Raw genomic sequence first — 57671 nt, forward strand, 5'->3', positions numbered from 1 at the left:
CCCCAGGACGAGGAGCAGCGGCCACTGACGGGCCGGCGCCGGGGCGTCGCCGCCCGCCGCCCGGCCGCCGCCCTCGGGGCGGGCCGTGTCGGTGGTGACCGTCGGCGGCCGGCGCGAGCCCCGCACCCGGCGGACCTTCGACACCCGGCCGCGCGGCAGCTCCCGCGGACCGTCAGGGCCCCCGGGGGCGGCCGGGCTCCCCGAGGTCATCTCAGAGCGCCGCGGCCGCGCGCTCCGCGGCCTCGACGACGTTCACGAGCAGCTGCGCGCGGGTCATCGGGCCCACGCCGCCGGGGTTCGGGGAGATCCAGCCGGCCACCTCGGAGACGTCCGGGTGGACGTCGCCGAGGATCTTGCCCTCGGCGTTGCGCGAGACGCCGACGTCGAGGACGGCCGCGCCGGGCTTCACGTCCTCCGGCTTGATCAGGTGCGGCACGCCGGCGGCGGCCACGATGATGTCGGCGTTCCGCAGGTGCGCCGAGAGGTCGCGGGTGCCGGTGTGGCACTGGGTCACGGTGGCGTTCTCGGAGCGGCGGGTCAGGATGAGCGGCATCGGGCGGCCGATGGTCACGCCGCGGCCGACGACCACGACCTCGGCGCCGTTGATCTCCACGCCGTGGGCGCGGAGCAGGGTGACGATGCCGTTCGGCGTGCAGGGCAGCGGGGCGGGCTCGTTGAGCACCAGCCGGCCGAGGTTGGTCGGGTGCAGGCCGTCGGCGTCCTTCGCCGGGTCCATCAGCTCCAGGACGCGGTTCTCGTCGATGCCCTTCGGCAGCGGCAGCTGGACGATGTAACCGGTGCACGCCGGGTCCTCGTTGAGCTCCCGGACGACCGCCTCGATCTCCTCCTGCGTGGCGGACGCGGGGAGTTCGCGCTGGATGGAGGCGATGCCGACCTGCGCGCAGTCGCGGTGCTTGCCGGCCACGTACTTCTGGCTGGCCGGGTCGTCGCCGACCAGGACGGTACCGAGACCGGGCGTGACGCCCTTCTCCTTGAGGGCCGCCACGCGGACGGCGAGTTCGGACTTGATCGCGGCCGCGGTGGCCTTGCCATCGAGAATCTGGGCGCTCATGGGGACATCCTCCCGGATGACCCCCGCCGAGTTCCAATTCGGTCCCGCCCGGCTCCCGCCAGGGGTTCCCGGGGAAGCCCGGCGGGCCGGAACGAAGAGTTGCACTTGCACAACTCCGGTGCGTATCGACTGGACAACACGTCGGAGCTACGGAGACGATGACCAGCGCAGTGCCGCGGAAAGTGCCGGGGGGAGTCCGCTCACAGGCCGTGAAAGTTCCTCCGCGCGGGCCGCGTCGTCCCCGCACGAGAACATTCACGGAGGAATGCCCCGATGAGCTTCGGCGAACCGAACAACCCCTACGGCCAGCCGCCGCAGGGCCAGCAGCCGGGCTACGGCTACCCGCAGGCCCCCCAGGGCGTCCCGCAGCAGGGCAACTACGGCTACCCGGCCGCCCCGCCCGTCTCGCCGTACGGCGCCTACCCCGGCGGCCCGGGCATGGTGCCGCAGTCCATGCCCGGCCTGCTGACGACGGCGCGCGTCTTCCTGTACCTGATCTCGGCGGTGCAGATCCTCATCGGTCTGTTCTCCCTGTACGGCGGTGCCGTCGCCAGCGACGCCTCGGACCTGTCGTCCACGTACGGCGAGGACAACCCGTTCGACTCGCTCGCCTCCGCCGCCGCCGGCGTCCTGATCGTCGTCGGGCTGATCTTCCTCGGCCTCGCCGCGCTGTCGATCACCCTCGGCGTGAAGTTCGGCAACGGCGGTCAGGGCATCCGGATCACGACCATCGTGTACGGCGCGCTCGGCACCGTCGTCGGCGCCCTGTACCTCTTCGCCGCCCTCGACACCGGCCTCGCCTCGGCGATGATCTTCCCGCTGATCTGGGTGGTGTTCGCGGTGATCATCACGATCGCCCCCGCCGTCTCCAGCGGCTCCGCCTGGTTCTCCCGCCCGCGCTACTGATCCGCGCGGTACGCCGAAGGGCCCGGCTCCCGTCGAGGAGCCGGGCCCTTCGGCGTACCCGCTACTTCTTCTTCAGCACCGCGAAGCCGTCCGAGCGGTGGACGATCTCGTACGCCGCCTCCGGGTGCAACTGCGAAGCCGTCATCGCCGGGTCCGAGGCCTGGCCGGACCAGCCCCGCAGGTCGAGCGCGAGGTAGTCGGGCGTGGCGCCCTTCGCGGTGCCCACCCAGTAGACGGTGTGGTCGGCGGTGAGGTGCGCGAGGAGCGGGACGTCCGCCTCGACGGAGGCGCCCTCGGGGACCGCCGCGACGGCCGCGCGCGCCTGCTCGGCGCGGACGTCGGCGGCGTACGTCTCCGGCTTCAGCAGCTCCCGCAGCGGCAGGTCGGCGGCGAGGGTGAGCCCGACGGCCGTGGCGGCGGCGACGGCGACCTTGCCGTACGCGGCGAGCCAGGGGCGCGGCGAGGTGCGCACCGTGCGGACGGCGTCGACCAGGGCCAGGAAGACGACCGGCATCAGGACGGCGCTGTAGTGCCAGTGCATGCCCCAGTGGTTGGCGTCCTGGGAGACGAACCGCCAGCCGAGGGTGGGCAGGGCGATCAGCACCAGCGGGGAGCGCAGCGCGAGGAAACCGGTGATCGCGAGGAGGTAGAGGACCATCTCCCAGCGCTCGCCGGAGGTCAGCGCGTCCGTGACGATCTGGACGAGGGAGGTCTCCGCGCCGCCGCCGGTCTTCTCGATCTTGGCCCAGTAGTCGTACTGGCCGAGCTTGCTGGCGGTCGGGATGAGGACGAGCACGGTCAGCGCGAAGAAGGCGGTGCCGAAGGCGGCGAGGGCCGCGCCGAGCTTCCGCTGCCCCTTGAGGGCGAGGACGACGCCGACCATGGCGACGGTCAGCCCCATGTCCTCCTTGACGAGGACGAGCGGCGCCGACCAGGCGACGGCGGCGGTCCAGCGGCCGAGGAGCAGTGCCCGGCAGGTGAGGGCGAGCAGCGGGACGGCGAAGGCGATCTCGTGGAAGTCGGACTTCACCGCCTCCTGGAGGCCCCAGGAGAGGCCGTAGGCGACGGTGAGGGCGATGCCGGTGGCGCGGCTGCCGAGGACCTGCTGGGCGGTGCGGCCGACGATCACGGCGGAGCCGGCGAAGAGCGCGGCCTGCGCGAAGAGCAGCGAGACCGGCGAGGGCCAGAGCCAGTAGAGCGGGGCGAGGAGCGCCGTCACGGGGCTGAAGTGGTCGCCGAGTATGGGGAAGCCGGGCCCCTTGATGTCGGCGACGGGGACCCTGAACTCGGCGTAGGAGCGGACGGCCTGCCCGAAGATGCCGAGGTCCCAGGAAGGGGTGCGGAAGTGGTCGTACTGCACCCAGGAGTAGAGGAAGTACGCGGCGGTGAGGAGGACGGCGACGAGCGCGTACGGGAGGTACGGGACGGGTGCCGGGTCCTGGCCGTCGGCGGGCCGCTCGTCGGAGGGGTCCGCAGTGGGCTTGCTCAGTACGTCCAACACCACGTCTCCACTACTGCCGGTCGGCCCGGGGCCTGACCATTAGACCAGAGACGGGCTCCGGGACCCCCTGACGAGGAAGGTCCCGGAGCCCGCGCCCCGTCAGTGGAAGAAGTGGCGGGTGCCGGTGAAGTACATCGTCACGCCGGCCTTCTTCGCGGCCTCGACGACGAGCTCGTCGCGCATCGAGCCGCCGGGCTGGACGACCGCCTTGACGCCGGCCGCGGTGAGGATCTCCAGGCCGTCGGGGAAGGGGAAGAAGGCGTCGGAGGCCGCGTACGCGCCGCGGGCGCGCTCCTCGCCGGCCCGCTCGACGGCGAGCTTGGCGGAGTCGACGCGGTTGACCTGGCCCATGCCGACGCCGACGGAGGCGCCGTCCTTGGCGAGGAGGATCGCGTTGGACTTGACCGCGCGGCAGGCCTTCCAGGCGAAGGCGAGCTCGGCGAGCTCGGCCTCGGAGAGGGCGTCGCCGGTGGCCAGGGTCCAGTTCGCCGGGTCGTCGCCCTCGGCCTGGAGGCGGTCGGTGACCTGGAGGAGGGCGCCGCCGTCGACGGGCTTGACCTCGACCGGGTTGCTGGGGGCGCCCTCGGCGCGCAGCACGCGGATGTTCTTCTTCTTGGCGAGGACCTCGACGGCACCGTCCTCGTACGCCGGGGCGACGATGACCTCGGTGAAGATCTCGGCGACCTGCTCGGCCATCTCCACGGAGACCGGGCGGTTGACGGCGATGACGCCGCCGAAGGCGGACAGCGGGTCGCAGGCGTGGGCCTTGCGGTGGGCCTCGGCGACGTCGGCGCCGACCGCGATGCCGCACGGGTTGGCGTGCTTGATGATCGCGACGCAGGGCTCGGCGTGGTCGTACGCGGCCCGGCGCGCGGCGTCGGTGTCCGTGTAGTTGTTGTACGACATCTCCTTGCCGTGCAGCTGCTCGGCCTCGGCGAGGCCGCCCGTGCCGTCGACGTAGAGCGCGGCGCCCTGGTGCGGGTTCTCGCCGTAGCGCAGGACGTTCTTGCGCGCGTAGGTGGCGCCCAGGAAGTCGGGGAAGCCCGAGTCGTCGGCGGCGGCGTAGTCGTCGGCGAACCAGGAGGCGACGGCCACGTCGTACGCGGCGGTGTGCTGGAAGGCCTCGGCGGCGAGCCGCTTGCGGGCGGTCAGGTCGAAGCCGCCGGCCTGGACGGCGGCGAGCACGTCCGCGTACCGCTCGGGGCTGGTGACGATGGCGACCGACGGGTGGTTCTTGGCGGCGGCGCGGACCATCGACGGGCCGCCGATGTCGATCTGCTCGACGCACTCGTCCGGGGTGGCGCCGGAGGCGACGGTCTCGCGGAACGGGTAGAGGTTCACGACGACCAGGTCGAAGGGCTCCACGCCGAGCTCGGCGAGCTGCTCGCGGTGCGACTCCAGGCGCAGGTCGGCGAGGATGCCGGCGTGCACGCGCGGGTGCAGGGTCTTGACGCGGCCGTCCAGGCACTCGGGGAAGCCGGTGAGCTCCTCGACCTTGGTGACCGGGACGCCGGCTGCGGCGATCTTCCCGGCGGTGGAGCCGGTGGAGACGAGCTCGACACCGGCCTCGTGCAGACCGCGGGCCAGCTCCTCCAGACCGGTCTTGTCGTAGACGCTGACCAGCGCGCGGCGGATGGGCTTAACGGTGTCCGTGTTCACCGATCTGAACCTTTCGTCCCTCAATGCGGTAGCCGTGCCGGGCGAGACGCCCCACGACGTCGACGAGCAGCGAGCGCTCGACTTCCTTGATGCGCTCGTGCAGAGCGGCTTCATCGTCCGAGTCCCGGACCTCGACCGCGCCCTGGGCGATGATCGGGCCGGTGTCGACGCCGTCGTCGACGAAGTGGACGGTGCACCCGGTGACCTTCACGCCGTGGGCGAGCGCGTCACGCACCCCGTGGGCACCGGGAAAACTGGGGAGGAGCGCCGGGTGGGTGTTGACGACCCGGCCGCCGAAGCGGGCGAGGAACTCCTTGCCGAGGATCTTCATGAACCCGGCCGAGACGACGAGGTCCGGTGCGTACGCGGCGGTGGCCTCGGCCAGGGCGAGGTCCCACTCCTCGCGGCTCGCGTGGTCCTTCACCCGGCACACGAAGGTGGGGATCCCGGCCCGCTCGGCCCGCTCCAGACCGGCGATGGCCTCGCGGTCGGCGCCGACGGCGACGATCTCCGCGCCGTAGCCCTCGGGGTCGGCGGCGATGCCGTCGAGGAGGGCCTGGAGGTTGGTACCGGACCCGGAGACCAGGACGACAAGGCGGGCGGCAGCCACAGGGTCACTCTTTCCGTGGTGTTTGTGCGGTCCTACGAACGAATCGTGCCCGTCGATACGGGGAACCCTACGAATGGCTCGACCGTCAGCAACGATACCGGCACACCGGACGGCCCCCACGGGACGGGGGCGGAGCAGGGGGGTAGCGTCAGGGTCCGACGCCGGTCACGCCGCCCGGTGCGAAGCGGTCACGACGACAGAGGGAAGACGTCCAGCAGATGCCGGATCGCCAGTCCACGAACGACAACAACCCGTTCGCCCCGCCGCCCGAGGGCACTCCCGACCAGCCGTGGCAGCCGCGCCGGCCGGACGGTTCCGCAGGCTCCGGCGGCCCGGACGGATCGGGCGCTTCGGGCGGCTCCGACGGCTCGGACGGCGACGACGCCGGCTCCTCGTCGCCCGTGACGGGCGGCGCCGACGGGCGCTGGAGCCCGCGCCAGCCGGGCCGTTCCTCGGCCGGCTTCGGGCGCGGTCCGGAGCGCGGGGCCGACCGCCAGGGCGGTCAGGGCGGCTCCGGACCCGAGCGGCCCGGACTGCGCTGGGACCCCACGGACCCGGCGCAGCGGCGCGCGCGGTACGCGGTCCTCGGCGGCATGTGGGCCTTCTTCTTCGCGATCTTCGACATCCCCGAGCTGGCCCTGCTGCTCGGCGCGCTCTCGCTGTACTGGGCGGTCAGCTCGCTGCGGGCCAAGCCGAAGGCGGCGACGGAGACCGCGGCGCGGGTGTCGCCGGAATCACAGGGCGCGTCCCAGCCCTCGGGACAGCCGTCCGCGGCGCCGAGCGCCCCGAACGCGGCCCGCTCGATGCGGACGGCGGCGATCAGCGGCCTGGTGGCCTCGTCCGTGGCCCTGCTGATCGTGGGCTTCGGCTTCACGATGCAGCTGGTCTACAAGGACTTCTACGAGTGCCGGGACGACGCCCTCACCCACGCGGGCGCGGTCGCCTGCAACGACCTGCTGCCCAAGCCGCTGCGGGACGGGTTCGGGGTGCGCGACTAGGCCGTTTCTTCCGGCCCCTCTCCCGGTCACTCCGCCCCGGTCGTCCCCGACGGCCGGGGCGGTTCCGTGCGCGGGGACGGTTCCGGAAGGAGGGGCAGTCCCGTGTGCCGGGGCAGTCCCGTGTGCGGGGGCGGTTCCGCGGGGAGGGGCGTCTCCCAGGAGGCGGGGAAGTAGTCGTACGGGACGTAGCCCTCGTCCTCGTCGGCGGCGCCCTCGCGGGGGAAGCCGGCGGCGGGCGCGGTGGCGGCCGCCAGGGCCGGTTCCGGTGTCGCGGCCTTGGCCTGCCCGGCCCGCTTCGAGGCCTTCGGCGGCTTCGGCGGCTTCGGTTCCTTCGGCTGCTTCGGCCGGGGTACCCGGCGGCCCCAGGCCCGTACCGTCAGCGCCGTCGGCAGGCCGACGGCGACGCCCCACAGCACCGCCGCCGCCCCCGCCTGCCACCACACCGGGCCGAAGGCGAGCAGCCGGCCCGAGCCCAGCGGGCCGCCGGCCGCGCCCGCGAGGACGGCGACCGCCGCCCCGGACGCCCAGGCCGCGCCCAGCGCCGCGAGCGCCGTCTCCCGGGTGGGGCCGGTGCCGGTGGAGCGGCCCACCGAGCGGCCGAGGGCCACCGCCGCGAGCAGCGGCACGGCCGCCGCCGCCCACTGCGGCCAGCCGCCGGGCCCCTGCGGCGGCAGCGCCGCCAGGAGCGGGAAGGGCGGCACGGCGGGGTCGCCGACGAGGCCGAGCGGGGTCGCGAGCGCGCCCGTGCCGAGGGCGAAGCCGGGGCCGAGCCCGTACGCGGCGGCCCACACGGCGGCGTTCGGCAGCAGCGCGAGGAGGAGCAGCGCCAGCGTCACCCGTCCGGACCACTCCCCCGCGAGTCCCTCGTACGAGACCCGCGCCGCGCCCGCGCGCCAGACCAGCGCGGTCCCGGCGAGGACCGCGCCGCCCGCGAGCAGCGTCACCAGTCCGGTGGCCGCGCCGCGCAGCGCCGCGGCGGTCTCCTCCCGGCCCGGCAGGGGCCGCCCCAGTGCCGTCCAGACGCCCGCGCCGGTCGCGCCGAGGACGACGCCGGGCAGCCACAGGCCGGCGGTGACGAGGTCGCCGGGGAGCGGGCCGCTCGCGCTGTAGACCACGATCACGGCCGCGACCAGCAGATATCCCCCGGACACCGCGCCGAGCGTGCCGGCCGGCGAGGGCCTCGGACGGTTCTCGTCGGCGGGGTCGAGGGTGGACCGGGCCGTCCGGTAGAGCAGCCAGACCGGCAGCAGGGACGGCAGCAGCGGCACGATCCCCAGCGGCGCGGGGAGTCCGCCGAGGGTGTCGGTGCGGATCAGGTCCACGCCGTGGGCGAGCAGCCAGAGCCCGGCGGCGAGGTGGAGGGCGCCGCCGGCGCCGCTGTCGGGGAACGGCGAGCTGATCCAGGCCACGATCACCAGGACCGCGAGCGCGCCGACGCCGAGTCCGGCGGCGACCCCGCCGCGGACGCAGGCGGTGGCGAACGCGGCGGAACGCCCGCCCTGGACCAGGGAGTGCTCGGTCAGGTGGGTCACGGGGGCCATGCTGCCAACGACACGCGCTTTCGCGGCGTAACAGGCAAACATCCGTTGTGTCGCTCAAGATACGTTTATGTACTTTTCCGCCCAGAGGTGCTCTGCGGGAGGTCGACACCGATGAGCCAGACGAGCCGGGGCGGCGACACCGCGCCCCCCTCCACCGCCACCGCGCTGCCGACACCGAAGGAGCGGCGCCGGCTGCGCGAGGCGCTCGCCCTGAGCGAGGAGCAGGTCGCCGAGGCGATGGGCGTCACGAAGGCCACCGTCAAGGCCTGGGAGACCGGCCGCTCGGCCCCGCGCGGCCGCAAGCGCGAGGCGTACGCGAAGCTGCTCGGCGGCGCGCCGGACACCGTTCCGGACGCCACCCCGGACACCGTTCCGGACGCCGTCGCGGAGACCGCTTCAGGCACCGTTTCGGACATCGTTTCGGACACCGTTGCGAAGGAGACCCCGGGCCGCGCCGCCGGGAAACCGGCTCCCGCGCCCACTCCCCCGCCCGCCCACGTACGGCCCAAGGCCGCCGTCAAGCGGGCCGCCAAGCCGCCGAAGTCCCCCTCCCGGCCCGACCAGCGCAGGAAACCGGAGCAGGTGCGGCCGCCGGAGGAGCCCGTCGCGCCCGTGCCCGGACTCACGCCCGAGGAGGCCTTCGACGCGCTGTACGGGTACGCGGCCCCCGGCCTCGTCCACCAGGCGTATCTGCTGACCGGGCGCCGGCAGCTCTCCCGGGAGGCCGTCGAGCACGCCTTCCGGCACGCCTGGGAGCACTGGCCCGAGGTGGCCACGGACGCCGACCCGGTCGGCTGGGTGCGGGCGGCGGCGTACGAGTACGCCCTCTCCCCCTGGCACCGGCTGCGCCGCGCCCACCGGCATCCCGACGCCCCGCCGACCGAGGCCGGGCGGCGGGCGCTGCTCGGCGCGCTGCTCGATCTGCCGGCGCCGTACCGCCGTACCGTCCTGCTCTACGACGGGCTCGGGCTCGATCTGCCCGAGACGGCGGCCGAGACGGAGGCGAGCACCCCGGCCGCCGCGAACCGGCTGCTGTACGCGCACGCGGAGATCGGCCGGCGGGTGCCGGAGCTGGCCGAGCCCGAGGCGATCCAGCGGCGGCTCGCCACGCTGGTCGCGGAGGCCCCGACGGCGACCCTGCCGGGGGCCCGCTCGGTCCGCGGCGGCAGCGAGCGGCGGACCCGGCGGTTGACCCGGGCGGTGGTCGGGGCGACGGCGGTCCTGGTGTGCGTCACGGCCCTGACGGCGGCGACGGCGCCGACCCGCTACATCCCGGACGTCGCGCCCGGCCAGACCGTCAACGGCGTGCCGGTGCGCGGCGGGCCGCAGAAGCTCGGCCGGGAGGACGTGGAGCTGCGCGACCGGCTGCGCTCCGAGCCGAACCCGGGTCCCGAGCGGCTGATCCCGACCGCCGAGTAGCGGGCGGACTCCCCCGGCGGGTACGCACGTGGGCCCCGCCCCTCCGGTCTCCCGGAGGGGCGGGGCCCACGTGCTTACGGCCTGTGCGGTGCCGTTCCTCAGCCCGCGAGGATGGCGCGCGCCAGCTTGGCGGTCTCGGTGGGGGTCTTGCCGACCTTCACACCGGCGGCCTCCAGGGCCTCCTTCTTCGCCGCGGCGGTGCCGGAGGAGCCGGAGACGATGGCGCCGGCGTGGCCCATGGTCTTGCCCTCGGGGGCGGTGAAGCCCGCGACGTAGCCGACGACCGGCTTGGTGACGTTGGCCTTGATGAAGTCGGCCGCACGCTCCTCGGCGTCGCCGCCGATCTCGCCGATCATGACGATCAGGTCGGTGTCGGGGTCCGCCTCGAAGGCCGCGAGGGCGTCGATGTGCGTGGTGCCGATGACCGGGTCGCCACCGATGCCGACGGCGGACGAGAAGCCGAGGTCACGGAGCTCGTACATCATCTGGTACGTCAGCGTGCCGGACTTCGAGACCAGGCCGATGCGGCCCGGCTTCGTGATGTCGCCCGGGATGATGCCGGCGTTGGACTGGCCCGGGGTGATGAGACCGGGGCAGTTCGGGCCGATGAGGCGGGTCTTGTTGCCCTTCTCCACGGCGTACGCGTAGAACGCGGCGGAGTCGTGGACGGCGATGCCCTCGGTGATGACGACGGCGAGGGGGATCTCGGCGTCGATCGCCTCGACGACGGCGGCCTTGGCGAAGGCCGGCGGCACGAAGAGGACCGAGACGTTGGCGCCGGTCTCCTTCATGGCCTCGGCGACGGAGCCGAAGACGGGGACCTCGGTGCCGTCGAAGTCGACCTTGGTGCCAGCCTTGCGCGGGTTCACGCCGCCGACGATGTTGGTGCCGTCACCCAGCATGAGCTTGGTGTGCTTCATGCCCGTGGCACCGGTCATGCCCTGGACGATGACCTTGCTGTCCTTGTTGAGGAAGATAGCCATGGCTGTTCTGTCCCTCTTCCCTTACTTCGCGGCCGCGAGCTCGGCGGCCTTGTCGGCCGCGCCGTCCATGGTGTCCACGCGCTGCACGAGCGGGTGGTTGGCGTCCGACAGGATCTTGCGACCCAGCTCCGCGTTGTTGCCGTCGAGGCGGACGACGAGCGGCTTGGTGACCTCTTCGCCCTTCGAGGCGAGGAGCTCCAGGGCCTGCACGATGCCGTTGGCGACCTCGTCACAGGCGGTGATGCCGCCGAAGACGTTGACGAACACGGACTTGACGTCCGTGTCGCCGAGGATGATCTCCAGGCCGTTCGCCATGACCTCGGCGGAGGCGCCGCCGCCGATGTCGAGGAAGTTGGCGGGCTTCACGCCGCCGTGGTTCTCACCGGCGTACGCGACGACGTCCAGGGTCGACATGACCAGGCCGGCGCCGTTGCCGATGATGCCGACCTCGCCCTCCAGCTTGACGTAGTTGAGGCCCTTGGCCTTGGCGGCGGCCTCCAGCGGGTTGGCCGCGGCCTTGTCCTCCAGGGCCTCGTGCTCCGGCTGGCGGAAGTCGGCGTTCTCGTCGAGCGAGACCTTGCCGTCGAGGGCCAGGATGTCGCCGGAGGCGACCTTGGCCAGCGGGTTGACCTCGACGAGGAGGGCGTCCTCGGCGACGAAGGTCTTCCACAGGGTCACCAGGACGTCGGCGACCTTCTCGGCGACCTCGGCCGGGAACTGGGCCGCGGCGACGATCTCGCGGGCCTTCTCGATGTCGACGCCCTTGTTGGCGTCCACCGGGACCTTGGCGACCTTGTCGGGGGTCTCCTCGGCGACCTGCTCGATGTCCATGCCGCCGGCGACGGAGGCGATGGCGAGGAAGGTGCGGTTGGTGCGGTCGAGGAGGTACGAGACGTAGTACTCCTCGACGATCTCCGGAGCGGTCTCCGCGATCATCACCTTGTGGACCGTGTGGCCCTTGATGTCCATGCCCAGGATGTCCGTCGCGCGGGCGACGGCCTCGTCCGGGGTGGCGGCGAGCTTGACGCCGCCGGCCTTGCCGCGGCCGCCGACCTTCACCTGGGCCTTGACGACCGACTTGCCGCCAAGACGCTCGGTGGCCTCGCGCGCCGCCTCAGGCGTGTCGATGACTTCACCGGCCAGCACCGGTACACCGTGCTTGGCGAAGAGGTCCCTCGCCTGGTACTCGAACAGGTCCACGCGCGTCCCTTTTCTAGATGATCGCGGTTCGTTGTCTGCGTGGGCGTGCCGCGAAGGGCAACGTGACTGCGCTGTCACTAGGGAGGCGTACACGGTGTCCGTGGACGCGGCATGTCCGTCCCGCAGGTTATCCCCGTGGGCCGTTGGTCCCTAAATCGCAGATCACAACCCAGCGGTGATACGGGTCACAGAACGTAGGGGCGACCGGGCTGTCCGTGGGCATCGAGGGACCCCCGCCCGGACGTCATCGGGCAGGCCGGGGGCGGGGTTTGCCCCCCTCACGCCACGCCGGTCCGCCGGGTGAGGGCCACCCGGCCGCGGATGTGATATGGGCCTCAGTGGGCCCGGGCGCGCCCGTCCGGGTGGCCGGGCGGCGACGGAATCCGCACGGGACCGGGCTCAGACGGTGTCGGGTATCGGCAGCGGCCGCTTCTCCAGGGCGGCGGCCATCACCTCCGGGAACAGGTCGGGGGTGCAGGCGAAGGCGGGGGCGCCGAGGGCGGCGAGCGCGGCGGCGTGCTCCCGGTCGTAGGCGGGCGCGCCCTCGTCGGAGAGGGCGAGCAGGGCGACGAACTGCACCCCGGACGCCGTCATCGCCGCGACCCGCTTCAGCATCTCGTCGCGGATGCCGCCCTCGTACAGGTCGCTGACGAGGACGACGACGGTGTCGGCGGGGCGGGTGATCCGCGACTGGCAGTAGGCGAGCGCGCGGTTGATGTCCGTGCCGCCGCCGAGCCGGGTGCCGAAGAGGACGTCGACCGGGTCGTCGAGCGCGTCGGTGAGGTCCACGACGGAGGTGTCGAAGACGACGAGCCGGGTGGCGACGGCCCGGAGCGAGGCGAGGACGGCGCCGAAGACGGAGGCGTACACGACGGAGGCGGCCATCGAGCCGGACTGGTCGACGCAGAGCACGATCTCCTTGCGGACCGCCCGGGAGGTGCGGCCGTGGCCGATCAGCCGCTCGGGGACGACCGTGCGGTGCTCCGGGAGGTAGTGCCTGAGGTTGGCCCGCAGGGTGCGGTCCCAGTCGATGTCCCGGTGGCGGGGGCGGCTGATCCGGGCCGAGCGGTCGAGGGCGCCGGTGACGGTCGCCCGGGTGCGCGCCGAGAGCCGGGCCTCCAGGTCGTCGACGACCTTGCGGACGACGGCCCGGGCGGTCTCCCGGGTGGTCTCCGGCAGCGCCTTGTTCAGGGACAGCAGGGTGCCGACGAGGTGGACGTCGGGCTCGACGGCCTCCAGCATCTCCGGCTCCAGGAGGAGCGTGGCGAGCCCGAGCCGCTCGATGGCGTCGCGCTGCATGACCTGTACGACGGAGGCGGGGAAGTAGCCGCGGATGTCGCCGAGCCAGCGGGCGACGGAGGGCGCGGAGCCGCCGAGCCCGCCCCTGCGCTCCCCGTCGTCCCCGGTGTCGTAGAGGGCGGCGAGGGCGGCGTCCATGCCGGCGTCGGCGCCGGTCGGGGCGCGGCCCGGCATGTCGGCGCCGCCGCCCAGGACGAGCCGCCATCGGCGCAGCCGCTCGTCCGCGGTGGGGGTGCGGGTGCTCATGCGGGGACCTCCGTGCCGAGGACGAGGGCGAGCAGGGGGAGGACGCCGTCGGCCCGCTCCTCGTCGAGGGCGGCGGCGAAGCCGGGGACGAGGGCGGCGGAGCCCGGACCGGGGGCCTCGGGCCCCCGGGCGACGAGCTCGCCGAGGGCCCGCCGCACCCCCGGCTCGTACGCCCCGAAGGTGCGCCGCAGCAGCGGGAGCACGGCGGTGAACGCCTCGGCCGGTACGCCGGTGAGCCAGCCGTCCAGGAGGGCGAGGAGGCGCTCGTCGTGGACGAGGAGCAGCCCGCCGCCGGGGCCGCCGACGAAGCCGTCGATCCAGGCGGCGGCGTCGGCGGGCGGGGTGCCGGGCGAGAGGGCGAGGCCCATGAGCCGCGCCGTCCCGTCGGCGTCGAGCCGCCCCTCGTCGAGGAGGATCCGCACGGCGCGGCCCCGGACGGTGCCGGGCACCCGCTCCCCGCCGGCGAGCCGGCGCAGGGCGCCGGCCCAGCGGGAGGCGAGGGCGACGGGGTCGTCGGCCGGCGCCGGGTCGGGGAGGAGGGCGATCGCGGCGTGGACGGCGTCCAGGCGCTCGCGCATCCGGTCGGCGGCGTCCGCGTCGAGCCCGGCGCAGGCGGGCGGGAGGCCGACGCGGATCCGCTCGGCCAGGCCGGTGGCGACGTCGGCGAGGGCGGCGGTGTCGGTGCCGCGCACGTCGCCGTAGCGCAGGGCGCGGGCGAGGGCCGGGAGGGCGTCGGCGAGGTGGGCCACGTCGGTGTCGAGGGCGGCCCGCTCGGCGAGGGCGCCGAGGACGGCGGGGAGGGCGTCGGTGAGGCCGCCGAGGAGGCAGCGCTCGGCGAGGCCGGTGATCTCGCCGAGGCCGGCCGCGGTGAGGGCCAGGGACTCGGCACGGGCGGTGGCGGCGGCCTCGACGGTGGTGCCCCAGACGCCGGCCTCGGCGACCCTGACGTGCAGTTCGGGCTGCCAGCGCAGCCGCCAGGACTCGCGGAAGGTGCCGGTGCCGGTGCGGCCGGCGGCGGGCAGGCCCCAGTCGACGCCGAGCAGCCGGAGCCGGTGGAGGAGGCGGCTGCGGGCGGCGTCGGTGTCGCCGCGCAGGTCGAGGTCGAGCTCGCGCTCCTCGGCCTCGGGTTTGAGGCGGAGGCTCCGGCGGAGCCGGTCGAGGTCGCGCTGGAGCGGGACGGCGGGCGCGGCGGCCGGGACCTCGCCGAGGACGTCGCCGACGACGAGCCGGTCCCTGACGAGGGCGAGCGGCACGTCGGAGCCCTCGCAGAGGACGGCCCGGACGGCGTCGGTGGTCTCGGCGAGGCCGGGGCGCGGCCGGCCGCGCAGGGCGGCGAGGGTCTCGGCGAGGCGGACGGCCTCGATGACGTGGGCGGGGGAGACGGGGTGGTCGGCCTCCCGGAGGAGGCCCGCGACCTTGGTCATCCACCGCTCGACGGGCCGGTCGGGAGCGGCGAAGAGGTGGCCGTACCAGCCGGGGGACTCGATCCCGGCGCCGTATCCGGAGCGGCGGGCGAGCCGGCGGTGGGTCCAGGGGACCCAGGTCAGCTCGGCCTTCACCTTGGGCAGGCCCTTGAGGAGCGCGCGGTCGGCGGTGACGGTGGTGCGGCGGGCGAGGGCGGGGACGTGCCAGGCGCCGCAGACGACGGCGACGGCGTCCCCGAACTCCTTGCGGGCGGCGCGCAGCTTCAGCCGCATGTGGGCCTCGCGGACCGGGTCGCGCGGCCGGCCGCCGTGCCCGTACCGCTCGCGCAGGGCGGTCATGGCCTCGGCGAGGGCCTCGAAGGGGGCGAGGGGGTCGCTGTCGCCGCGGAGTTCGACGACGTCCTCCCACCACTGCTCGGGGTCCTCCCGCCCGGCGGCCCGGGCGAGTGCGGCGAGGGGGTCGACGCGGGCGGAGTCGTCCGCCTCGTCCTCGCCGTCGCCCCAGGTGGGGTCGGCGGCGAGGGTGTGGGCGGCGGGCAGGTCGACGAAGCGGACGGGGACTCCGCGGCCGAGGGCCCAGCGCAGCGCGGTCCACTCGGGCGAGAAGGCGGCGAAGGGCCAGAAGGCGGCCCGGCCGGGGTCGTCGACGGCGTGGGCGAGGAGGGCGACGGGCGGCCGCATCTCCGGGTCGGCGGCGAGCGCGGCCAGCGCGTCGGCCTCGGCGGGGCCCTCGATCAGGACCGCGTCGGGCCGGGCCGCGTCCAGGGCGGCGGCCACCCCGCGCGCGGAGCCGGGTCCGTGGTGCCGGACCCCGAGCAGCAGCGGCCGGGGCGTCTCGCGCGCCCGGGGCTGCGCGGGTGCCGTGGCGAGGGCGGTCATGCGCTCACCTCGCGGCAGGCGCGGTAGAAGTCCTTCCAGCCGTCGCGCTCTCTCACCACCGTCTCCAGGTACTCCTGCCAGACGACCCGGTCGGCCGCCGGGTCGCGGACGACGGCGCCGAGGATGCCGGCGGCGACGTCCGAGGGGCGCAGCACGCCGTCCCCGAAGTGGGCGGCGAGCGCGAGGCCGCCGGTGACGACGGAGATGGCCTCGGCGGTGGAGAGGGTCCCCGAGGGGGACTTGAGCCTGGTGCGGCCGTCGGCGGTGACGCCGTCGCGCAGCTCGCGGAAGACGGTGACGACCCGCCGGATCTCCTCGACGCCCTCGGGCGGGGCGGGCAGTTCGAGGGAGCGGCCCAGCTGCTCGACCCGGCGGGCGACGATGTCCACCTCGTCCTCGGGGGTGGCGGGCAGCGGCAGCACGACGGTGTTGAAGCGGCGCCGGAGCGCGCTGGACAGCTCGTTGACGCCCCGGTCGCGGTCGTTGGCGGTGGCGATGAGGTTGAAGCCGGGGACGGCCTGGACCTCCTCGCCGAGTTCGGGGACGGGCAGGGTCTTCTCGGACAGGATCGTGATGAGCGTGTCCTGCACGTCGGCGGGGACGCGGGTCAGCTCCTCGACGCGGGCGGTCGCCCCGCGCTCCATGGCGCGCATGACGGGGCTGGGGACGAGCGCGGCGCGGCTGGGGCCCTCGGCGAGCAGCCGGGCGTAGTTCCAGCCGTACCGGATGGCTTCCTCGGGGGTGCCGGCGGTGCCCTGCACGAGGAGGGTGGAGTCGCCGCTGACGGCGGCGGCGAGGTGCTCGGAGACCCAGGTCTTGGCGGTGCCGGGGACGCCGAGGAGGAGCAGCGCGCGGTCGGTGGCGAGCGTGGTGACGGCGACCTCGACGATGCGCCGGGGGCCGACGTACTTGGGTGTGATCACGGTGCCGTCGGGGAGCGTGCCGCCGAGGAGGTAGGTGGCGACGGCCCAGGGAGAGAGGCGCCAGCGGGCGGGCCGGGGGCGGTCGTCGGCGGCGGCGAGCGCGGCGAGCTCGTGGGCGAAGGCGTGTTCGGCGTGGGGCCGCAGGGCCTCGGCGGGCCCCGGGCGGCCCGGGCCGGTGTCCGTCACGGCACCGGCGCCGGGCTGCTCGTTGGTGGGTGCGGGCACGGTCATGGATCCCCCTCCAGATCGTTCGACCTGCTGTGCGATCCACGGTGCACCACGGCACTGACAATCGGCTTGCGCAGCAGGTCAGCGGCGTAATGGAGGGGTTTCGACGGCCGGTTGGGGGCCGTCGCCGCGCCGTCGTCCGGCGGGGACGGTCAGTTGAAGACCGGGGAGACGGCGACGCAGCCGCCGGACATGGCCTGCTCGCCCTTGGCCTCCTTGATGACCTTGCCCTGGTAGACGACCTTGCAGGTGAGGTCGGCGGGCTTGGTCGAGACGGGCATGACGGCGGGCGGCATGATGCCGTGCAGCTTCACGGTCCGGGTCCACGGCACGGCGGGCTTCTTGTCGCTCTCGACCTGCGGCTGCATCGCGGTGCCGTCGCCGGCGTGGTACTCGATCGACTCCACGGCCGTGCCGGTGACCTCGTAGGTCACCTCGTAGCTTTCGGTGACGGCCTTGTCGACCTGGTCCGCGGCCTTGTCGGCCGCTTCGGAACAGGCCCCGAGCCCGAACGCGAGGCCGGCGACGGCGAGGGCCGAGACGGCGGTGCGGACGGTGCGGTTCATGGTGGTACTCCCCCTGCACGGTGGTGCGGTCGAAGGGCTCACGCTGGTTCGCGCGAGCTCGCACAGCACCGTAAAGGACCGGTAAAACGAAGATGCCGCCGGGGTCCTCCTCCGGCAGTGAATCCCCAGGTCAACTGCGTTGTCAGTGGCGGAGAATACCGTCAGGTACATGAATGCGACGGGGACGCGCTGGACGGCTGAGCAGGTGCGGGCACTGGCTCCTGACGAGGCGTGGCGCAGAGCGGGCGGCGGGCTCGGCACGGCCGGCCCGTGGAGCGGCGCGGGCGGCCGCGACGGGGTCGTCTGGGGGCAGTGCGCGGGCAGCGGCCGCACGCCGTACCGCACGGTCGTGGACACCGGGGAGCCCGTGTACGCGTGCACCTGCCCGAGCCGCCGGTCCCCCTGCAAGCACGCGCTCGGCCTGCTGCTGCTCTGGGCGGCGGGCGACCCGGCCGTGCCGGACGGGGCCGAACCGCCCGCCTGGGCCTCCCGCCGGCTCGCGCCGCGCCCGGCGCCGGGGGCGGCACCGGCGGACCCCGAGGCGGCCCGCCGCCGGGCCGAGCGCCGGGCGGCCCGGGTGACGGCGGGCGCGGAGGAGCTGGAGCGGCGGCTCACGGACCTGGTGCGCGGAGGGCTCGCGGCGGCCGGCCGCCAGGGGTACGGCCTGTGGGAGGAGACCGCGGCCCGCATGGTCGACGCGCAGGCGCCCGGTCTCGCGGCCCGCGTCCGCGAGCTCGGCGCGATACCGGGCTCGGGCCCGGACTGGCCGGTGCGGCTCCTGGAGGAGTCCGCGCTCGCCCACCTCCTGGACCGCGCGTGGCTGGCCGCCGACCGGCTGCCCGCCGCTCTCGCGGCGACGGTACGGACCCGGGTCGGCCTCCCGTCCGTCCCGGCCGGCCCGGCGGTGAGGGACCGCTGGCTGGTCCTCTCCCGGCACGACACCGGGGACGGCCGGCTGACGACCCGTCGCATCTGGCTGTACGGCACCGCCGGTGGCCGTACGGCCCTGCTGCTCTCGTTCGGCGCGGCGGGCCGCGCGCCCTCCCTCGCCCTGCCGGTCGGCGCCCTGCTGGACGGCGAACTGACCCCGCACGCGGGCGCCGGACAGCTCCGCGCGGACCCCGGCGAGCTGGTCCCCGCCCCCGGCCCGGCCGCCCCGCCGCCGGGCGGAGGCGTCGGCGCGGCCCTCGACGCGTACGGCCGCGCCCTGCGCGAGGACCCCTGGCTGGAGTCCTGGCCGGTGACACTCGGCCGGGTCGTCCCCGCCCCGGCCGAGTACGGCTGGCAGCTCGCCGACGCCGACGGCCACGAGGCCCTCCCCCTGACGACCCCGGACCGCCCCGCCCTCTGGCGCCTCCTCGCCCTGTCGGGCGGCGCCCCCCTGACGGTCTTCGGCGAATGCGGCCCGAGGGGCTTCACCCCCCTGACGGCCTGGTCCCCGGAAACCCCGTGGGAGCCGGTTCCGCTGACCTGACCCCCGCCGTGGGCAGGCGTTCCGCCGGGGCTGGGGGTCCCCCCGGACGAAGTCCTCGGGGGAGGGTGGGCACAACGGAACGGCGCGCTCGGCCGCACCCAGGCTCCCGCGCCTGAACCCGCACCCCGAGCACGCCGCCGCACAGATGCCGGATCAGCTCCCGTCCCCTCGCCCCCCGCCACAAGAGAGGCGCACACCGTGACGACGACCGAACCCGACTGGGACGCCCTGGTCACGTCCGCCCTCCTGGGCACCGACCGCCGCCCACCGGCGGCGGCACGCGGGCCCGAGGCCGCCGCCGGCCTGCTCGACGCCGCCGCCCGCCACACCCTCCGCCGCCGCGCCGGCCTCCGCCCCGGCCCCGCCGCCGTACGCCCCGAACCCGCGCCGCACGACCCACGCCCCGCGCTGCCCGAAGCGGCCCGCCACCGCCTCGACGACCTGCTCGCGGGCCGTGGGGCCACCCCTGCCGCCGGCCGCCGGGGCACCGCTCCGGACCTCGCCGAACTGCTCCCGCAGTGGCTGGCGCTGGCCGGCGAGCGCGGCTACCGGGCGCCGCCGGCCGCCCTGCCGGCCCTGCTCGACGCGGCCAGGGCCCGTACCGACCTGCGCCCGCAGGCCCTGGCGTTCGCCGGGCCGCGCGGGCTGTGGCTGGCCCGGTTCAACCCGGAGTGGCGGTTCGCGCTGCGCGGCGCGGGGGCCGGCGGCACCCTGCCGGACCCCGCGGACGCGGACGCGGTGCGGACGCTGTGGGAGGAGGGCCTGTTCGCCGAGCGGGTCGCCCTCCTCGGAGCCGTACGAGCGAAGGATCCGGCCACGGGACGGGCCCTGCTCGCCACGACCTGGTCCGGCGAACGGGCCGAGGACCGGCTGATGTTCCTGGACTCGCTGCGCGCCGGCCTGTCGGCGGCCGACGAGGAGTTCCTGGAGGCCGCCCTCGCCGACCGCAGCCGCAACGTCCGCGCGACCGCCGCCGAACTGCTCTCCGCGCTCCCGGGCTCCGCGCTCGCGGGCCGCATGGCGGACCGGGCGCTCACCTGCGTGGGCCTGGACCGGACGGCGGCCGTGCCGACGGTCGTCGTGGAGGCCCCGCACGAGTGCGACGAGGGGATGCGGCGGGACGGCGTGGCCGCGGTGCCCCCGGCGGGCCGGGGCGAGCGGTCCTGGTGGCTCGGCCGACTGGTGGAGGCCGCCCCGCTGAGCTGCTGGCCGGCCCGGTTCGGCGGGCGGTCACCGGAGGAGATCGTGGCGCTGCCGGTCGCCGACGACTGGCAGCCGGAGCTGCACGCGGCCTGGTGCCGGGCGGCCGTGCGCCAGCGGGACGCGGCCTGGTCGCGGGCGCTGCTCGGCGCCCCTTCGACACCGCCCGCGACGGGCCCCGGCACCTCGTCGCTGGCCGAGCGGGCGCAGCTGCTGTCGACGCTCGGCCCGGCGGAGCGGGCCGGCTGGGTGGCGGCCTTCGTGGCGGCGCACGGCCTGTCCGAGGCCTTCCAGCTGCTCGGGGTGTGCACGGTGCCGTGGGCGGAGCCGCTGGGCGAGTCGGTGATCGACGCCCTGGACACCGCCCGGGACGCGGGCAGCTATCCGTGGAGTTTCAGCGGGGTGATGGGGCTCGCGGAGCGCTGCCTCTCCCCCTCCGCGGCCGGCCGTCTGGCCTCGTCGGCGGCGGCGGGGGAGGCGGAGGACGCCGCTCCGGGCGCGGGCGCCTACTGGTCCGAGGCGTTCCAGCGCCTGGTGGCCACGCTGGACCTGCGCGCCCGCATGCGTGCCGAGCTGGACGGCGAGCCGGCCCGGTCCGCCGGGTGAGGACACGCGGGAAGACGGACGGCCGGGAGCCCGTCGGAGGGGGCTCCCGGCCGTCCGGTGCGTACGGTGGGACCGGCGCGTACGGTGCGCGCGACCGTCAGGCGGCCACGCGGACGTTGGCGTTGACCCAGTCGACGATCGACGCGGTCGTGGCGCCCGGGGTGAAGATCTCCGCGACGCCCTTCTCCTTCAGCGGCGGGATGTCCGCGTCGGGGATGATGCCGCCGCCGAAGACCTTGATGTCCTCCGCGTCGCGCTCCTTGAGGAGCTCGATGACCTTGACGAAGAGCGTGTTGTGCGCACCCGAGAGGATCGAGAGACCGATCGCGTCGGCGTCCTCCTGGATCGCGGTGTCGACGATCTGCTCGGGCGTCTGGTGCAGCCCGGTGTAGATCACCTCCATGCCGGCGTCGCGCAGGGCCCGCGCGATGACCTTGGCCCCACGATCGTGGCCGTCGAGACCCGGCTTGGCGACGACCACGCGGATCGGACCGGTCACACCCATCACTGCCTCCACATGCGACCCCCGCGCGTCTGTGCCGGGGAGGTGAACGAACGTTATCGACAGCATCCCGCAACGGGCCGTTTCGCGGTGCCCGGCGAGGGGGAAATCACACGTGGGACACGTTCGTTCCGCGGCCTGCCCCGCTCCGGGCCCCCCTCCTGGGCCCTCCAGCCGCCTGCGGGGCCGGCCGCGCAAGGAGCCGCGACGCCGGTCGCCGGGGTCCCGCGCCGTCGTCCGTGCGGCGCGGGACCCCGGCGTCCCGGCGCACCGCGCCCCGGGCGCCGCACGGGAGGTCGGCGATGGAGCTCGCCAAGGTCACCGCCCTGTTGAAGGCCACCACGCTGGAGGCCGCGGTCCTCACCGGCCGTCTCGTCCTCTATCCGTCCGGGATCGTCCCCGAGCGCCTCGCTCCCGCGGGCCCGGACGACGCCCCCGTGCCCCTCGCGGGCGGCGGCGGCCGTCCGGTGGTGCTGCTGCACGGCTTCGCCGACAACCGCTCCGTCTTCCTGCTGCTGCGCCGCGCACTCGTCCGGCACGGCCGTCACCAGGTGGTGTCCCTGGACTACTCGCCGCTCATGGGGGATCTGCGGACCGCCGCCGAGGCCCTGGGGCGGCGGATCGAGGCCGTTCTGGCGCGCACCGGCCGGACCGAGGTGGACCTCGTGGGCCACAGTCTGGGCGGGCTCGTCGCCCGTTATCACGTACAGCGGCTCGGCGGTGACGCGCGGGTGCGGACCCTGGTCACCCTCGGCACCCCGCACGCGGGCACGTCCGTGGCGTCACCGCTCGCCGACGCGCACCCGCTGGTGCGGCAGATGCGCCCGGGATCGGAGGTACTGCGGGAGCTGGCCTCGCCGGCGCCGGGCTGCCGGACGCGGTTCGTCAGCTTCTGGAGCGACCTGGACCGGATCATGGTGCCGGTGGAGACGGCCCGCCTCGACCACCCCGACCTGCTGGTGCACAACGTGCGGGTGAGCGGCATCGGCCATCTGGCGCTGCCGGTGCACCCGACGGTGGCGTCCGGGATCCTCAGCGCCCTCGACGCGGGCGAGGGGGTGGAGGAAGGAACGGCCGAAGGGGCTTCCTCGGTGGCTTGAAGTCGCCAGTCGACGGCGACACCCCCGACCCGTTCTTCGAACGTTCCTCGAACACAAGGCCAAAGGTCTGTGCACGAGCTGGCGAAACGCTGCCGATTGCCCGTTTCCTTCGCCGTCCGACCCCTCCGAAGATTGTCGGCCCCGTGTACCGCCGGGTACAGTCGCGCCACTGCTTCCCCCCGGGACACCCCCTGTCGGGCCCGCCCCGGACTGGTCCTGCTGCCGAGGCGAGAGAGACGTTGGTGAACGACCAGCACCCCCACGCCGGGTACGCCGGAGACGGCGCCCACCTCACCGGCGGCTTCGCGGCCGACCCGCTCTTCGGGGCCTGGTCCGACGCCGGTCAGGCCGGCCACAGCGGCCAGTGGGACCTCGGGCAGTACGCCGCCTCCGGCGCGTACGACACGACGGGCCAGTGGAACACCACCGGCCAGTGGGGCACCGCCCCGGACGCCTACGCGGCACAGGACGCGTACGGGCAGCACCAGCCGTACGACACGACGGGCCAGTGGGACGCCTCCGCCTGGACCGAGGCCCAGCACACGGGCCAGTACGAGACCCTGCACTCCGGCGCCTACGCGGCGCAGGGCGCGTACGGCCAGGAGGCGTACGACGTCACCGGCCAGTGGGCCGCCCCCGCCTTCGCGACCGACACCGGCGCGTACGACGCCACCGCCTGGAACCAGACGGCGGAGCAGGTCGAGCCGGTCGTCCCCCAGCAGTACGTCCCCGCGGCCGAACAGATCGACCACACCGCCGAGTTCGAGTTCGCCTACGAGCCGACCCCGGAGCCCGAGACGGCGTACGAGCCGGAGACGGCGTACGAGCCCGAGACGGCGTACGAGCCCGAAGCCGCGTACGAGCCCGAGCCGGGCTACGCCGACGAGGCTCCCGAGGCCCACGAGCCCGCCACCGAGGTCCGTACCGACGCCGCCGCCGGCGCCCGCCCCGTCCGCCGCTCCTCCGGCGGCAGCCGCGCCCGGCGGCGTACCCCCGCCAAGCGTTCCGCGCTGCTGACCGTCGCCGTCCCCTCCGCCTGCGTCATGGGCGTCGCCGGCATCGCGGCCGCCTCCGTCGGCGGGCTCACCGGCGGCGCCGAGAGCCCGAAGCAGAAGGACACCACCGCGCTCGCCGCCGCCGACCCGGCCGCCGTGAAGCAGATGGCGGCCAACACCGCGCTCGACACCCAGCTCAGCGCCCTCGACGCCGACGTCCGCGACTTCGGCGACCGCGCCAGCCGCACCCAGGAGCGCATCGACCTCAAGGCCCGCCAGGCCGCCGAGAAGAAGAAGCGCGAGGAGGAGGCGGCCCGCAAGGAGGCCATGCGCCCCAAGTTCATGCTTCCGGTGAAGCTGCACCAGCTCAGCGCCCGCTACGGCCAGTCCGGCGTCAACTGGATGTCCCTGCACACCGGCATCGACTTCCCCGTGCAGTACGGCACCCCCGTCATGGCCGCGACCGACGGCACCGTCCGCACCCAGTGGAACCCCGCCTACGGCAACATGGCGATCGTGACCGCCGCCGACGGCACCGAGACCTGGTACTGCCACCTCAGCAGCACCAAGATCCGCTGGGGCCAGGTCAAGGCCGGCGACGTCATCGCCTACTCCGGCAACTCCGGCAACTCCACCGGCCCGCACCTCCACTTCGAGGTCCGGCCCGGCGGCGGCTCCGCGATCGACCCGCTGACCTGGCTCCGCAGCAAGGGCCTCGACCCCACGAGCTGAGACGCGCACACGTACGAGTCGGGGCCCGGTCCAGTGGACCGGGCCCCGACTCGTACCGCCGTACCGCTCGCTACAGCTTCTCGACCGGCGCGTACCGCAGGACCAGCCGCTTCGGCTTCTCGTCGCCGAAGTCGATCGTCGCCTGGGCCTTGTCGCCCTCGCCCGTCACCGCCAGGACCGTGCCCAGACCGAACTGGTCGTGCGTGACCCGGTCGCCGATCGTCAGCGAGACCACCGGCCTGTCCGAGCCCGCGCGGCGCGTCGCGAAGCCGGACGGGCCGGAGCGGGCGCGGGAGGAGGAGAGCGAGGCCGTCAGCGAGGAGGCGATCCCCGAGGTCGGCCCGGCGGGCTTCGCCACCTGCCCGGTCCGCTTCCACTCCAGGTACGCGGGCGGGATCTCCTCCAGGAAGCGGGAGGCCGGGTTGTACGAGGGCTGGCCCCAGGCGCTGCGCATCGACGAGCGGGTGAGGTACAGCCGCTCGCGGGCGCGGGTGATGCCCACGTACGCCAGGCGCCGCTCCTCCTCCAGCTCCTTCGTCTGGCCGAGGGCGCGCATGTGCGGGAAGACGCCGTCCTCCATGCCGGTGAGGAAGACCACCGGGAACTCCAGGCCCTTCGCGGTGTGCAGGGTCATCAGCGTGATGACGCCGGAACCGTCCTCGTCCTCGTCGGGGATCTGGTCGGAGTCGGCGACGAGCGCGACCCTCTCCAGGAACTCGGCGAGCGTGCCCGCGCCCGCCCCTTCCTGTCCGCCGGACTCCCCGCGCTCCTGCTCGAACTCCAGGGCCACCGCGGCGAGCTCCTGGAGGTTCTCGATCCGGGTCTCGTCCTGCGGGTCGGTGGAGGCCTGGAGCTCGGCGAGGTAGCCGGTCCGCTCCAGGACGGCCTCCAGGACGACGGCGGGGCCCGCGCCGGACTCGGCGATGGTGCGCAGCTCGTCCATGAGGACGTTGAACCGCTTCACGGCGTTGGCCGAGCGGGCGGCCATGCCGTAGGCCTCGTCGACCCGCTTGAGGGCCTGCGGGAAGGTGATCTTCTCGCGGAGCGAGAGGGCGTCGATCATCGCCTCGGCGCGCTCGCCGATGCCCCGCTTGGGGACGTTGAGGATCCGGCGCAGCGGGACGTTGTCCTCGGGGTTGGCGAGGACGCGCAGGTAGGCGAGGACGTCCCGGACCTCCTTGCGCTCGTAGAAGCGCACGCCGCCGACGACCTTGTAGGGCAGGCCGACGCGGATGAAGATCTCTTCGAAGACGCGGGACTGGGCGTTGGTCCGGTAGAAGACCGCCACGTCGCCGGCCTTCGCCTCGCCCTTGTCGGTGAGCCGGTCGATCTCGTCGGCGACGAACTGGGCCTCGTCGTGCTCGGTGTCCGCGACGTAGCCGGTGATCCGGGCGCCCGCGCCGGCGTTGGTCCACAGGTTCTTGGGGCGGCGGGACTCGTTGCGCTCGATGACCGCGTTGGCGGCCGAGAGGATCGTCTGGGTGGAGCGGTAGTTCTGCTCCAGGAGGATCGTCGTCGCGTCCGGGTAGTCCTCCTCGAACTGGAGGATGTTGCGGATCGTCGCGCCGCGGAAGGCGTAGATCGACTGGTCGGCGTCGCCGACGACGCACAGCTCGGCCGGGCCGAGGTCCTCGTAGCCGGTGCCGACCAGCTCGCGCACCAGGGTGTACTGGGCGTGGTTGGTGTCCTGGTACTCGTCGACGAGGACGTGGCGGAAGCGGCGGCGGTAGTGCTCGGCGACGTCCGGGAACGCCTGGAGCAGGTGGACCGTCGTCATGATGATGTCGTCGAAGTCCAGCGCGTTCGCCTCGCGCAGGCGCGCCTGGTACATCCGGTACGCCTCGGCCAGCGTCTTCTCGAAGCCGTCGGCGGCCTGGTCGGCGAAGGTCTCCTCGTCGATCAGCTCGTTCTTCAGGTTGGAGATCTTGGCGCTGAAGGACTTCGGCGGGAACTTCTTCGGGTCGAGGTCCAGGTCGCGGCAGACCAGCGCCATCAGGCGCTTGGAGTCGGCGGCGTCGTAGATCGAGAAGGAGGAGGTGAAGCCGAGCCGCTTGCTCTCGCGGCGCAGGATACGGACGCAGGCGCTGTGGAAGGTCATCACCCACATCGCGTTGGCCCGCGGGCCGACGAGCTGCTCGACGCGCTCCTTCATCTCGCCGGCGGCCTTGTTGGTGAAGGTGATCGCCAGTATCTGGCCGGGGTGCACGTGCCGCGTGCCCAGGAGGTGGGCGATGCGGTGGGTGAGGACCCGGGTCTTGCCGGAGCCCGCGCCGGCCACGATGAGCAGCGGGGAACCCGTGTGGACGACGGCGGCCCGCTGCTGCTCGTTGAGCCCCTCCAGGAGGGCGGCCGGGTCCACGGCCGGGCGGTGGGCACCGTCCCGGTAGTACGGGTCGCGGGGCGGGGGCGCGTCGAAGTGCTCCCCGAACAGGTCGTGCGGAACCTCCTCCGCCGGGGCGCCGTGCTCGTCGTCCTCGGGCGGGGGCGGGGCGTCCTCCGGGGAGTGGGACTGGAGGCCGGCCAGGAAGCTGTCGTCAAAGAGGCTGCTCATCGCCTCACGAGTCTAGGACGCCGCGCCGACATCCGGTCCCGCCTTCGTCAGGTCGCGGGCGTGACGGCCCGCACCCCGGCCCCGCCCGGGGTCGCTCCCGACGGGTCCGGGATCACACCCAGAGGGTCGCGATGAAGATGTTCGCCGTGGTCAGGCCGCCGACGGCGGCGAAGAGACCCTTGTCGGCGGTCTCGTCGTCGCGCTTGACGTAGACGATGCCGAGGATCACCACGAGGATCGCCAGCTTGATGCCGATCTTGAGGTTGTTGACCGTCTGGTCGTCGGCCTGGTTGAGGCCGACGAGCGCGACGCCGGTGACCAGCATGGTCAGCGCGCCGTGCAGCATGGCGGGCGTGAAGCGGGCCGTACCGGCCCCGATCGCCTTCATCTGGGTGAGGAAACCGCCCAGGAGGGAGGCGATGCCGATGATGTGCAGCGCGACGAAGACATTGATGAGGACGTCCATGGGGCGGAGCCTAACCGTGCCCCTAGCACCGCTCTCCGGCCGGGTCCACCCACTCCCGCGCTTCGGTCGCCCGCCCCACGGAAACCTTCGCCGACCGCCCGCACCGGCGAAAGAGAACGGTCCCCGAGGGTCATCCGACGCCAATAGCGATCAAACCCAGGCCGGGGCGTGACCGCCGGGTCTAGCGTCCTGCCCCAGGTGGTCGGCGCCCCACCCCGCCGGTCCACCCGGCGGTGCCGGCCACCCCGCCCGAGAACCCCGGCGGCGGCCCGTCTCCCCTGTGCGGTCCGCCGCCGGCCCCGGCCGGCACCGTCCCCCACAGGGAGAGGATGTGACCCGCCCTCGTGGCAGCGCACCGAAAACCCAGGCCGTCCCCGCTCGGCCGCCGCGCGGCCCGCACGGCCGCCACGCTCGCCCTCGCCTCCGCGGCCACCGCGACCCTCTTCGAGGGCTCCGGGCACGCGGACCCGGCCGGCCACGGCCGCACCCCCGCCCAGGTCAGGACCGAGGTCGACCGCCTCTACCAGGAGGCCGAGGTCGCCACCGAGCGGTACAACGGCGCGAAGGAACGGGCCGACGCGGCCCGCGTCTCCTACGACCGGCTCCGCGACGAGGCCGCCCGCCGCACCGAGCGGCTGAACACCGCCCGCCACAGCCTCGGCGCCGTCGCCGCGGCCCAGTACCGCTCCGGCGGCCTCGACCCGGCCGTCCAGCTGGCCCTCACCTCGGACCCGGACGACTACCTGGAGCGGGCCGCCCTCGTCCAGAAGGCCGGCGACCGCCAGGCCGCCGCCATCACCGCCGTACGCCGGGAGATCGCCGGCCTCGCCCAGCTGCGCGCCGAGTCCGCCGACCGGCTCACCACCCTGCGCGGCCACGAGACCGAACTGCGCCGGCAGAAGGCCACCGTCCTCGACAAGCTCGCCACCGCCCGCCGTCTGCTCGCCCGCCTCACCACCGAGGAGCGCGCCCGGTACGAGGCCGCCGTCGCCGCCCGCACGTCACCCACGGCCTTCGGGGGCGGCGCCACGGCCCGGGCGGACCGCTCCTCCGGCGACCGGACCACGGCCGCCGCGGCCGCCGCCTCCGCCGCAGCCGCCGCCTCCGCTCCGGCCACCGGCCGCGCCTCGGCCGCCCTCGCCTTCGCCCGCGCCCAGCTCGGCAAGCCGTACGTCTGGGGCGCCACCGGCCCCTCCGCCTACGACTGCTCGGGGCTCACCCAGGCCGCCTGGCGCGCCGCCGGAGTCTCCCTGCCCCGCACCACGTACACCCAGATCAACGCCGGGCGCCGGGTCTCCCGCTCCGAGCTGGCCCCCGGCGACCTGGTCTTCTTCTACTCGGGGATCAGCCACGTGGGCCTCTACATCGGCGGCGGCCAGATGATCCACGCGCCCCGACCGGGCGCCCCCGTCCGGATCGCGCCGATCGACGAGATGCCCTTCGCGGGCGCCACCCGCGTCGCCTGAGCCGCCTCAGACCAGCCGGCGGGCGGTGGCCCAGCGGGTCAGCTCGTGCCGGTTGGAGAGCTGGAGCTTGCGGAGCACCGCGGAGACGTGCGACTCGACGGTCTTCACGGAGATGTACAGCTGCTTGGCGACCTCCTTGTACGCGTAGCCGCGGGCGATCAGCCGGAGCACCTCCCGCTCCCGTTGCGTCAGCCGGTCCAGGTCCTCGTCCACCGGCGGCGCGTCGGTGGACGCGAAGGCGTCGAGGACGAAGCCGGCGAGGCGCGGGGAGAACACGGCGTCGCCCTCCTGCACCCGGAAGATCGAGTCCACCAGGTCGGTGCCCGTGATCGTCTTGGTCACATAGCCGCGGGCACCGCCCCGGATCACGCCGATCACGTCCTCCGCCGCGTCCGAGACGGAGAGCGCGAGGAAGCGGACCGGATCCTCGGCGGAGGCCATCAGCCCGGCGCAGCGGCGCAGCACCTCGACCCCGCCGCCGCCGGGCAGGTGGACGTCGAGGAGGACGACCTCCGGCCTGGTCGCGGTGATCACGGTGACGGCCTGGTCGACGTCGGCGGCCTCGCCCACGACCTCGACGCCGGTGACGTCGGTCCGCCCGATCTCGGCCTGCACGCCGGTGCGGAACATCCGGTGGTCGTCGACGAGGACGACCCGTACCCGGCGTCCGGCGTCACCCGTGCCGCCCGTGCCGCCCGCCGTGCCCGCGCCCGTCTCCCCGCCGGCTCCGGCCGTCGCCCCGGTCTCGTCGCTCATGCGTCCGCCCTCTCCATCTCCAGCTCGACCTCGGTGCCCCCGCCCGGTACGGCCCGCAGACGAGCCGTACCGCCGTTGCGCTGCATCCGGCCGATGATCGATTCCCGTACGCCCATTCTGTCCTCGGGGACCTGGTCCAGGTCGAAACCGGGGCCTCGGTCGCGCACCGACACGAACACCGTGCGCCCCTCCACCTCGGCGTACACCTGCACCGCCCCGCCCTCGCCACCGTACTTCGCGGCGTTGACCATCGCCTCGCGCGCGGCCTGCATCTGCGCGGCCAGCTTCTCGTCGAGCGGACAGTCGCCGACGACGACCACCTCCAGCGGCACGCCGTGGTTGTCCTCGACCTCGGCGGCGGCCCGCTTCACGGCCTCGGCGAGAGTCTCGGGCTCCTCGTCCTTGCCGGTGCCCTCGGGCTTGTAGAGCCAGTTCCGCAGCTCACGCTCCTGGGCGCGGGCGAGCCTGCGGACCTCGCCGGCGTCGTCGGCGTTGCGCTGGATCAGGGTGAGGGTGTGCAGGACGGAGTCGTGGACGTGAGCGGCGACCTCGGCCCGCTCCTGGGCGCGGATGCGCAGGGTCCGCTCGGCGGTGAGGTCCTGCGACATCCGTATCAGCCAGGGGCCGGCGAGCAGCGCTATGCCGGTGAGGACGGCGACGGAGGCGGTCAGCGCGGTGCCGATCTGGGCGATGGAGCCGCGCACGACGACGAAGACGGCGAGGCCGGTGCCGACCAGGGCCACGCCGACGAGTCCCCGCACGAGGTGGAAGCCGCGCCGTCGCCGCGTGTCCCCCCTGCCGGTCCAGACCTCGGCGCGGGCGTTGTCCGCCTGGCGCCAGACCAGGACGACACCGACGCCGATGAGCAGCGTCGGCCACACGTACCGCCCGGTCTCGCCGTCGACCCGCAGGTTCGCGATGAAGACGGACGCGCCGATCGCCAGGGCCACGAGGGCGAGGATCTGGCCGCGGTCGGGCTTGCGGAGCCGGCGTCTGCCGTCCTCGGAGAGCTCGAAGAGGGGACGGGACTCGGCCTTGCCGCCGACGCCGAGCGGGACGACGATCCAGAACACCGCGTACAGCAGCAGCCCGAGGCCCTCGGTGAGGACGAGCACCGCGAAGACGGCGCGCACCCACGCGACGGGCAGACCGAGGTGTCCGGCGAGACCGCGCGCGACACCGCCGAGCCACCGACCGTCGGCGCTCCGGTAGAGCCTGCGCACGGGCGGTTCGTCGGTGTCGGTGTCGGTGACACGAGCGGTTGCGGACATGCACCGATCGTCACACGCCCGGCGCGTCCGGGGCATCAGGGTCCGCCCTGAGATCGACCCCGGGTTCGCCTCGGGGTAGCGCGGCCGTCGAATATCAGGGTCGTGCCAGGGTCGTTCCCGGTGCCGTCCCGGGGTCACGGGCGGTCACCATGGACGCATGACGAGTTCGACGCCTTCGCAGCACACGCAGCACGAGGCCCCTCCGACGGCGGGTGCCGCGCCGGCCGCTCCCCTGCGCCGCTCGCACACGAGCCGCGTGGTCGGCGGGGTCTGCGGCGGTCTCGGCCGGCACTTCGACATGGATCCGGTGATCTTCCGGATCGTGCTGGCGGTGCTGGCGGTGACCGGTGGCATAGGGCTGGTCTTCTACGGCTTCGCGTGGCTGGTGATCCCGCTCGCGGGCGAGGAGGAGAGCGAGGGCCGGCGGCTGCTGACCGGCCGGGTGTCGGGTGCCTCGCTCGCGGCGATACTCATGGCGCTGGTGGGCTGCGGCATCTTCCTGTCGACGCTGCGGACGGGCTCGCTGATGGGCTTCGCGGTGACGCTGACGCTGGTGACGGCCGGTGCCGCGTACTGGTCGCAGCGGCGCGGGGTCGACGGGGAGGCCGAGGGCGCCGCGGCGGCGAAGCCCGCGGCCCCGCACGGCCGGGTCCCGGTGCCGCCGGAGACGAAGGCCCCGCCGCTGACGTTCATCGAGCGGGAGATGAGCTCGTGGTGGCGGGACCCGATCGTGAAGGACGGGTCGACGGGCAAGGTGGCCATCGGCTACCTGTGGGGCCCGCACGGCATCGTCGACGAGCAGGGCCGGGTGGGCGGCGAGGTGCCGAAACCGGGCAGCCAGTGGGGCCCGCCCGCCGATCCCGGGCGGCCGGCGCCGTCGGTGCGGCGCAGCCCGTATTCGATCGCCGGTCTCGTCGATCTGCTCTCGATCGCCGCCGCGATCACGGGCACGGCCCTGACGTGGGAGTCGCAGCCGCTGGGCACCAGTCTGGCGACGGGGCTCGCGGCCGCGCTCGCGGTGCTCGGTCTGGGTCTGGTCGTCAGCAGTTTTCTGGGGCGCACCGGCTTCGGGACGATCTTCCAGACGGTGGTGACGGCGGCGCTGCTCGCCGGGGCGGTCGCCCTGCCGGACAAGATCACCACGGACTGGACGCGCGAGACGTGGACGCCGGCCTCGGTGGCCGCCGTACAGCCGCAGTACGACCTGGGCGCGGGGGTGGGGACGCTGGATCTGTCCCGGCTCTCGGTGCCCGAGGGGAAGACGGTGACGACGGCGGTGGACGTGGGCGCGGGGAAGCTGGAGGTGATCGTGCCGCAGGACGTGGTGGTGAAGCTCCACGCCCAGGTGGGTCTCGGTGATCTGCAGCTGCCGGGGCAGGCGCCGGACGACATCGACGTCGCCCCGGACCGCGACGAGACGCGGACGCTGAACCCTCCGGCCGGGACGGACCCGGCGGGGACGCTGGACCTCTCGCTGGAGGTCGGACTTGGACAGGTGGAGGTCACCCGTGCTGCTTCATGAGTTCCGTCCGGGCCGACTGGTCGTCGGCGTGGCCGCGCTCGGCCTGGCCGGGGCGTACGGCGGGGAGCTGGCGGGCTTCTGGTCGGCCCCGTGGTGGCTGGCGATCCCGGTGATGTGGTCCGCGCTGTGGGTGGCCGGCCTGGTGACGTGGGTGGCCTACGGCATCCGGCGGCGTTCGGCGAGGAGCCGGTCGACGGAGAGCACGGGCGCGCCGGCGAGCAGCAGCGGCAGCCAGGCCATGAGATAGGCGAGGTCGTTGCCGAGGTAGTAGGGCTCGACCTGCCAGCTCACCGTGAGCCAGAGGCTCAGGGAGATCAGCGCGCCGCCGAGGGCGGCGACCCTGGCGAAGAGGCCGAGGAGCGTGCCGAGGCCGACGGCGAGCTCGCCGAAGGCGATGGCGTAGCCGAAGCCGGTGGGGCTGTTGAGGGCGAGGTCGACGAGGCCGGGGATGGCGGAGGAGTCACGGACGCCGCGCATGGTCTCGCCGATGGAGCCTGTGCCGGTGCCGGCGAGGAAGGCCGGGTCGGTGAGCTTGTCGAGGCCGGCGTAGACGAAGGTGACGCCGAGGAAGATCCGGAGCGGGAGGAGGGCGTAGCGGGAGGCGGTGGCCCGCCAGACGTCCATGCGGTCCTGCAGCCGGAATCGGGTCCCTCGGGGGCGGTCCGCGTACTGACTCATGATCGGTCACCTCTCCACACCCCGTACGACTGTTCGCGGACTGATTGTCCCCGCTCGTCCTGTGAGGGGATACAGGGAGGCGACCGGATGCTCAGTCGGCGACGTCGATCGTCACCCGGTTGGTCTCGAAGCCGGCGGCGGTGACGACGGAGATCTCGACCCGGCCGGGCTCGACGTCGGCGGGGAGGGGGACGGTGAGGACGGTGTCGGTGGGGTTGGCGAAGCCACCGGGGACCGGGACCAGGGGCACGTGGGCGTGGACGGGGCCGATGCGGACGACGAGCCGGGTGAGCGGGTCCGGGGCGGCGGCGCCGGGCGGGACGAAGCCGTGGCCGCGGATCTCGATGTCGTCGCCGGTGCGGATGGGGGCGTCGAGGTCGCCGGCCTCTCGGGCGCGGACCACGGCGTGGACGGCGGGCGGGCCGCCCTCGGTGCACTTGGCGGCCAGGTGCCAGACGGCGGAGACCGCGAGGAGGAGGGCGAGGGACCAGGGCAGCTCGGGCAGGCGGGCCGGGTCGGCGGCGAGCCGGACGGCGGCGAAGGCGAGGACGGCGCCGGAGACGAGGACGTACTGGACGTCGGCGAGGTCGGCCCGGCCGTTGTCGTCGCAGAGGAGGTCGGCGGCGCGGGGCCGGTCGGCGCGGACCTTCTGGAGCCGGCGGCCGGCGATGCGGGTGGAGACCACGAGGCGGGCGGTGACGGCGACGGCGGAGACCAGGGCGAGGACGGTGACGAGACCGGCGGCGCGGGCGAGGCCGAAGGCGGCGGGGGTGGCGGTGAGCGCGCGGGAGGTGAGGAAGAGGAGGGCGTAGCAGAGGAAGAGGAGCCAGGCGGCGGCGACGGCGCGGGTGGTGGAGAGCCGGTTGTCCTCGCCGGTGAGGGGGGCGAGGAGGCCGCCGCGGGCGCGGTGGGCGTGGGCGGCGGCGGTGAGCGGGACGGCGAGGAGGAGGGCGGTGCAGAGTCCGGTGGTGCGGGTGGTGGTCCAGCCGGTGCCGAGGGCGGTGAGGGCCTGGCCGAGGAGGAGGGCGAGGACGGCGGCCCCGATCGCGGCGAGGCTGCCGGTGCGGACGCGGGCGAGCCAGGCGAGGCCGGCCTCCCGGCCGTGGGCGGTGACGGCGCGGGCGGACTGGGCGAGTTCGTCGGAGACCCACTGGCGGGCGGCGACCGGGGAGTGGGCCACGGCGACGGGGACGCCGTGGCCGGCGGCGAGCTCCTCCCGGCGGGCGAGGAAGGCGGCGACGGCCCGCCGGTGACCGGTCTCGCCGCAGTGGGCGCAGCCGGCGCAGGCCGTCGGGTGGGCGTCGGCGCCGTGGCGCCCGCCGTAGTGTCTCGCCTCTTGGACCGCCACCGTGCTGTCACTTCCCGAGTTCGGGGTTTCGACCTCAACCTGCCGCTGTTTTCTCGGAATTGTGCCGCACCGAGGGTGCTCGCGAGGGCCACGCGCGCCCCTCCGAAGAGTGATTGCCGAGCCATCCCATTGACGTACAGAAGGGTGAAGCGATGGTGTTACGACAGGAGTTCGGGCTCCGCTCGGCTGATCCTGCGCCAGAGGGGCTGGTAGTTGATCCAGGCGACGAGGTCGCTGCCGAGCTGTTCGCGGGTGGCGACGGCGTCCTTGTGGTCGATGAGGACGGGTTTGCCGGCGGCGCGGGCGGCGAGCTGGATGCGGGCGCAGCGGTCCATGGCGATGAACCACCAGGCGGCCGCGTCGACGGAGGCGCCGACGGTGAGGAGACCGTGGTTGCGCAGGACGATGCCCTTGAAGGGGCCGAGGGCGAGGGCGATCCGGCGGGCTTCCTCGGCGTCGACGGTGACGCCGGTGTAGGCGTCGTAGAGGGCGTGGTCCTGGTAGAAGGCGCAGGCCTCCTGGGTGAGGGGGTCGAGGAGTTCGCCGAGGGCGGCGAGCGCGCGGCCGTGGGTGGAGTGGGTGTGCGCGACGGCGACGGCGTCCGGGCGGGCGCGGTGGACCTGGGCGTGGACGGTGAAGGCGGCCTGGTTGACGTGCTGGCCGCCGAGGACGACCTGCCCGTCGCCGTTGGCGAGGACGAGGTCGCTCGCGGTGAGGTCGCCGAAGGGGGCGCCGAAGGGGTTCACCCAGTAGCAGTCGTCGTACTCGGGGTCGCGGACGGTGATGTGACCGGAGACGCCCTCCTCGTACCCGAGCCGTCCGAAGAGGCGGAGTGCGCCGGCGAGCCGCTGCTTGCGGTGGACGCGTTCCTCCTCGGCCGTCGCGTGGACGGGCGGCATGGCGAAGTGGAGCCGGTCGACGGGGACGGGGGCCGGTGTCTCGGTCATGCGCCGGAAGGTAACGCCCGGCCGGTCAAGTCACCAGAGGCCGGACGGGACGGGTCTGGGCGGGCGGGCCGGGAAGCGGCGAGGCCGCCGCCCGCGGGGTGCGGGGACGGCGGCCTCGTGCGCGTGCGGGAGGGGTCACTCCCACTCGATGGTGCCCGGGGGCTTGCTGGTGACGTCGAGGACGACGCGGTTGACGTCGGCGACCTCGTTGGTGATCCGGGTGGAGATCTTGGCGAGGACCTCGTACGGCAGGCGCGACCAGTCGGCCGTCATGGCGTCCTCGGAGGAGACCGGGCGCAGGACGATCGGGTGGCCGTAGGTGCGGCCGTCGCCCTGGACGCCGACGGAGCGGACGTCGGCGAGCAGCACGACCGGGCACTGCCAGATCTCGCGGTCGAGACCGGCGGTGGTCAGCTCCTCGCGGGCGATGGCGTCGGCCTCGCGGAGCAGGTCCAGGCGCTCCTTGGTGACCTCGCCGACGATGCGGATGCCGAGGCCGGGGCCCGGGAAGGGCTGGCGCTGGACGATCTCCTCGGGCAGGCCGAGCTCCTGGCCGACCATCCGGACCTCGTCCTTGAAGAGCTGCCGCAGCGGCTCGACGAGCTCGAACTCGATGTCGTCGGGGAGGCCGCCCACGTTGTGGTGCGACTTGATGTTGGCGGTGCCGGTGCCGCCGCCGGACTCGACGATGTCCGGGTAGAGGGTGCCCTGCACCAGGAAGGCGACCTCGGGGCCCTCCTCCTGGAGGATCTCCAGCTGGGCCTGCTCGAAGACGCGGATGAACTCGCGGCCGATGATCTTCCGCTTGGTCTCCGGGTCGGAGACGCCGGCGAGGGCGTCGAGGAAGCGCTTCTCCGCGTCGACGACGACCAGACGGGCGCCGGTCGCGGCGACGAAGTCCTTCTCGACCTGCTGGGTCTCGCCCTTGCGCATCAGGCCGTGGTCGACGTAGACGCAGGTGAGCTGGTCGCCGATGGCCTTCTGGACGAGGGCCGCGGCCACGGCGGAGTCGACGCCGCCGGAGAGACCGCAGATGGCGCGCTTGTCGCCGACCTGGGCGCGGATGGCCGCGACCTGCTCCTCGATCACGTTGCCGGTCGTCCACGAGGGCTCGATGCCGGCGCCGCGGTAGAGGAAGTGCTCCAGGATCTGCTGGCCGTGCGTGGAGTGCAGCACCTCGGGGTGGTACTGGACGCCGTAGAGCTTCTTCTCGTCGTTCTCGAAGGCGGCGACCGGGACCACGTCGGTGGAGGCGGTGACGGCGAAGCCCTCGGGGGCGGCGGAGCAGGCGTCGCCGTGCGACATCCACACGGACTGCTCGACCGGGGTGCCCTCGAAGAGGGTGGAGCCGGCCTTGGAGACGTGCAGCGGGGTGCGGCCGTACTCGCGGGCTCCGGTGTTGTCGACGGTGCCGCCGAGCGTGGTGGCCATCAGCTGGAAGCCGTAGCACATGCCGAAGACGGGGACGCCGGCGTCGAAGATCGCACGGTCGAGGCGCGGGGCGCCCTCGGCGTACACGGAGGACGGGCCGCCGGAGAGGATGATCGCCTTCGGGTTCTTGGCCAGCATCTCGGCCACCGGCATGGTGGACGGGACGATCTCGCTGTAGACCCGCGCCTCACGGACGCGACGGGCGATGAGCTGGGCGTACTGGGCGCCGAAGTCGACAACGAGGACTACGTCCGGGTTGGTGACGTCGGGCGCGGCAGCGGGGGACGCTGATGACACTACGGCGGCCTTCCGGCGGTAGGAGGGTTCCCGAGGGAGGGGGCTATTTGTCGATTCTACCGGCGCGCGCGTGTCTCTTTTCGTCTCACCATCCGAACGTGGGTGGCCTTCGTCTCACCATCCGGGCCCGGCTTGCCCCGGTACGGAGGGCGGGGTCCATACTGGGCGCCATGCGCAAGCACTCGACCTTCGTGTTTACCTATGGCAACCGGCCCACCGGCTGCCATGGTCGTGCTGCTTGAGCAACTGACAAGCGACTTCCCAGGCGCCCCGGGCCGACAAGGCCCGGGGCGTCTGGCGTTTCCCGGGCCGTGCCGATCCGGGGCCTCCACACCACCCAGGAGCCCCGCATGACCGCGCAGACCGTCACCACGAAGACCCTCCCCCCGAAGACCCCCACCGAGCAGACCGGCGCCCGCACCGACGAGGCGGCCTCGCTGATCGGTGACGCCCGCGAGCGGATCGACGCGCTGGACGACCGGATCATCGGTCTCATCCAGGAGCGGATGGCGATCTCGGCGGTGATCCAGGAGGCCCGGATCTCCTCCGGCGGCCGGCGGGTGAACCTGGCCCGCGAGATGGACGTGCTCGCCCACTACCGGGACGCGCTGGGCAAGCCGGGCACGGCGCTGGCGATGACGATGCTGGAGCTGTGCCGGGGCCGCGTCTGACACCACCCACGGCCGAAGCCACCCACGGCCGAAGCCCACGCACACACACCCGCGACCACCCAGGGCCGAAGCCCCCACACCCGCACCCGCGACCGCCCGCGGCCCCGCCCGCACCCGACGGGTGGGGCCCCGCACCCCCGTTCGGTGCCGGACTCACCCGTACGGCGCGTGACCGGCCCCCGCCGGGCCTCGTTGAGCGGGGTGTCCGTGCCAGCCAGGGGCGGGCCCGCAGGAAACCACGCGTGGCTTCGCTGGGGCGTGTGACGTGCTTCTGGCACGTCGTGGGACCTCGCCCCAGCGCGCGTGACCGGACGGCAGGGGACAGCAGCCCGGTCACCCATAAAGGGCGGTCGGTCCCGGGGACGCCCGGGGCCGACCGCAACGGGCTCCCCCTCCCCCCGTCACCGCAGCCCCGTCCCCACGGCCGTCCCTCCCCCCTCCCCCCCGACGTTCCTCCCCGACGCGGCGCGACCCCCCGGCGCCGCTCCGCTCGGCACCGCCGCTGCCTGACACCGGTGCCGACCCAGGGCCCGTGCCGCGACCGGAATCGCGGCACGGGCCCTCTTCACGCTCCGCCGTCACCACGTGACGCGCGTCACACAAAGATCCCGTACAACGCCTACAACCAAAGGCGGGGCCCGGTGGTCATCTATGCAGCAACACCGAAAAGCCGGAAGGGCGCTGCACTCGGAGGGGGGTGCAGCGCCCTTTCTGTCCGTCCGGGACCGGAGCGTCAGGGCGTCTTCTTCGGCGGGACCGCCGGCATGCCGAGGAAGGGCAGCCGCAGGGCGCCGAACGCCTCGGCCGGGACCGCCGGGGACTTCGGCTCGACCGCCGCCACGCGCGCGTACGCCTCGCCCTGCCGCGGCCGCGGGTCCTCCTCGCCCTTGTTCGGCCAGAAGGACATGGCCCGCTCCGCCTGCGCGGTGATCGTCAGCGACGGGTTCACGCCGAGGTTGGCGGAGACCGCCGCGCCGTCCACGACCGAGATGCCCGGGTGGCCGTAGAGCCGGTGGTACGGGTCGATGACGCCGGACTCCGCGTCGGCGCCGATCGGGCAGCCGCCGAGGAAGTGCGCGGTCAGCGGGGTGCCCATCAGCTCGCCGATGTTGGAACCGGCGAAGCCGTTGATCTCCTCGGAGATCAGGGTCGCGGCCCGGGTCGCCGCCTCGATCTGCGTCGGGTTCGGCGCCCCGTGCCCCTGGCGGGCGGTGAGCAGGCCCTTCCCGAGGCCGCCGGGCTTGCGGTAGGTCGTCAGCGAGTTGTCGAGGGACTGCATGACGAGGCCGATGATGGTCCGCTCGGACCAGCGCCGGTTGGAGAGGGAGCGGAGCGCAAGCAGCGGGTGCCGGGCCATGTTGAGGGCCCAGTTGCGCACCCGGTGGGCGCCGTAGGGGACCTGGAGGACGGTGAGGCCGCCCATCGAGTTGGAGCCCTTGCCGTAGCGGACCGGCTCGATGTGGGTGTTCTCGTCCGGGTGGACGGACGAGGTGATGGCGACGCCCCGGGTGAAGTCGGCCTTCTGCCCGCCGTGCCTGCGCCGGTAGCGGCGGTCGGTGGTCTGCGCGCCGACCAGGCCCTCCGAGTTGGTGCGGGTCAGCTCGCCGAGCCGGGCGGAGATCCGGGGCAGCAGCCCGCTGTCCTTCATCCGGTGGAGCAGGGTCTGGGTGCCGTACGTGCCGGCGGCGACGACCACCTGGCGGGCGGTGAAGGTGCGGCCCTTGCCCTTCTTCCGGTCGTCGGTCGGGAGGGTCTTGACCGCGAAGCCGCCGCGCGAGTCCTCGGTGACGGCGACGACCGAGGTCATCGGGTGGACGACCGCGCCCGCCTTCTCGGCGAGGTAGAGGTAGTTCTCGTTGAGAGTGTTCTTGGCGCCGTGGCGGCAGCCGGTCATGCACTCGCCGCACTCGGTGCAGGCCTTGCGGGAGGGGCCCGCGCCGCCGAAGAACGGGTCGGCCACCTCGCCGCCCGGCTTCACCTTCGCCGTCCCGACCCCGTCCCCGCCGACGGCGTCTCGTCCGTCACCGAAGAAGACGCCGACCGGCGCCATGTGGAAGGTGTCGCCGATCCCCATGGCCTGGGCGGCGGCCTTCAGGTGCACGTCGGAGGGGGTCATCGTCGGGTTGAGCCGGACGCCCAGCATCCGCTTCGCCTGGTCGTAGTACGGGGCGAGCTCGGCGCGCCAGTCGGTGATGTCCTTCCACTGCGGGTCGTCGAAGAACGGCGCCAGCGGCTCGTACAGCGTGTTCGCGTAGTTGAGGGAGCCGCCGCCGACGCCCGCGCCCGCGAGGACCATCACGTTGCCGAGCAGGTGGATGCGCTGGATGCCGTACAGGCCGAGGGTCGGCGCCCACAGGAAGTTCTTCAGGTCCCAGGAGTTCTTCGGCAGGGTCTCCCGGGTGAAGCGGCGGCCGGCCTCCAGGACGCCGACCCGGTAGCCCTTCTCGGTGAGCCGGAGGGCGGTGACCGAACCGCCGAAGCCGGAGCCGACCACGAGGACGTCGTAGTCGTACGCGTCTTCCTCGTCCTGGTTTCGGGCAGGGGATACCGCGGTCATGGCTCTCCTCTTGAGGTGAAAACGGGCAGGGAGGGAACGACGTCGGGCGGGGTCAGCTCAGGCGCAGGGCCTTCAGCGCCTTCAGGGAGAGGCTCATCACCGCCGCGTACTTCTCGTCGTCCATCCCGAAGGAGGGCGCCAGCGGCATCAGCCGCTGCTGGGCGACGGTCTGGGCCTCGGTGTACTTGAGGATGCCCTCGGAGCCGTGGCGGCGGCCGAGGCCGGAGTCCTTCATGCCGCCCATCGGCGCGCGGACGCTGCCGTACGCGGGCGCGTACCCCTCGTTGATGTTGACCGTGCCGGTGCGCAGCCGGGCGGCGACGGCGTGGCCGCGGCGCGCGTCGGTGGTCCAGACGGAGGAGTTGAGGCCGTACGCGGTGGCGTTGGCGCGCTCGATCACCTCGTCCTCGTCGGTGAAGCGGTAGATCGAGACGACCGGGCCGAAGGTCTCCTCGGCGCAGACGGCCATCGGGGCCTCGACGCCGTCGAGGATGGTCGGCTCGTAGAAGAGCGGGCCGAGGTCGGGGCGGGCGACGCCGCCGGCGACGAGCGTGGCGCCCTTGGCGACGGCCTCGTCGACGTGCCGGGTGACGGCCTCCAGCTGGCGCTCGCCGACGAGGGAGCCCATGTCGGCGCCGTACGCGAGGGAGTTGCCGAGGCGCATGGCCTTGGTGCGGGCGGCGAAGCGCTCGACGAAGGCGGTGGCGATCGACTCGTGGACGTACAGGCGCTCGATGGAGATGCAGAGCTGGCCGGCGGAGGAGAAGCAGGCGCGGACGGCGCCCTCGGCGGCCTTCTCGATGTCGGCGTCCTTCAGCACCAGCATGGCGTTCTTGCCGCCGAGTTCGAGGGAGACGCCGACGAGCCGGGCGGCGGCGCCCTTGGCGACCTCGATGCCGGTGCGGGTGGAGCCGGTGAAGGAGACGTAGTCGGCGTGGCGGACGACCTCGGGGCCGACGACCGGGCCCTCGCCGAGCACGACCTGGAAGACCTCGGCGGGCAGGCCGGCCTCTATCAGCAGCTCACGGGCCCACAGGGCGGTGAGCGCGGTCTCGGTGTCGGGCTTCATGACGAGCGCGTTGCCCGCCACGAAGGCGGGCAGGGCGTCGCCGACGGAGAGCTCGAAGGGGTAGTTCCAGGGCGCGATCTGGCCGACGACCCCGCGCGGCTGGCGCAGCTCGGTGACCTTGGTGAGGGTCGGGACGACGCCGGTGTGCCGCTTGGGACGGAGGTACGAGGACGCCTTGCGGCCGTAGTGACGGGCGGCGACGGCGACCGCGAGGACCTCCTCGTGGGCGTGCAGCCGGGCCTTGCCGGTCTCCAGCTGGATGAGGTCGAGGACCTCGGACTGGCGGGCGAGGACCAGGTCGTGGAAGCGCAGCAGGACGGCGGCGCGGGCCCGGACGGGGGTGGCGGCCCAGGCGGCCTGCGCGGCGCGGGCGCGGTCGAAGGCCTCGGCGACGTCCTCGGGCGTGGCCTCCGGCAGGTCCGCCAGCTTCGCCCCGGTGAAGGGCGTGTGGTTGGCGGTGCGGCCGGAGCCGACGACACCCCGGGTGAGCCGGGCGACCAGCTCCGGCGTCACGACGTCGGCGGCGGTCCGGGCTCCGGCCGGCGCGGGGGCGACCGGGTTGGTCGCACCGGCCGGGGCGGCGGGGCGGGCCGCCGGGGCGGGGTCGGCGGCGATCGTGAGGGCGGCGGGGGCCTGCGAGTCCGTCATGACGCCGAGGGTAGGCCTCGTACCGACCTTTGGGTACCCGCCGGTAACGCGTTTTCACCCCACGCACACATCACGCCAGTGATCACTGGCATATAAGCCCTGATCAGCGGCTTACGACCTCGCGCAGGCCCTTCACGAAGATTTTTCCGGGGTCAGGTGCCGGGTGCCCGCCAGTGCTGGAGGACGAGGTCGAACTGCTCGCGTGTCGTGTCCCAGCTCGACTCCGGCGAGGTCATGTAGATCGCGTACTCGGTGCCGTCGTCGGCGTAGTACAGCCGGTCGATCGCGTGCCGGGGGCCCGGGAAGTTCTGCTTCTCGGTCCAGGTGAACTCCCAGAGCGCGGACTTCACGTGATCGCGGTAGGTGCTCTGGTTCAGCCACACCCGCTGGTAGTCCATCCGCTTCTTGAGCGTCTTCTCCAGGTCCAGGAGGTGGGCGTACGGCGTCTCGAAGTCGGGGCTCGGGTCGATGCTGATCCGGAGGCGGTGCCGGCCGCGGTCCGGGGTGTAGTCGATGTTGTCGTCCTCCACCTGGCGCTTCCAGCCCTCGGGGACGATCAGGGAGAAGCCCGCGGGGTCGTCGACCCGCTTCCAGCCCGCCGGGACCTCGTCCGCCGCGACGCCCTTGCGGTCGCCGGCGGTGGGACCGGGGGTGGCACCGCTGCTCGCCACGGGGCCCGGCTCGGCCCCGCCGCCCCCACCCCCGCCGTACTGCATCACGGCGAAGACGGCGCCGCCCGCGACGGCGGCGGCGAGCACGGCGGTGAGGACCGCGGAGCGCCAGCGGCCCTTCCCCGCGGAGGCGGAGGGACGCGGCCCCGGCGCGGGAGGCACGGACGGCGGCACGAAGGTCCCACCCGAGGTCCCGCCCGAGGTCCCCTGCGAGGACCCCGCCGGGTCGGGCCACTCGACGGTACGCGGGGTCAGGGGCGACGCCGAGGTCGGTACGCCCTCCGGGACGGCGGCCGTGCCGGAGGCCGTACCGGGCGCACCGGAGGCCGTAGCGGGGGGCATGGCGACCTGCTCCAGGTCCATCCGCTGCGTCGGCACGTACGCCTGCGCGGTCTGCGGGCTGCGGCCCTCCATCGCGTCGAGCAGCATCCGCTCGGCCTCGTCCGCGCGCGGCCGCTGCTCCGGGTCCTTGCGGAGCAGCGCCACGATGACGGCGGCCAGCGGCCCCGCGTTCGCCGGGTGCGGCGGCTCCTCGCCGACGACGGCCTGCATGGTGCTGATCGGAGAGGTGCGGCGGAACGGCGAGGTGCCCTCGACGGCCGTGTACAGGGTGGCGCCGAGCGACCAGAGGTCGGAGGCCGGGCCGGGGTCTCCGCCCCGGACCCGCTCGGGCGCCAGGTAGTCGATGGAGCCGACGAGTTCGCCGGTCCGGGTGATGGTGGAGTCGCCCTCGATCGCCGCGATGCCGAAGTCGGTGATGAGGACCCGCCCGTCCCGCGCGAGCAGGACGTTGCCGGGCTTCACGTCCCGGTGCAGCACGCCGGCGGCGTGCGCGGCCCGCAGCGCGCCGACGACGTGCAGGCCGACCCGGGCCGCCTCGCGGGGCGCGACCGTCCCGGCCTCCTTGACGGCGTCGGCGAGCGACGGACCGTCGACGAACTGCATGACGATCCAGGGCCGGGCGTCGTGTTCGAGGACGTCGTGGACGGTCACCACGCCGGGGTGGGTGATCCGGGCGGCGGCCCGCGCCTCCTTCTGGGTGCGGGCGTGCAGCACCAGCCGGTCGGCCTCCGCGACGAACCGGCCCGCCGTCAGCTCCTTGACCGCCACCACGCGGTGCAGCACCTCGTCGTGCGCGCGCCAGACCCTGCCCATGCCGCCGCGTCCGATGGACTCGACGAGCCGGTACCGCCCGGCGAGCAGCAGCCCCGCGCCTGTGCCCTGAGAATGTTCCACTTGCCCCCGCCCCGTAGCTTCCGGTGCCAGGTTACGGAGGAGGGGACGGCGGACGGAACCGCGGGGCCCGCAAAGGAACCGCACTGTGACCGCCGCCGCGGCCGCCCGGTGCCGCCGCGGGCGGCTCGGGTCGCCCGGAGTCGGCCCCGAGTCGGCCCCGAAGCGACCCCGAAGCGACCCCGAGTCGGCCCCAAGCCGGCCCCGATCCGGCTCAACGGCCCGGCCGGAAGCCCTTCACGGCCTCGCCGTAGATCTCCGTGACCCTGTCCCGGTCGCCGTCCGGACCGATGACCTGGACCACGTGGTACCGGCCGCCTTCGATGAGCGCGAGGTTGTGGACGAAGACCTTGCGGCCCGCGCCGTCGTACCAGGTGTACTGGCCCTCGGCGGTGGGCGTGCGGCCGATGTCGACCCGCCTCGACCTCACCAACTCGGACCAGCTGGACTGCCGGTAGGGCTCCAGCTCCCGCTCCTTGGTGTTCTGGTACTCCAGCGGATCGGAGCCGTTGTCCCGGACGCTGTCCCGGCCGGGGACGACGATCAGCGTGAAGTCGCCGCCGGTGTAGCGGACTTGGCCGGACGCGTTGACGGGGCTGCGCCGCCAGTCGCGCGGCACCCCGATCCGGAACCCCTCCGGGTCCTCGCGCAGCACGTAACCGGAGGCCAGGGCGGGACCGGAGGCGGACGCGGAGGGGGGCACGGAGGAGGGCTCGGTCGCCGGGGTCGACGTCGGGGTGGCAGGGGGTGGGGTGGTCGCGGTCGCGGTGGGCTTCGCGGGCGGCGGTGCCGTGGTCGCCGTCGGACGGGCGCCGGCGGGCTGCTCGCCGCCCCGGGGCAGGGCGACGGCGACGTACGCGAGGGCGGCGCCGAGCAGCAGGAGCCCGACGAGCAGCACGCGCCGGCCACGGGAGCGCGGCGCGGTCCGCGGGCGCGGCGGCTCGGGCTCCGCGTCCTCGTAGCCGTACGCGTACTCCTGGCGGGGCTCGTACTCCTGGCGGGGCTCGTACTCCTGGCGGGGCTCGTGCTCCCGGCGGGGCTCGTGCTCCCGGCGTTCGAACAGCTCCTGGGGCTCGAAGGGTTCCTCGGGTACGGAGGCGGGGGCGGGGGCGGCGGTGGGCGCGGGCGCGGGGGTCCTGCCGCCCCGGGTGTCCTTGCCGCGACGGTGGCGGTGGCGATTGCGGCCCGCGCCGGCGGCGCGGCGGCGGCGCACCAGCTCGCCCCTGCGGCGCAGGATGGGCAGCCGCTTCGCGTCGAACGGCGGCGGGGGCGCGGCGGCGAACTCCGCCTCCGGCTCCGGCGCGGAGCGGACCAGCGACCGCAGCCAGCCGCGCAGCTCCTCGAAGTCCGGGCGCTCGGTGGGGTCCTGGCGCAGCAGCGACTCCACCACCGGACGCAGCGGGCCACACTCCTCGGCGAAGGCGGGCGGTTCGGCGCAGACCAGTTGGACGAGCTCGGCGGCGTTGTCCTCGGGATAGGGGGCGTGGCCCTGGACGGCGCGGTAGAGCAGCGCGCCGAGCGCCCACAGGTCGGTGGCGGGGCCGATCGGCGGGGCGAGCCGCCAGTTCTCGTGGACGGGGCCGGCCTGTTCGGGCGCCCAGCGCTCGGTGACGGCGCCGACGACCGCGATCCGGGTCTGCCGGGCCCGTTCGGCGGCGAGCCGGGTGGCCGGGCCCCGGTACCGCTCCCCCTCCGGAACCTGCTGCGCGGGTACGGCGGCTGCGCCGGCGTCCGGCCGGACCACGCGGGCGGGCTCCGGGGCGGCGGCCGTGTACCCGGCGGGCAGCGCGGGCCGCCCGGAGCCGGGCAGCACCGGGCTCCCGCCGGCGGGGACGGGCGGCGAGCCGTCCCGGGAGGCGTGCGGGCCGTCGGTCCAGCTGCCCTTGAGCATCAGGCGGGGCGGGTACGGGCCGCCGCCGTACGGCCGCCGGTCGTCCGCGGAGTCGCCTTCCTCGTCCTCGTCCTCGTCCTCGTCCGCGTCGTCCTCGTCGTCCGCCGCACGCGCCCACCATTGGGGCGCGGGCCCGGGCCGGGTGGCCTCCGGAAGGACCGCTTCGGCCTGGGACTCCGACCCCGGCACGGGCTCGGGAGCGGGCTCGGGAGCGGGCTCGGGAGCGGGCACGGGAGCGGGCACGGGGCCCGGCTCGGGGGTGCGCTGGACCGGAAGCGACCCGGTGTCGCCGATGCGCGCGGCGGCGGCGCGGGTGGCCGCGCGGTAGGCGGCGATGGCCCCCGCCCGGGCCGCCCGCAGATCGGCGCTGGGCGGCACCGCCGGGGCCTCCGGCGGGCTCGCGGGGCGCGGCGCGGGCGTCGCGATCCCGTAGGGATCGGCCCCGTACGGAACGGGCTCGGCGGCGGGCGGCGGTTCGGGGACGTCGCCCCCGCCCTCCGGCGCCACGAACTCCCCGGTCTCGTACTCGTCGGCCTCGTACGCCCGCACGGTGTACGGCGCGGGCGCGTACGCCTCGGACCCGTACGCCTCGGCCTCATAGGTGTCCCCGGACCCGTACGTCTCGGCCTCGTAGATCTCCCCGGGCTCGTAGGTCTCCTCGGCGGGCGCGTCGTAGGCCTCCGCCTCGTACTCCCCCTGTTCCTCGTACTCCTCGTACGCCTCGTACTCCCCCTGTCCCTCGTACTCCCCTCGCTCCCCGTACTCCTCCTCCGGAGCCCGGAAGGCCGGGTCGTCGGGGTCCGGGACGGGGGCGTAGCCGCAGAGGGCCTCCTCTGCGGCGCCGGCGGCGAGGCCGGTGAGGAGGACGCGGCCGTCGTCGCAGACGAGGACCGTGCGGGCGGTGATGTTGCGGTGGACCCAGCCGTGGGCGTGGAGGGCGCGCAGGGCGGTGAGGAGATCCGCGGCGATCTCGGCGGCGCGGAAGGGGTTGAGCGGGCCCTCGTCGAGGAGGGCGGAGAGCGGGCGCGCGGCGATGTACTCGCTGACTATCCACAGCGAGCCGGCCTCCGCGAAGACGTCGAAGACCTGGTCGAGTAAGGGGTGGTCGGGGATCTGCGCGGCGGCCTGGGCGGCCTCGATCGCCCGTCGGACGACCGGCTCGGCCGGTCTGCGGGTGGCGCCGCCCGCGGCGCCGTACGCTCCGGTGGGCGCGGGCCCCTCGCCGAGGACCTCGGCGTCGACGATCTCGGGCAGCGGGACCTGACGGACCCGCACCTCCTGCCCGCTGTACGTGTCGAAGGCGCGGGTCTCGACGAGCTCGACGAGACCCGCGGAGCCGGCGGGCGGCAGCGGAAGGCGGTAGCGCTCCGCGAGCACTCTTCCCGCGTACTCGTCCACGGCGCCTCCCCCTGCGCATTGGTCGTGCCCCGTCGCTCACGATACGGGGCCGCGGTCAGTCCTTGGGGCTGAACGTGGCGAACGCCGTCTCGCGCAGCGTCCTGCACTCCGCGCCGTTCCACTCCTCGGCCTTGCAGCTGACCATGATCGAGTAGCCGTGCTTGGCGTCCACCTTGAAGCCGCGGTTGAGGACGTGGACGCGCATTCCCTTCTGGGTCCGCTCGAACTCCCAGTCCGCGACGGTCGGGTAGCCCTTGTACGAGACGGAGTCGACGCGGATGTGCTTGTAGCCGGTGCTGGTGGCACGGGTGGCGCCCACGGCGGCGAGCCAGGCCGCCCTCGCGTCGTCCTTGGGGCTGGCGTTGAAGTCGACCTGGACGCGCGGGAAGCCGCCGCTCTCGCTCCATATGGCGCCCCCGCTGTAACCGTCTATGGGGCGCATGGAGAAGGAGGCCGGCATGGCCATGGAGAACTTGAAGCGGTCGTTGGTGACCAGGGTGTAGCCGGCCGGGAGCGCGGCGCCGGTGCCGGTGCCGCCGCTGGGCTTGGCGGTGGGCGTGGTGGTGCCGGTCTGGCCGGTGGACGCGCCCGTGGCGCCGTTCGCGCCGTTCGCACCGTTCGCGCCGCCGTTGTCCGTGGCGCCGGTGTCACCGGGCTGGGCGCCGCCCTGCTCGGTGGGGTCGCCCGAGGTGCCGCCCTTGCCGCCGTCGGTGCCGGAGCCGCCGTCGCCGCCCGCGGTGGTCCCGGCCGAGGCGGTGGTCTCGCCGCCCTTGCCCTCGGAACCCTTGTCGTCGCCGTTCAGGGAGACGGCGAGGATGGTGCCGAGGATGGCGAGGACGGCGACCGCGGCGATGATCACCAGGGTGCGCCGGGGGACGACGTCCGTGAGCGGGGCGCGGGCCGGCGCCGGCCGGGCGCCGCCCTGCGCGGGCACGGGCCGGGGCCGCTGCCCGCCCTGCTCGCGGGGCTTCTCCTTGGCGCGGTCCTTCGCCTTCGCCTCGGCCTTGGCCGCCGCGGCCGCGTTCCGTACGGAGGCGAGGGCGCCCCGCATCCGCTCGGCGGCGGGCTCGGGGGCCTTCTCCTGGGCGACGGCCGCGGCCTCCGGGCCCCGCTCGGGGCGGGCCGGCAGCGGAACGATCCTGGTCACCTCGGGCGAGGGCTCCGGCGCCGCCTCGGGGGCGTCGAGCACGGCGCGCAGCAGCACCCGGGCGCGGGCGTCGTCGAGCCGCTGCGCCGGGTCCTTGGCGAGCAGCCCGTAGATGACCTGCTCCAGCTCCGGGCCCGCGTTCTTCGGCGGGTCGACGGGCTCGGTCATGACGGCGGTGAGGGTCGCGATCGCGGAGCCCTTGTCGTACGGCGGGGAGCCCTCGACCGCCGCGTAGAGCAGACCGCCGAGCGACCACAGGTCGGCGGCGGGGCCGGGCTTGTGGCCGCGGGCGCGCTCGGGCGAGATGTACGAGGGGGCGCCGACGAGCATGCCGGTGGAGGTGATGGACGGGTCGCCCTCCACCTGGGCGATGCCGAAGTCGGTGAGGACGACGCGGCCGTCGTCGGAGATGAGGACGTTGGACGGCTTCACGTCGCGGTGCAGGATGCCCTCGCGGTGCGCGGAGCGCAGCACGTCGAGGATGGCGAGGCCGACCTCGGCGGCGCGGCGCGGGGTGAGGACGCCGTCCTCGCGCACGGCGTCGGCGAGCGACTTGCCCTCGATGAGCTCCATGACGATCCAGGGGCGGTCGTCCTCGTCGACGACGTCGTAGACGGTCACGGCGCCGTTGTTGCGGATCTTGGCGATGGCCTTGGCCTCGCGCAGGGTCCGGGTGATGAGGCGGCGCTTCTCGTCCTCGTCGATGCTGTTGGGGAAGCGGAGTTCCTTGACGGCGACGGTGCGGCCGAGGGTCTCGTCGACGGCGCGCCAGACGGTGCCCATGCCGCCGCGGCCGAGGAGGGCGCCGAGCCGGTAGCGGCCGGCGAGCAGCCGGCCCTCGGTCTCGGTGGCCGAGGAGGGACCGGCACCCTTGCGGAGCCGGTCGGCCGCGGGCCGCTGCCCGTCGCCGTCCCCGGCGCCGAATCCGGCCCGTCCGGTCGAGGGCTCGGTCCCCGGCACGCGGTCCCGGGGCGCGGCCGCGGCCCGCTCCGCCCGCGGGTCGGCGGACGCGCCGCCCTGCGGCTTCGCGTCCTGCGGCTTCGCGTCCTGCGGCTTCGCGTCCTGGGGCTTCGTGTCCTGGGGCCCCGCCTCCGGGGACTCCGCGCCCCGGTCCCGCGCGTCCTGGGACTTCGCGTCCCGAGGCGCGGCGTCTCCCGGCGCGGTGTCCCCCGGCGTGGTGTCCTGGAGCTTCGCCCCCTGGGGCTTCGCGTCCTGGGGCCTGGTGTCCTGAGGCTTCCCGTCCTCGGGCTGCGCCGTGTCCCGCGACTGCTCCGACTCCGACATGCGTCCCCTCTGCGTTCCCTGATCTCCGCCGCGCCCGCCGCACTCCACACGCTGCGGCAACCCGCCCTGGAAGAGAGGCCATTGTCCCTCACCTCAGGACGGGTGGCGCCCCCGGGTCCGTACTCCGGTATGACGACGCGCCACACGCGCCCCCGGGTTCCCCCTCGTCACGGACGTACCGTCAGGCGGATCCCCCGTCAGATCGGGACGATGTCGGGCGCACCGAGCCGTGCGGCGTCCGCCGTGAGGTCGTCGGGCTGGCGCTGGGACTCGCGCTCGGCCTCGACCCGCTTCTCGTAGTGTTCGACCTCTCTCTCGATCTGCCCCTCGTCCCAGCCGAGGACCGGGGCCATCAGTCCGGCGGCCTCGCGCGCGCTGCGGGTGCCGCGGTCGAAGGTCTCGATGGAGACGCGGGTGCGGCGGGTGAGGACGTCGTCGAGGTGGCGGGCGCCCTCGTGGGAGGCGGCGTAGACGACCTCGGCGCGCAGGTAGTCCTCGGCCCCGGCGAGCGGTTCGCCGAGCGAGGGGTCCTCGGCGATCAGCGCGAGGAGTTCCTCCGCGAGGGAGCCGTAGCGGTCGAGGAGGTGCTCGACGCGGACGACGTGGAGGCCGGAGCGGGCGGCGATCCTCGCCCGCGCGTTCCACAGCGCGCGGTAGCCCTCGGCACCGATCAGCGGGGTGTCCTCGGTGACGCAGGGGGCGACCCCTCCCCAGCCGCCCCGTCCGGGGGACGCGCCGAGGCCGAGGCCGTGCACGGCCTCGTCGACGGCGTCCTTCGCCATCACCCGGTAGGTCGTGTACTTGCCGCCCGCGACGACGACGAGGCCGGGGACCGGGTGGGCGACGGTGTGCTCGCGGGAGAGCTTGCTGGTGGCGTCGGACTCGCCGGCGAGCAGCGGGCGCAGGCCCGCGTAGACCCCCTGGACGTCGTCGCGGGAGAGCGGGGTGGCGAGCACGGTGTTGACGTGCTCCAGGAGGTAGTCGATGTCGGCGCTGGAGGCGGCGGGGTGGGCCTTGTCGAGGTCCCAGTCGGTGTCGGTGGTGCCGATGATCCAGTGCCGTCCCCAGGGGATGACGAAGAGGACGGACTTCTCGGTGCGCAGGATGAGGCCGGTGGTGGAGTGGATCCGGTCCTTGGGGACGACGAGGTGGATGCCCTTGGAGGCGCGGACGTGGAACTGGCCGCGCTCGCCGATGAGGGCCTGGGTGTCGTCGGTCCACACCCCGGTGGCGTTGACGATCTGCTTGGCCCGGATGACGTACTCGCCACCGGTCTCGACGTCCTGGACGCGGGCGCCGACGACCCTCTCGCCCTCGCGGAGGAAGCCGGTGACCCGGGCCCGGGCGGCGGCCAGGGCGCCGTAGGAGGCGGCGGTGCGGACGAGGGTGAGGACGAAGCGGGCGTCGTCCATCTGGGCGTCGTAGTACTGGAGGGCGCCCGTGAGGGCGTCCTTGCGCAGGCAGGGGGCGACGCGGAGGGCGCCCTTGCGGCTGAGGTGGCGGTGGGCGGGGAGGCCGCGGCCGTGCCCGGAGGAGACGGACATGGCGTCGTACAGGGCGACGCCGGAGCCCGCGTAGAGCCGCTCCCAGCCGCGGTGCTGGAGGGGGTAGAGGAACGGAACCGGCTTCACCAGGTGGGGCGCGAGCCGCTCCAGGAGCAGGCCGCGCTCCTTGAGGGCCTCGCGGACCAGGGCGAAGTCGAGCATCTCCAGATAGCGCAGTCCGCCGTGGATGAGCTTGCTGGAGCGGCTGGAGGTGCCGGAGGCCCAGTCGCGTGCCTCGACGATGCCGGTGGAGAGGCCGCGCGTGACCGCGTCGAGGGCGGTGCCCGCGCCGACGACGCCGCCGCCGACGACCAGCAGGTCCAGCTCGTGCTCGGCCATGGCCGCCAGCGCCGCGGCGCGCTCGGCGGGTCCCAGTGTCGCTGTCCTCACGGCTGCCGCCTCCCGTCGTCGTGTTCCGTCCCGGTGTCCCTCGTCGTCGCAGCGGCGAACCGGACCGCGTGTGGCCCGGTTCACCTTCCCGATTCTGGACCGGGTGGGCGGCTTCGGCCACCGCCCCCGTGCGGACCTGTGGATAACACTCGGCGACCTTCGATCATGCAATGCCGCATATCGGTCATATTTACTCCTAGTCTGACATTGGTTACCTGTTGCGCACGCAACGGACAACGGCTACCGGGAAGGACGGCCCACCCCCCATGCCCGCAGACCTCGCCGTCATCGGCCTCGGCCACCACGGACTCCCCCTCGCCCAGGCCGCGACCGCCGCGGGCATCGCCACCGTCGGCTTCGACACCGACCCCCGCCCGGTCGCCGACCTCGCCGCCGGCCGCCCCCCGGTCGACGGCTCCCTCACCGCCTCCGAGATCCGCCGCATGCTCTCCGGCGGCTTCCGGGCCACCACCAGCCCGGTCGAACTCGGCCGGGTCCGCACCGCCGTCCTCTGCGCCCCGACCCCCCTCGGCCCCGACGGCGCCCTCGACCTCACCGCCGTCGCCGACGCCGCCCGCGCGCTCGCCACCCGGCTCCGCCCGCACACCACCGTCGTCCTGGAGTCCCCCGTCCCGCCCGGCACCACCGAGGGCCTGCTCCGCGAGCTCCTGGAGGACGGCTCCGGCCTGCGGGCCGGCCGCGACTTCCACCTCGCGTACTCCCCCGGCCGCCTCGACCCCGGGCGCGTCGACCCCGGCACCCGGCCCGGCCCCGCCGGCACCCCGAAGGTCATCGGCGGCCTCACGCCCGCGTGCACCGAGTCCGCCGCCGCCTTCTACGGCCGCTTCACCGACAAGGTCGTACGCGCGCGTGGCCCCCGCGAAGCGGAGACGGTCAAACTCCTGGAGACCAACTTCCGGCACGTCAACATCGCCCTCGTCAACGAGATGGCGGTGCTCTGCCACGAACTCGGCGTCGACCTCTGGGACGTCATCCGCTGCGCCGAGACCAAGCCCTTCGGCTTCCAGGCCTTCCGCCCCGGCCCCGGCGTCGGCGGCCACGGCGTCCCCGTCGAACACCTCGGCGCGCACGGGCCGCTCCGCCTCGTCGAACTCGCCGGCCAGGTCAACCAGCGGATGCCCCGGTACGTCGTCCAGCGCGCCGCCGCCCTCCTCAACGACCACGGCAAGTCCGCCCGCGGCGCCCGGATCCTGCTCCTCGGCATCACGTACAAGCCCGACCTCGCCGACCGCGAGGGCTCCCCCGCCGACGAGATCGCCGGCCGGCTCATGGACCTCGGCGCGACGGTCAGCTTCCACGACCCGCACGTCCCCGACTGGCGGGTGCGCGACCTCCCCGTCCCCCGCGCCGACTCGCTGTACGAGGCCGCCGCCCACGCCGACCTGACCGTCCTGCTCCAGCACCACCGCGTCTACGACCTCCAGGGGCTCGCGGTCAAGGCCCAGCTCCTCCTCGACACCCGGGGCGCCACCCCCGCCGGCACCGCGCACCGCCTCTGAGCCCCGGGCGACGGCCGAAGGGCGACGGGGAACGGGTAACGGGTGGGCCACTGTCGGAGCGGACTGCTAGTGTCCGGCCCCATTGATCGCACGCCCGTGCGGCATCCGTCTTGGGGGACCACCACCATGAGCCAGCCCGTTCCGCCGCCCGGCAACCCGTACGCCCAGGGAACGCCCGGCCAGCCCGACGGCCAGAACCCGTACGCCCAGGGCGCCCCCGGCCAGCAGCCGGCCGGGCAGAACCCGTTCGCCCAGGGCGTGCCGCAGCAGCAGGCCGGGCAGAACCCGTTCGGCGCCTACCCGCCGGCGCCCGCGCCCGCCCCCCGCCGGAACAACGTCGGCCTCGGCATCGTCGCCGCCGTCGTCGCCGCGCTGGTCACCGCCGGCATCTACGGCGCCATCCTCGGCGGCACCGAGACCGAGATCGGCTGGGCCGCCATCGGCGTCGGCTTCGCGGTCGGCTTCGCCGCCGGCAAGGTCGGCGGCTCGAACCCGGCGCTGCCGGTCGTCTCCGCGATCCTCTCCCTCGGCGCCGTCTACCTCGGCCAGCTCGTCGGCATCGCGGTCTTCGCCTCCAAGCAGTTCCACGTCTCCTTCACCGAGATCTTCTTCGAGGACTTCGGCGGGCTGATGGAGGCGTGGAGCGAGGGCAAGGACGCGATGACCTTCCTCTTCCTCGCGCTCGGCGCGGCCGCCGCCTTCTCCGGCGCCAAGAAGGCCGCCTGATCCGCACGGACACGCGCGAGGGGCCCCGCACCGGTCGGTGCGGGGCCCCTCGCGTGCGTACGGGAAGGCGTCAGCGGCGGTGCTGCGAGTCCGCGACGGTGACCTCGACGCGCTGGAACTCCTTGAGCTCGCTGTAGCCCGTGGTGGCCATCGCGCGGCGCAGGGCGCCGAAGAAGTTCATCGAGCCGTCCGGGGTGTGCGACGGACCGGTGAGGACCTCCTCGGTGGTGCCGACGATGCCCAGGTCGACCAGCTTGCCGCGCGGCACGTCCTCGTGGACGGCCTCCATGCCCCAGTGGTGGCCCTTGCCGGGCGCGTCCGTGGCGCGGGCCAGCGGGGAGCCCATCATGACGGCGTCGGCGCCGCAGGCGATGGCCTTCGGGAGGTCGCCGGACCAGCCCACGCCGCCGTCGGCGATGACGTGCACGTACCGGCCGCCGGACTCGTCCATGTAGTCGCGGCGGGCCGCGGCCACGTCGGCGACGGCGGTCGCCATCGGGACCTGGATGCCCAGGACGTTGCGGGTGGTGTGCGCGGCGCCGCCGCCGAAGCCGACCAGGACGCCCGCGGCGCCGGTCCGCATCAGGTGCAGGGCGGCGGTGTACGTGGCGCAGCCGCCGACGATGACCGGGACGTCCAGCTCGTAGATGAACTGCTTCAGGTTCAGCGGCTCGGCCGCGCCGGAGACGTGCTCGGCGGAGACCGTGGTGCCGCGGATGACGAAGATGTCCACGCCGGCGTCGACGACGGCCTTGGAGAACTGCGCGGTGCGCTGCGGGGAGAGCGCGGCGGCGGTGACGACGCCGGAGTCGCGCACCTCCTTGATGCGCTGCCCGATCAGCTCCTCCTTGATCGGAGCGGCGTAGATCTCCTGCAGACGGCGGGTGGCGGTGGCCTCGTCCAGCTCGGCGATCTCGTCGAGCAGCGGCTGCGGGTCCTCGTACCGGGTCCACAGGCCTTCGAGGTTCAGCACGCCCAGGCCGCCGAGCTCGCCGATCCGGATGGCGGTCTGCGGGGAGACGACCGAGTCCATCGGGGCGGCCAGGAAGGGCAGCTCGAAGCGGTAGGCGTCGATCTGCCAGGCGATCGAGACCTCCTTCGGGTCCCGGGTGCGCCGGCTCGGTACGACGGCGATGTCGTCGAACGCGTACGCCCTGCGGCCGCGCTTGCCGCGCCCGATCTCGATCTCAGTCACGATGTGTGGCCTTTCCCTCTATGTCTGCGCCTACCAGTATCCCCGACACACGCGCGAGGGGCGGCTCCGGCCACATGCCGGAACCGCCCCCTGGGTCACGCGGTGTTACTTCCTGCTGTAGTTCGGCGCCTCGACGGTCATCTGGATGTCGTGCGGGTGGCTCTCCTTGAGGCCCGCGGAGGTGATCCGGACGAAGCGGCCGTTCTCCTGGAGCTCCGGGACCGTCCGGCCGCCGACGTAGAACATCGACTGGCGCAGACCGCCGACCAGCTGGTGCACGACGGAGGCGAGCGGGCCGCGGTACGGCACCTGGCCCTCGATGCCCTCGGGGATCAGCGCGTCGTCGGAGGCGACGCCCTCCTGGAAGTAGCGGTCCTTGGAGAAGGACTTGCGCTCGCCGCGGGTCTGCATGGCGCCCAGCGAGCCCATGCCGCGGTACGACTTGAACTGCTTGCCGTTGATGAAGAGCAGCTCGCCCGGGGACTCCTCGCAGCCCGCGAGGAGCGAGCCGAGCATCACCGTGTCGGCGCCCGCCACGAGCGCCTTGGCGATGTCGCCGGAGTACTGCAGGCCGCCGTCGCCGATGACCGGGACGCCGGCCGCCTTGGCGGCGAGGGCGGCCTCGTAGATGGCGGTGACCTGCGGGACGCCGACGCCGGCGACCACGCGGGTGGTGCAGATGGAGCCGGGGCCGACGCCGACCTTGATGCCGTCGGCACCGGCGTCGACGAGCGCCTGGGCGCCGTCGCGGGTCGCGACGTTGCCGCCGATGACGTCCACCGAGGAGTTCGACTTGATCTTGGCGATCATGTCGCCGACGAGCCGGGAGTGGCCGTGGGCGGTGTCGACGACGATGAAGTCGACACCGGCCTCGATGAGGGCCTGGGCGCGCTCGAAGGAGTCGCCGGCGACACCGACGGCCGCGCCGACGAGCAGGCGGCCCTCCTTGTCCTTGGCGGCGTTCGGGTACTTCTCGGCCTTGACGAAGTCCTTGACCGTGATGAGGCCCTTGAGGAGGCCCGTCTCGTCGACCAGCGGAAGCTTCTCGATCTTGTGGCGGCGCAGCAGGTCCATGGCGTCGACGCCGGAGATGCCGACGTGGCCGGTGACGAGCGGCATCGGGGTCATGACCTCGCGCACCTGGCGGCTGCGGTCCGACTCGAAGGCCATGTCGCGGTTGGTGACGATGCCGAGGAGCTTGCCGCCCTGGTCGGTCACCGGGACGCCGCTGATGCGGAACTTGGCGCAGATCGCGTCGGCCTCGGCGAGCGTGGCGTCCGGGTGGACGGTGATCGGGTCGGTCACCATGCCGGACTCGGAGCGCTTCACCAGGTCGACCTGGTTCGCCTGGTCGGCGATGGAGAGATTGCGGTGCAGAACACCGACACCACCCTGTCGGGCCATGGCGATCGCCATGCGCGACTCGGTGACCTTGTCCATCGCGGCGGAGAGCAGCGGGATGTTCACCCGCACGTTCTTCGAGATGTACGAGGCGGTGTCGATCTGGTCGGGCGCCATGTCGGACGCGCCGGGCAGCAGCAGCACGTCGTCGTAGGTCAGCCCGAGTGTCGCGAATTTACCGGGCACTCCGTCGACGTTGGCAGTCATGACACCTTCCCAAATGGCCTTGATCGGTGCGGGATGTCCATGCTAACGGGCCGGAGCCGTGTCTCATTCCACGATCAAGATCAGCGGGAAGCTTTGGACTTTCGTACGTGTACGAAAGGGATGATCGGGCGAGGTGAGGCTTACTGCTCGGCCAGGGCGCGGAGCCGACTGAGGGCGCGGTGCTGGGCGACCCGGACGGCGCCCGGGGACATGCCGAGCATCTGACCGGTCTCCTCGGCGGTCAGTCCGACGGCGACCCTGAGGACGAGGAGCTCGCGCTGGTTCTCGGGGAGGTTGGCGAGGAGCTTCTTGGCCCATTCGGCGTCGTCGCTGAGGAGGGCGCGCTCCTCGGGGCCGAGGGAGTCGTCGGGCCGCTCGGGCATCTCGTCGGAGGGCACGGCGGTGGAGCCGGGGTGGCGCATGGCGGCCCGCTGGAGGTCGGCGACCTTGTGCCCGGCGATGGCGAAGACGAAGGCCTCGAAGGGGCGGCCGGTGTCCTTGTAGCGGGGCAGGGCCATCAGGACGGCGACGCAGACCTCCTGCGCGAGGTCCTCGACGAAGTGGCGGGCGTCACCGGGCAGGCGGTTGAGCCGGGTGCGGCAGTAGCGCAGCGCGAGCGGGTGGACGCGCGCCAGCAGGTCGTGGGTGGCCTGCGCGTCCCCTTCGACGGCGCGGTGGACGAGCGCACCGATCTCCCCCTGCCCGGCAGGCATGGGTGAACCCATGGTCTCGTCGTCGCGCATCGCTCCATGGTGCCTTGACGCCTGTCCGTCCGTGGCACCCTGTCCGTAGTTGTGCACCGAAGCGTTATGAGCAGGTGCGCCGGGATTCATCTCTGGCGCCCTCCCCTTCCGCTCGATCGACTCGTCCCCGAGGAACTCCACATCTCAAGGATGCGGCATCGGGCGGGGAAGTGACACAGGCCCGCCCCGTCCGCCCCTCGGCGGACGGGGCGACGGACGGGGAGACGGCCGGTGCGCGGCGGCTCAGCGGACCAGGCCCCACCGGAATCCGAGCGCGACGGCGTGCGCGCGGTCGGAGGCGCCGAGCTTCTTGAAGAGGCGTCGGGCGTGGGTCTTGACGGTGTCCTCGGAGAGGAAGAGCTCGCGCCCGATCTCCGCGTTGGACCGGCCGTGGCTCATGCCTTCGAGGACCTGGATCTCGCGCGCGGTGAGGGTGGGCGCGGCGCCCATCTCGGCCGAGCGGAGCCGGCGCGGGGCGAGCCGCCAGGTCGGGTCGGCGAGCGCCTGGGTGACGGTGGCCCGCAGCTCGGCGCGCGAGGCGTCCTTGTGCAGGTAGCCGCGGGCGCCGGCGGCGACCGCG

42 protein-coding genes and 1 pseudogene (1 of these 43 only partly in view) are annotated in these 57671 nt (G+C 74.1%); 12 read left to right on the plus strand and 31 right to left on the minus strand.

Features of this window, described 5'->3' with window-relative positions:
* Positions 1-210, minus strand: a pseudogene (locus tag AB0E19_RS22000) (hypothetical protein); the annotation flags it as partial.
* A 1-nt stretch (position 211) separates the two neighbouring features.
* Positions 212-1072, minus strand: a complete 861-nt coding sequence (locus tag AB0E19_RS22005; protein WP_360601392.1) for a bifunctional methylenetetrahydrofolate dehydrogenase/methenyltetrahydrofolate cyclohydrolase — start codon at positions 1070-1072, stop codon at positions 212-214.
* A gap of 273 nt (positions 1073-1345) precedes the next feature.
* Here AB0E19_RS22005 and AB0E19_RS22010 point away from each other — a divergent pair, with 273 nt between their 5' ends.
* The gene (locus AB0E19_RS22010; RefSeq protein ID WP_362182696.1) at positions 1346-1978 is read left to right on the plus strand and encodes a hypothetical protein; all 633 of its coding nucleotides are present in this window, start codon (positions 1346-1348) and stop codon (positions 1976-1978) included.
* A gap of 61 nt (positions 1979-2039) precedes the next feature.
* Here AB0E19_RS22010 and AB0E19_RS22015 read toward each other — a convergent pair whose 3' ends face one another.
* The 3 genes from AB0E19_RS22015 to purN form a co-directional block, all read right to left on the minus strand.
* Complete coding sequence (locus tag AB0E19_RS22015) at positions 2040-3476, minus strand: DUF2079 domain-containing protein (protein ID WP_362182946.1); 1437 nt, start codon at positions 3474-3476, stop codon at positions 2040-2042.
* Positions 3477-3578: 102 nt separating this feature from the next.
* The gene (purH, locus tag AB0E19_RS22020; RefSeq protein ID WP_362182699.1) at positions 3579-5138 is read right to left on the minus strand and encodes a bifunctional phosphoribosylaminoimidazolecarboxamide formyltransferase/IMP cyclohydrolase; all 1560 of its coding nucleotides are present in this window, start codon (positions 5136-5138) and stop codon (positions 3579-3581) included.
* On the minus strand, positions 5119-5748 hold the full coding sequence (purN, locus tag AB0E19_RS22025; RefSeq protein WP_362182702.1) for a phosphoribosylglycinamide formyltransferase: 630 nt from the start codon (positions 5746-5748) through the stop codon (positions 5119-5121). Before purN ends, purH begins: the two co-directional genes overlap by 20 nt.
* A 218-nt stretch (positions 5749-5966) precedes the next feature.
* Here purN and AB0E19_RS22030 point away from each other — a divergent pair, with 218 nt between their 5' ends.
* Complete coding sequence (locus AB0E19_RS22030; RefSeq protein ID WP_362182705.1) at positions 5967-6746, plus strand: hypothetical protein; 780 nt, start codon at positions 5967-5969, stop codon at positions 6744-6746.
* A gap of 26 nt (positions 6747-6772) precedes the next feature.
* Here the strand turns inward: AB0E19_RS22030 and AB0E19_RS22035 are convergent, their stop codons facing one another.
* Positions 6773-8278, minus strand: a complete 1506-nt coding sequence (locus AB0E19_RS22035; RefSeq protein ID WP_362182708.1) for a DUF6350 family protein — start codon at positions 8276-8278, stop codon at positions 6773-6775.
* Positions 8279-8398: 120 nt separating this feature from the next.
* On the opposite strand from AB0E19_RS22035, the gene AB0E19_RS22040 reads away from it, so the two are divergent.
* Entirely contained in the window at positions 8399-9706 is a 1308-nt protein-coding gene (locus AB0E19_RS22040) for a helix-turn-helix domain-containing protein (RefSeq protein ID WP_362182711.1), read from the plus strand.
* Between the two features lie 98 nt (positions 9707-9804).
* Here the strand turns inward: AB0E19_RS22040 and sucD are convergent, their stop codons facing one another.
* From sucD to AB0E19_RS22070, 6 genes are all read right to left on the minus strand, one after another.
* A complete protein-coding gene (gene sucD, locus AB0E19_RS22045; RefSeq protein WP_169088634.1) occupies positions 9805-10689 on the minus strand; it encodes a succinate--CoA ligase subunit alpha in 885 nt (294 codons plus the stop codon).
* A gap of 21 nt (positions 10690-10710) precedes the next feature.
* Positions 10711-11889 carry an ADP-forming succinate--CoA ligase subunit beta gene (sucC, locus tag AB0E19_RS22050; RefSeq protein WP_362182715.1) on the minus strand — a complete coding sequence of 393 codons (1179 nt, stop codon included), beginning with the start codon at positions 11887-11889 and terminating at the stop codon, positions 10711-10713.
* A gap of 399 nt (positions 11890-12288) precedes the next feature.
* Positions 12289-13434, minus strand: a complete 1146-nt coding sequence (locus AB0E19_RS22055; RefSeq protein WP_362182718.1) for a VWA domain-containing protein — start codon at positions 13432-13434, stop codon at positions 12289-12291.
* Entirely contained in the window at positions 13431-15737 is a 2307-nt protein-coding gene (locus AB0E19_RS22060; protein ID WP_362182721.1) for a DUF5682 family protein, read from the minus strand. The genes AB0E19_RS22055 and AB0E19_RS22060 overlap by 4 nt, the downstream gene beginning before the upstream one ends.
* Positions 15734-16885, minus strand: a complete 1152-nt coding sequence (locus AB0E19_RS22065) for an AAA family ATPase (protein WP_362182949.1) — start codon at positions 16883-16885, stop codon at positions 15734-15736. Before AB0E19_RS22065 ends, AB0E19_RS22060 begins: the two co-directional genes overlap by 4 nt.
* A 155-nt stretch (positions 16886-17040) precedes the next feature.
* Positions 17041-17454 (minus strand): MmpS family transport accessory protein, encoded by a 414-nt coding sequence (locus AB0E19_RS22070; RefSeq protein WP_362182724.1) that lies wholly within the window; start codon positions 17452-17454, stop codon positions 17041-17043.
* A gap of 169 nt (positions 17455-17623) precedes the next feature.
* On the opposite strand from AB0E19_RS22070, the gene AB0E19_RS22075 reads away from it, so the two are divergent.
* Positions 17624-18928: an SWIM zinc finger family protein gene (locus AB0E19_RS22075; RefSeq protein ID WP_362182727.1), complete on the plus strand. Its 1305-nt coding sequence runs from the start codon at positions 17624-17626 to the stop codon at positions 18926-18928.
* A gap of 198 nt (positions 18929-19126) precedes the next feature.
* Positions 19127-20734: a DUF5691 domain-containing protein gene (locus AB0E19_RS22080; RefSeq protein ID WP_362182730.1), complete on the plus strand. Its 1608-nt coding sequence runs from the start codon at positions 19127-19129 to the stop codon at positions 20732-20734.
* Positions 20735-20831: 97 nt separating this feature from the next.
* Here the strand turns inward: AB0E19_RS22080 and AB0E19_RS22085 are convergent, their stop codons facing one another.
* Complete coding sequence (locus tag AB0E19_RS22085; RefSeq protein WP_169088618.1) at positions 20832-21239, minus strand: cobalamin B12-binding domain-containing protein; 408 nt, start codon at positions 21237-21239, stop codon at positions 20832-20834.
* Between the two features lie 299 nt (positions 21240-21538).
* Here AB0E19_RS22085 and AB0E19_RS22090 point away from each other — a divergent pair, with 299 nt between their 5' ends.
* Together AB0E19_RS22090 and AB0E19_RS22095 are read left to right on the plus strand one after the other, a co-directional pair.
* Positions 21539-22336 carry an alpha/beta fold hydrolase gene (locus tag AB0E19_RS22090; RefSeq protein WP_362182734.1) on the plus strand — a complete coding sequence of 266 codons (798 nt, stop codon included), beginning with the start codon at positions 21539-21541 and terminating at the stop codon, positions 22334-22336.
* A gap of 242 nt (positions 22337-22578) precedes the next feature.
* Positions 22579-24063, plus strand: coding sequence for a peptidoglycan DD-metalloendopeptidase family protein (locus tag AB0E19_RS22095; RefSeq protein WP_362182737.1), 1485 nt, complete (start codon positions 22579-22581; stop codon positions 24061-24063).
* Positions 24064-24133: 70 nt separating this feature from the next.
* Here AB0E19_RS22095 and pcrA read toward each other — a convergent pair whose 3' ends face one another.
* Together pcrA and AB0E19_RS22105 are read right to left on the minus strand one after the other, a co-directional pair.
* Entirely contained in the window at positions 24134-26614 is a 2481-nt protein-coding gene (gene pcrA / locus AB0E19_RS22100; RefSeq protein ID WP_362182740.1) for a DNA helicase PcrA, read from the minus strand.
* Positions 26615-26726: 112 nt separating this feature from the next.
* Positions 26727-27080 carry a hypothetical protein gene (locus AB0E19_RS22105; protein ID WP_169088611.1) on the minus strand — a complete coding sequence of 118 codons (354 nt, stop codon included), beginning with the start codon at positions 27078-27080 and terminating at the stop codon, positions 26727-26729.
* Between the two features lie 344 nt (positions 27081-27424).
* On the opposite strand from AB0E19_RS22105, the gene AB0E19_RS22110 reads away from it, so the two are divergent.
* A complete protein-coding gene (locus AB0E19_RS22110; RefSeq protein ID WP_362182745.1) occupies positions 27425-28546 on the plus strand; it encodes an NlpC/P60 family protein in 1122 nt (373 codons plus the stop codon).
* Positions 28547-28552: 6 nt separating this feature from the next.
* Here AB0E19_RS22110 and AB0E19_RS22115 read toward each other — a convergent pair whose 3' ends face one another.
* Together AB0E19_RS22115 and AB0E19_RS22120 are read right to left on the minus strand one after the other, a co-directional pair.
* Complete coding sequence (locus tag AB0E19_RS22115; RefSeq protein ID WP_362182748.1) at positions 28553-29302, minus strand: response regulator transcription factor; 750 nt, start codon at positions 29300-29302, stop codon at positions 28553-28555.
* Positions 29299-30573 (minus strand): PspC domain-containing protein, encoded by a 1275-nt coding sequence (locus AB0E19_RS22120; protein WP_362182751.1) that lies wholly within the window; start codon positions 30571-30573, stop codon positions 29299-29301. The genes AB0E19_RS22115 and AB0E19_RS22120 overlap by 4 nt, the downstream gene beginning before the upstream one ends.
* A 157-nt stretch (positions 30574-30730) precedes the next feature.
* On the opposite strand from AB0E19_RS22120, the gene AB0E19_RS22125 reads away from it, so the two are divergent.
* Positions 30731-32095, plus strand: coding sequence for a PspC domain-containing protein (locus AB0E19_RS22125; RefSeq protein WP_362182754.1), 1365 nt, complete (start codon positions 30731-30733; stop codon positions 32093-32095).
* Between the two features lie 156 nt (positions 32096-32251).
* Here AB0E19_RS22125 and AB0E19_RS22130 read toward each other — a convergent pair whose 3' ends face one another.
* The 4 genes from AB0E19_RS22130 to guaA form a co-directional block, all read right to left on the minus strand.
* Positions 32252-32719 carry a DoxX family protein gene (locus tag AB0E19_RS22130; protein ID WP_362182952.1) on the minus strand — a complete coding sequence of 156 codons (468 nt, stop codon included), beginning with the start codon at positions 32717-32719 and terminating at the stop codon, positions 32252-32254.
* A gap of 145 nt (positions 32720-32864) precedes the next feature.
* Positions 32865-34121 (minus strand): hypothetical protein, encoded by a 1257-nt coding sequence (locus tag AB0E19_RS22135; protein WP_362182757.1) that lies wholly within the window; start codon positions 34119-34121, stop codon positions 32865-32867.
* Between the two features lie 158 nt (positions 34122-34279).
* Positions 34280-35068 carry a class II aldolase/adducin family protein gene (locus AB0E19_RS22140; RefSeq protein ID WP_360601346.1) on the minus strand — a complete coding sequence of 263 codons (789 nt, stop codon included), beginning with the start codon at positions 35066-35068 and terminating at the stop codon, positions 34280-34282.
* Between the two features lie 135 nt (positions 35069-35203).
* Positions 35204-36796: a glutamine-hydrolyzing GMP synthase gene (gene guaA, locus AB0E19_RS22145; protein ID WP_362182761.1), complete on the minus strand. Its 1593-nt coding sequence runs from the start codon at positions 36794-36796 to the stop codon at positions 35204-35206.
* Positions 36797-37146: 350 nt separating this feature from the next.
* On the opposite strand from guaA, the gene AB0E19_RS22150 reads away from it, so the two are divergent.
* The gene (locus tag AB0E19_RS22150; RefSeq protein WP_362182764.1) at positions 37147-37467 is read left to right on the plus strand and encodes a chorismate mutase; all 321 of its coding nucleotides are present in this window, start codon (positions 37147-37149) and stop codon (positions 37465-37467) included.
* Positions 37468-38200: 733 nt separating this feature from the next.
* Here AB0E19_RS22150 and AB0E19_RS22155 read toward each other — a convergent pair.
* The 6 genes from AB0E19_RS22155 to AB0E19_RS22180 form a co-directional block, all read right to left on the minus strand.
* Positions 38201-40024 carry a GMC family oxidoreductase gene (locus tag AB0E19_RS22155; protein ID WP_362182767.1) on the minus strand — a complete coding sequence of 608 codons (1824 nt, stop codon included), beginning with the start codon at positions 40022-40024 and terminating at the stop codon, positions 38201-38203.
* Between the two features lie 52 nt (positions 40025-40076).
* Positions 40077-41741, minus strand: coding sequence for a succinic semialdehyde dehydrogenase (locus AB0E19_RS22160; protein WP_362182770.1), 1665 nt, complete (start codon positions 41739-41741; stop codon positions 40077-40079).
* Between the two features lie 152 nt (positions 41742-41893).
* Positions 41894-43648, minus strand: coding sequence for a serine/threonine-protein kinase (locus AB0E19_RS22165; protein WP_362182773.1), 1755 nt, complete (start codon positions 43646-43648; stop codon positions 41894-41896).
* 211 nt (positions 43649-43859) lie between these two features.
* The gene (locus tag AB0E19_RS22170) at positions 43860-46934 is read right to left on the minus strand and encodes a protein kinase (protein WP_362182776.1); all 3075 of its coding nucleotides are present in this window, start codon (positions 46932-46934) and stop codon (positions 43860-43862) included.
* 55 nt (positions 46935-46989) lie between these two features.
* On the minus strand, positions 46990-49365 hold the full coding sequence (locus AB0E19_RS22175) for a protein kinase (protein WP_362182779.1): 2376 nt from the start codon (positions 49363-49365) through the stop codon (positions 46990-46992).
* A gap of 197 nt (positions 49366-49562) precedes the next feature.
* Positions 49563-51299: a glycerol-3-phosphate dehydrogenase/oxidase gene (locus AB0E19_RS22180; RefSeq protein ID WP_362182782.1), complete on the minus strand. Its 1737-nt coding sequence runs from the start codon at positions 51297-51299 to the stop codon at positions 49563-49565.
* Positions 51300-51565: 266 nt separating this feature from the next.
* Between AB0E19_RS22180 and AB0E19_RS22185 the strand changes: the two genes are divergently transcribed.
* Together AB0E19_RS22185 and AB0E19_RS22190 are read left to right on the plus strand one after the other, a co-directional pair.
* Positions 51566-52819 (plus strand): nucleotide sugar dehydrogenase, encoded by a 1254-nt coding sequence (locus tag AB0E19_RS22185; RefSeq protein WP_362182785.1) that lies wholly within the window; start codon positions 51566-51568, stop codon positions 52817-52819.
* A 126-nt stretch (positions 52820-52945) separates the two neighbouring features.
* Positions 52946-53545 carry a hypothetical protein gene (locus tag AB0E19_RS22190; RefSeq protein ID WP_362182788.1) on the plus strand — a complete coding sequence of 200 codons (600 nt, stop codon included), beginning with the start codon at positions 52946-52948 and terminating at the stop codon, positions 53543-53545.
* A gap of 70 nt (positions 53546-53615) precedes the next feature.
* On the opposite strand, the gene AB0E19_RS22195 is transcribed toward AB0E19_RS22190, so the two are convergent.
* The 4 genes from AB0E19_RS22195 to AB0E19_RS22210 form a co-directional block, all read right to left on the minus strand.
* The gene (locus AB0E19_RS22195) at positions 53616-54740 is read right to left on the minus strand and encodes a GuaB3 family IMP dehydrogenase-related protein (protein ID WP_360601324.1); all 1125 of its coding nucleotides are present in this window, start codon (positions 54738-54740) and stop codon (positions 53616-53618) included.
* A gap of 105 nt (positions 54741-54845) precedes the next feature.
* Positions 54846-56348: an IMP dehydrogenase gene (gene guaB, locus AB0E19_RS22200; RefSeq protein ID WP_362182792.1), complete on the minus strand. Its 1503-nt coding sequence runs from the start codon at positions 56346-56348 to the stop codon at positions 54846-54848.
* A 140-nt stretch (positions 56349-56488) separates the two neighbouring features.
* A complete protein-coding gene (locus AB0E19_RS22205) occupies positions 56489-57091 on the minus strand; it encodes a sigma-70 family RNA polymerase sigma factor (RefSeq protein WP_030750140.1) in 603 nt (200 codons plus the stop codon).
* 243 nt (positions 57092-57334) lie between these two features.
* Positions 57335-57671 carry the 3' portion of a response regulator transcription factor gene (locus tag AB0E19_RS22210; RefSeq protein ID WP_003948568.1) on the minus strand. 275 nt of this gene lie beyond the right edge of the window, so 337 of the gene's 612 nt are visible here — the last part of the coding sequence; its start codon lies beyond the right edge, outside the window — the gene reads right to left on this strand; it ends in the stop codon at positions 57335-57337.

The organism is Streptomyces sp. NPDC047974, from assembly GCF_040653375.1.
Lineage (GTDB): Bacteria > Actinomycetota > Actinomycetes > Streptomycetales > Streptomycetaceae > Streptomyces.

Excerpts from the sequence above, each read along its gene's own strand:
- AB0E19_RS22005 (WP_360601392.1), bottom strand. The coding sequence starts at position 1,072 with ATGAGCGCCCAGATTCTCGATGGCAAGGCCACCGCGGCCGCGATCAAG.
- AB0E19_RS22010 (WP_362182696.1), top strand. The coding sequence starts at position 1,346 with ATGAGCTTCGGCGAACCGAACAACCCCTACGGCCAGCCGCCGCAGGGC.
- AB0E19_RS22030 (WP_362182705.1), top strand. The coding sequence starts at position 5,967 with ATGCCGGATCGCCAGTCCACGAACGACAACAACCCGTTCGCCCCGCCG.
- AB0E19_RS22040 (WP_362182711.1), top strand. The coding sequence starts at position 8,399 with ATGAGCCAGACGAGCCGGGGCGGCGACACCGCGCCCCCCTCCACCGCC.
- sucD (WP_169088634.1), bottom strand. The coding sequence starts at position 10,689 with ATGGCTATCTTCCTCAACAAGGACAGCAAGGTCATCGTCCAGGGCATG.
- AB0E19_RS22055 (WP_362182718.1), bottom strand. The coding sequence starts at position 13,434 with ATGAGCACCCGCACCCCCACCGCGGACGAGCGGCTGCGCCGATGGCGG.
- AB0E19_RS22060 (WP_362182721.1), bottom strand. The coding sequence starts at position 15,737 with ATGACCGCCCTCGCCACGGCACCCGCGCAGCCCCGGGCGCGCGAGACG.
- AB0E19_RS22070 (WP_362182724.1), bottom strand. The coding sequence starts at position 17,454 with ATGAACCGCACCGTCCGCACCGCCGTCTCGGCCCTCGCCGTCGCCGGC.
- AB0E19_RS22075 (WP_362182727.1), top strand. The coding sequence starts at position 17,624 with ATGAATGCGACGGGGACGCGCTGGACGGCTGAGCAGGTGCGGGCACTG.
- AB0E19_RS22085 (WP_169088618.1), bottom strand. The coding sequence starts at position 21,239 with ATGGGTGTGACCGGTCCGATCCGCGTGGTCGTCGCCAAGCCGGGTCTC.
- AB0E19_RS22090 (WP_362182734.1), top strand. The coding sequence starts at position 21,539 with ATGGAGCTCGCCAAGGTCACCGCCCTGTTGAAGGCCACCACGCTGGAG.
- pcrA (WP_362182740.1), bottom strand. The coding sequence starts at position 26,614 with ATGAGCAGCCTCTTTGACGACAGCTTCCTGGCCGGCCTCCAGTCCCAC.
- AB0E19_RS22105 (WP_169088611.1), bottom strand. The coding sequence starts at position 27,080 with ATGGACGTCCTCATCAATGTCTTCGTCGCGCTGCACATCATCGGCATC.
- AB0E19_RS22115 (WP_362182748.1), bottom strand. The coding sequence starts at position 29,302 with ATGAGCGACGAGACCGGGGCGACGGCCGGAGCCGGCGGGGAGACGGGC.
- AB0E19_RS22120 (WP_362182751.1), bottom strand. The coding sequence starts at position 30,573 with ATGTCCGCAACCGCTCGTGTCACCGACACCGACACCGACGAACCGCCC.
- AB0E19_RS22125 (WP_362182754.1), top strand. The coding sequence starts at position 30,731 with ATGACGAGTTCGACGCCTTCGCAGCACACGCAGCACGAGGCCCCTCCG.
- AB0E19_RS22130 (WP_362182952.1), bottom strand. The coding sequence starts at position 32,719 with ATGGACGTCTGGCGGGCCACCGCCTCCCGCTACGCCCTCCTCCCGCTC.
- AB0E19_RS22140 (WP_360601346.1), bottom strand. The coding sequence starts at position 35,068 with ATGACCGAGACACCGGCCCCCGTCCCCGTCGACCGGCTCCACTTCGCC.
- AB0E19_RS22150 (WP_362182764.1), top strand. The coding sequence starts at position 37,147 with ATGACCGCGCAGACCGTCACCACGAAGACCCTCCCCCCGAAGACCCCC.
- AB0E19_RS22155 (WP_362182767.1), bottom strand. The coding sequence starts at position 40,024 with ATGACCGCGGTATCCCCTGCCCGAAACCAGGACGAGGAAGACGCGTAC.
- AB0E19_RS22160 (WP_362182770.1), bottom strand. The coding sequence starts at position 41,741 with ATGACGGACTCGCAGGCCCCCGCCGCCCTCACGATCGCCGCCGACCCC.
- AB0E19_RS22175 (WP_362182779.1), bottom strand. The coding sequence starts at position 49,365 with ATGTCGGAGTCGGAGCAGTCGCGGGACACGGCGCAGCCCGAGGACGGG.
- AB0E19_RS22185 (WP_362182785.1), top strand. The coding sequence starts at position 51,566 with ATGCCCGCAGACCTCGCCGTCATCGGCCTCGGCCACCACGGACTCCCC.
- AB0E19_RS22190 (WP_362182788.1), top strand. The coding sequence starts at position 52,946 with ATGAGCCAGCCCGTTCCGCCGCCCGGCAACCCGTACGCCCAGGGAACG.
- guaB (WP_362182792.1), bottom strand. The coding sequence starts at position 56,348 with ATGACTGCCAACGTCGACGGAGTGCCCGGTAAATTCGCGACACTCGGG.
- AB0E19_RS22205 (WP_030750140.1), bottom strand. The coding sequence starts at position 57,091 with ATGCGCGACGACGAGACCATGGGTTCACCCATGCCTGCCGGGCAGGGG.